Below are 55,241 nucleotides of genomic sequence, written 5' to 3'. Positions count from 1 at the left end.
TCGCCGTAGAGCGAAAAGCTCTGGGACATGAAACCCACCCGCTTGCGGGTGGCGAGGTCCTTGGCGTTGACCGGGTTGCCCAGCAGCCGGGCACTGCCTTCGCTGGCGGGGATCAGTCCGGTCAGCACCTTCATGGTGGTGGTCTTGCCGCAACCGTTGGAACCCAGGAAGCCAAAGATTTCACCGCGACCAATCGCGAAGCTGACGTTATCGACGGCGGTGAAATCGCCGAAGCGCAAGGTGAGATCGTGGGCTTGGATGGCAATGTCGGTAGTGTTGGCGGTCCTGGGGGGGATCACCAGCGGTTCGGCGTCATGGCCGCTGCCGCCCTGGAAGTGGGTGAAGGCCGAATCGAGCTTGCCGTCCGGGGTGACCTTGGCCAGCTCCGCACTCAAGCCCTTGGCGATCAAGCGACCGTTGTCGAGCATCAGGCAGTGCTCGAATTGCTCGGCCTCTTCCATGTATGCCGTGGCGACCAGCAGGGTCAGTTGCGGTCTTTGCCGGCGCACGCTCTCTATCAGTTCCCAGAAGCGTCGCCGGGACAGCGGGTCCACGCCCGTGGTGGGTTCGTCGAGAATCAGCAGGTCCGGTTCATGGATCAGCGCACAACACAGGCCGAGCTTTTGTTTCATGCCGCCGGACAGTTTGCCTGCCGGACGGTCGGCAAAACGCTGCAGATCGGTGGCCAGCAGCAAGGTCCCCATGCGTTGTTCGCATTCTGCTCGCGATAGCCCGAACAATGTGCCGAAGAACCGAATGTTCTCGCCTATCGACAGGTCCGGGTAAAGGTTGCCCCCCAACCCTTGGGGCATGAAGGCAATGCGTCGGTAGAGAGTCTTGCGATGGCGTCGATCGTCAATCGAGGCGCCGAGCACATCCAGTTGGCCATGCTGGAGCTTCTTCACCCCGGCAATCAGCCCCAGCAGGCTCGATTTGCCGGCACCGTCCGGGCCGATCAGGCCACAGCGAGTGCCGGCGGGCAGGCTGAAGGCGATTTCGCTCAGCGCCACATGCTGGCCGTAGCGATGTTCGAGACCCGAGGCGTGCAATGCCTCGCCGGCGGTGGCGCTCATTGCAAGTTGGCCGGCCAGTCAATGGGCGCCGTGCGCACGTAACCGGCCCCGGGCATACCCGGTTTTGCCTGGGGCACTTCGCCGGGACGGGTCAGGTGCACTTTGACGCGGAACACCAGTTTCTGGCGCTCATCACGGGTTTCGACTTCCTTGGGGGTGAACTGGGATTTGGCCGCGACGAAGCTGACTTTGGCCGGTAGCGGCCGCTCGGGCAAGGCGTCGAGCAACAGTCGCGCTTCATCGCCCACCGCCAGTTTCCCGGCCACCGACGCCGGCAGGTAGAGGTTCATGTACTGGTCGCTCGGATCGATCATCAGCAATACTCGACCGCCGGCGCCGAGCACTTCACCTGGCTCGGCCAGGCGCAACTGGATCACGCCGTCGAGGGGGGCCCGCAAGGTGCTGTCATCTATTTCGCTGGTGAGCTGGGCCACCTGGGCCAGGGTCGCGCCGATGGCCGCATTCGCCGCCGATACCTGGGCCCGGGCGGCGTTGACCGCCGCGTTGGCGGTGTCGACGCGGGCTTGTTGCTGGTCGAGGATCTGGCCGCTGGCGTAACCGCGCTTGAACAGTTCCTGGGTCCGCTTGAGTTCTTGATGGGCGAGCAATTGTTCGCTCTGGCGCAGTTGCACGTTGGCTTCGGTGGCGGCGAGGTTCTGCCGGGCCCGGGTGACTTCGGCTTCGGCCTGGTTGCGCTGGGCCTCCAGGGTGCGGGTGTCCATGCGCGCCAGCACTTGGCCCTTGATGACGTTGTCGCCTTCGTCGACCTGAACGTCGGCCAGGCGCCCGGGTGTCTTGCTGGCGATCTGGACTTCGGTGGCCTCAAGGCGGCCATTGCCCATGCTCAAGCCTTCCGGGAGGCGATCCTGGCGTGACTTCCAATAGCCAAATCCACCGGCGGCCAGCAACAGAGCCATCAAGGCGAAGGCAAAAAAGCGAGAGGTACGATGGTTCGTCGACATGTCCGGCATCCTGCGGCTGTAGCATCGAAGTCTGCAGGATCAGCGACCGACCCCGCTTGATGTCCATCAACTCATCGGCGATCAGCGCAGCGCAATCACCGCTGCCCATTGTTCGGCCGTGACGGGCATCACCGACAGCCGTGAGCCTTTCTGCACCAGCGGCATTTCAGCCAGGGCGGTCTGTTGCTTGAGGTAGTCGAGCTTCAGCACGCGGGGGAATGTTTCGACGTGGGCCACGTCGATCGCGGTCCAGGGGTTTTTATCCGGCCCGGCCTTGGGGTCGAAGTAATGGCTGTCGGGTTCCAGCGCTGTTGGGTCAGGGTAGGCCGCGCGGACGATTCGGCCGATCCCGGCAATGCCTGGCTCCGGGCAACTGGAGTGGTAGAAAAAGAACGCATCGCCCACCGCCATGGCCCGCAAGAAATTGCGCGCCTGGTAGTTGCGCACCCCATCCCATCGCGCCTGGTCGAGCTTCTGCAGATCCTGGATGGACAATTCGTCGGGCTCGGATTTCATCAGCCAATAGGCCATGATTTCTACTCCTGGGCGGTAATGATAAAAAAAGTTCAGCGATCTTATGACAAACCGACAGTCGGTTGACGCCAGCATTTGCGTGTTGCTGAAGGTTGCCGCAAAATGCCGGCCTTCCAAGCTTTACGCTGCTGCACGGCCAATAAGAAAACCGCTGCTGTCATCGTGTGTGATATGCCTTGAGGGGGGCAATCGATGAAACGCAAACCGGATTTGTTGTGGATCTTGGTCATTCTGTTCGGCCTGGGGGTCGTTACCACGGGATACGCCCAGAGTCTGTGGGCCAGCAAGACCGATACACCGATGGAAATCACCCAGCCCGCGCCTTCGCTCAAACGCTGAGCCGGTCTAGCGGACGCCGCTGTTTCCCTGCGGCGTCTACCCCGCGATATACCAATGCCGGTCGCTGACCGTTCCCTGCAGCGGCACGTCCCAGCTCGCCTGCGCCAACCGTTCGACTTTCTGACATTCATGGGCCAGTCCCAGCAGTGTCGGCTTGCGCCATTGCTTGCGTCGCGCCAGATACGCCAGGCTGCGGTCATAAAAGCCACCGCCCATGCCCAGCCGACCTCCCGCATCGTCAAACCCCACCAGCGGCAATAGCACCAGGTCCAGAGTCCAGACCTTGCGTTGCCGGGCGATGTTCATCCGCGGCTCCAGAATACGAAAACGATTGGGCCGCAGCTTTTCGCCGGGGCGGATGCGCTGGAACACCATCTTGGTCTGCGGCCATGGGCTCAGTACCGGCAGATAAGTGGCCTTGCCCCGGCGCTGAGCGGCGCGCAGCAACAGGCGCGGGTCGATCTCGCCATCGTTGGGCAGGTACAGGGCGATGTGTCTTGCCCGGCGAAACAGCGGGTGCTGGGCCAGTTGCCTATAGAGCCCGCGAGCGGCTTCACGCTGCTGGGCAGGTGTCAGGGCGCGACGAGCCTGGCGTAGCAGGCGGCGGAGTTGCGGGCGCGGCAGCAGCGCGGGTTCGGTCATATCGATATTTCACGCAATCGGAGGCGACAGCACAGCGTAACCGCAAAACAGCGCGCTCAGAAATGCCTGCGCCAGACACAACAATGCCAGTCTTGATGACTGGCATTGTGAGAATCAGGCTCCCCGGATGAACCGCTGTCGGCTTAGCCCTTGAACCCGAAAGTTCAAGGTGGAAGTTGCAGGGGGCGTTAAGGCTTTCCGTCAAGCGGACATGCACACCGGCCCCAACGTGCAACTCCCGTGGTTGTGCGTATCGGCTCAGGGACATCACCAACTGGCAAGCACCCCAGGGAGTGACGCAAGTATACCCCAGGCAGCCTCGCGAATCAGCCCTTGCTGACGTCCGGGTCGGTGGCCAGTACCAGATCCACCCGATCGAGCAGGTCGCGCACCTGTTCACGGGTCGAGCCGCTGACTTGCACGTCCGGCGTATCCTGGCGGTGCAACAGCTCGTGGGTGATGTTCAAGGCAGCCATTACAGCAATGCGGTCGGCGCCGATGACTTTGCCGCTGCTGCGGATCTCGCGCATCTTGCCGTCCAGGTAACGGGCGGCGCTTACCAGGTTGCTGCGCTCTTCCTGGGGACAGATGATCGAATATTCTTTATCGAGGATCTGCACGGTTACGCTATTGCTTGAACTCATGAGTCTTGCTCCAGGGCCTTGAGGCGCGAAATCATCGATTCGACCTTACGCCGGGCGATTTCGTTTTTTTCAATGAGGTGCGCGCGTTCCTCGCGCCAGGTCTTTTCCTGAGCTAATAGGAGTCCGTTTTGGCTCTTAAGTTGCTCGACCCGCTCAATTAGCAATTCGAGTCTGGCCATCAGCGCTTGCAGGTCGGTGTCTTCCATTGTGTCCACTGAAGATTGTGTCTGATGGGGATAGGGTCGCACAGCCTCTGATAGTCTTGGCGAGTCTGTCGATGTAGGATACAAGGCCTCCATTCTAGACATAGCGCCGTCTGGCGCCTAGCTGCCCATGCCCATTCAGAATTCCCCGTATCAAGCGTTTGCCACCCTGCTGAGCACCAGCGGTCATCCTGTCTCGCCTGCTGAACTGCATGGCCTGTTGCTTGGGCGCAGTTGCGCCGGCGCCGGCTTCGATGCCGACGGCTGGCTGGCTGACGCCGCCGAGTTGCTGGAAGGCGAGCCGGCGGACAACGTGCGCAATGCGCTCATCGGCCTGCAGGAAATGGTCAAGGGTGAGTTGACCAGCGATGACATGACCGTCGTCCTGCTGCTGCCTACCGATGACGCTCCGCTGGCCGAACGCGCCGCAGCGCTGGGCCAGTGGTGCCAGGGCTTCCTCGCCGGCTTCGGCCTGACCCGCCGCGAATATGCGTTGAGTGACGAGGCCAAGGAAGTATTGCAAGACCTGGCGGCGATCTCTCAGGTCCAGGACGCCCTGGAAGAATCCGATGACGGTGAAAGCGACTACATGGAAGTGATGGAGTACCTGCGGGTCGCGCCATTGCTGCTGTTCACCGAAACCAAGAAAACCGCTGAACCGGCCGCCAAGCCGTCCTTGCACTGATTGCTTGAAAGGGAACACCGTCTGCCCATGATTCATATCCCGAAATCGGAATACAGCCGTCGCCGCAAGGCCCTGATGGCGCAGATGGAACCCAACAGCATCGCAATCCTGCCCGCCGCCGCCGTTGCCATCCGCAACCGCGACGTCGAGCACGTTTACCGCCAGGACAGCGACTTTCAATACCTCAGCGGCTTCCCCGAGCCGCAAGCGGTGATCGTGCTGATGCCCGGCCGGGCCCATGGCGAATACATCCTGTTCTGCCGCGAACGCAACGCCGAGCGGGAGTTGTGGGATGGCCTGCGAGCCGGCCAGGAAGGGGCGATGCGTGACTATGGCGCCGACGATGCATTTCCCATCACCGACATCGACGACATCCTGCCGGGCCTGATCGAGGGCCGTGACCGGGTGTATTCGGCCATGGGCAGCAACCCGGAATTCGATCGGCACCTGATGGAGTGGATCAACGTGATTCGCTCCAAGGCCCATCTCGGTGCCCAGCCGCCGAACGAATTCGTTGCCCTGGATCATCTGCTGCACGACATGCGCCTGTATAAATCGGCGGCAGAGGTGAAGGTGATGCGCGAAGCGGCGCGGATTTCCGCCCAGGCGCACATCCGGGCCATGCAGGCCGCGCGCACGGGGTTGTACGAATACAGCCTGGAGGCCGAGCTGGATTATGAGTTCCGCAAGGGCGGGGCGAAAATGCCGGCCTACGGGTCGATCGTCGCGGCGGGTCGCAACAGCTGCATCCTGCATTACCAGCAGAACGACGCACTGCTCAAGGACGGCGACCTGGTATTGATCGACGCCGGTTGTGAAATCGACTGCTACGCCAGTGATATCACCCGTACCTGGCCAGTCAGCGGCAAGTTTTCGCCCGAGCAGAAGGCGATCTACGAAGTGGTGCTGGCCGCCCAGGAAGCGGCGTTCGCCGAAATTGCGCCGGACAAACACTGGAACCAGGCCCACGAAGCAACAGTGCGAGTCATTACCGAAGGGCTGGTGCGCCTGGGCCTGCTGGAGGGCGAAGTGGACGAGTTGATCGCCAGCGAAGCCCACAGGGCCTTCTACATGCACCGCGCCGGCCACTGGCTGGGCATGGACGTGCACGACGTTGGCGAGTACCGGGTCGGCGGCGAATGGCGGGTACTGGAAGTCGGTATGACGTTGACCGTGGAGCCGGGCATCTACATCGCCCCGAACAACCGCAACGTAGCGAAAAAATGGCGCGGCATTGGCGTGCGCATCGAGGATGACGTGGTAGTGACCAAAACCGGTTGTGAAATCCTGAGTCACGGCGTACCCAAGACGGTCGCCGAAATCGAGGCCCTGATGGCCGCCGCCCGGGCTGATGCGGCATGAGCCGGGTCAATCTGGCGATCGTCGGCGGTGGCCTGGTAGGCGCGAGCCTGGCCCTGGCCCTGCAAGCCGGCGCCAAGGCCCGGGGTTGGAAGATCATGCTGATCGAACCCTTCGCCCCCGGCGATGCCTGGCAGCCGAGCTACGATGCCCGTTCCTCGGCCTTGTCGTTCGGGTCCCGGCAGATTTATCAACGCCTGGGTATCTGGCAGGAAGTTTCTCGTCGCGCCGAGCCGATCAAGCAGATCCACGTGTCTGATCGCGGGCGATTTTCCACGGCGCGGTTGTCGGCCATGGAAGAAGGGGTGCCGGCCCTGGGGTATGTGGTGGAAAACGCCTGGCTCGGCCAGTGCCTGTGGCAAGGGCTGGACACCGAAGTGGTCAGTTGGCACTGTCCGGCACAAGTCACCCGGATGGAGCCCATGGTCGGCGGCTATCGCCTGACGCTCGATGACGAAACCACCTTGGAATGCGACCTTGCCGTGCTGGCTGACGGTGGTCGTTCCAGCCTGCGCGAACAGCTGGGTATTGGCGTGCGCAATCGACCTTATGGGCAGAGCGCGCTGATTGCCAACATCACACCCGGCGAAGCCCACAACGGCATGGCCTTCGAGCGCTTCACCGACGACGGCCCGATGGCCTTGTTGCCGCTGCCGGAGAACCGTTGCGCGCTGGTCTGGACCCGTCAGGGCATGGATGCGCAACGTCTGGCGGCCCTGGATGAGCGCAGCTTTCTCAGCGAATTGCAGGGCGTGTTCGGTTATCGCCTGGGCACCCTGAAACAGGTTGGCGCTCGGCATCTTTATCCGTTGGCGCTGGTGGAAGCCGAAGAACAGGTCCGCCCGCATCTGGCGATCCTGGGCAACGCGGCCCACAGTCTGCATCCGATTGCCGGCCAGGGGTTCAATCTGTCCCTGCGCGATGCCCAGGCCCTGGCCGACGCCTTGCTCGACAGCGACAGCGCGCCGGGGGATTTCGCCGTGCTGCAAGCCTATCGCGAGCGTCAGCGGATGGATCAGACGCTGACCGTCGGGTTTTCCGACCAGGTTACGCGGCTGTTCAGCAGCAACCTGCCGCTGGTGTCCCTGGGCCGCAACCTTGGCCTGCTGGGGCTCGACCTGCTGCCTCCGGCCAAGCGCTGGTTCGCCCGCCAGGCCATGGGGTTGGGGACGCGTCCCGATGCGTGAGGCTTGGTTCGATCATTTTTCTCATGGGCGACTCATGTCGCCAGCACAACAGGCTTAAAGCATGGAATTGCGTGCAGATCTGCTGATTGTCGGCGCCGGAATGGTCGGCAGCGCCCTGGCGCTGGCGTTGCAGGGTAGTGGCCTGCAAGTGCTGTTGCTCGACGGCAGCCCGATGAGCGTCAAACCCTTCGATCCCCAGGCTGCCTTCGAACCCCGGGTCAGTGCATTGTCGGCGGCGAGCCAGCGGATCCTTGATCGTCTTGGGGTCTGGGACGGCATTATCGCCCGGCGCGCCAGTCCTTATACCAACATGCACGTCTGGGATGGCAGCGGCACCGGGCAGATCCATTTCTCGGCGGCCAGCCTGCATGCCGAGGTCCTGGGGCACATCGTCGAAAACCGCGTCGTGCAGGATGCCCTGCTGGACCGCCTGCATGACTGTGATCTGGGCCTGCTGGCCAACGCGCGGCTTGAGCAGATGCGCCGCTCCGGCGATGACTGGTTGCTGACCCTGGCCGATGGCCGCACCCTGCGGGCACCGCTGGTGATCGCCGCCGACGGTGCGAACTCCGCCGTGCGTCGCTTGACGGGGGTTGCCACCCGGGAATGGGATTACCTGCACCACGCCATCGTAACCAGTGTGCGCAGCGCCCGGCCTCATCGGATGACCGCATGGCAGCGCTTCACCGATAACGGTCCCTTGGCATTCCTGCCACTGGAGCGCGACGGCCTGCACGACTGGTGCTCGATCGTCTGGTCCACCACCCCTGGCGAGGCTCAGCGGTTGATGGCGCTTGAGGAAGCGGATTTCTGCAACGAGCTGGAGCGGGCCTTCGAGGGGCAACTGGGGACGGTGCTGAGCGCCGATTCGCGCTTGTGCGTACCGCTGCGCCAGCGCCATGCCAAGCGCTACGTGGCCGAAGGGCTGGCGCTGATCGGCGATGCGGCCCACACCATCCATCCGCTGGCCGGACAGGGGGTGAACCTGGGTTTCCTGGATGCCGCCGTCCTGGCCGAAGTGCTGTTGCAGGCGGCCGGACGCGGTGAACGGCTGGCGGACGTGAAGGTACTGAGCCGCTACGAACGCCGACGCATGCCCCATAACCTGGCGCTGATGGCCGCGATGGAAGGGTTTGAGCGGCTGTTCCAGGCCGATCCGTTGCCGGTGCGTTGGCTGCGTAATACCGGGCTGAAACTGGTGGACGGTCTGCCCGAGGCCAAGGCGTTGTTCGTACGTGAGGCGTTGGGGTTGACCGGGGATTTGCCGGATTTGGCCAAGGTCTGAGAGATGCGTTGGGGCTTATGGCCCTATCGCGGGCAAGCCTTGCTCCCACAAGCTCTTGCTTCCACAGGGGCAATGTGGGACGGAGCTTTTGTGGGAGCACGGCTTGCCCGCGATGGCGGACGCAAAAACACAGCACCTCTCATAGTTGCAACATTTTGAAACGTGTCTGGACACTGTTCGATTGAGAAGGCAAATGTGAGTCCTTATCATTCGCGCACTTATAACAATCGAGAGACCGCTCCCATGTTGGCACCCAAGCGTCTGCTGTCCGTCCTCGCCTTGACCCTGATCAGCGCTACCGCCGCCCAGGCTGCCGATGAGGTAGTGGTCTACTCCTCGCGTATCGATGAGCTGATCAAGCCGGTTTTCGATGCCTACACCAAAAAGACGGGCGTCTCGGTGAAGTTCATCACCGACAAGGAAGCGCCATTGATGCAGCGGATCAAGGCCGAGGGTGAAAACGCCACCGCCGACCTGCTGTTGACCGTCGATGCCGGCAACCTCTGGCAGGCCGAGCAGATGGGGATTCTCCAACCGTTCACTTCCAAGGTGATCGACGCCAACATCCCGGCCCAATACCGCGCGTCTTCCCACGCCTGGACCGGCCTGAGCCTGCGGGCGCGGACCATTGTCTACTCCACCGACCGGGTCAAACCGAGCGAACTGACCACCTATGAAGCCCTGGCGGGTAAAGAGTGGGAAGGCCGCCTGTGCCTGCGCACTTCGAAGAAGGTCTACAACCAGTCCCTGACCGCCACCCTGATCGAAACCCACGGCGCGGAAAAAACCGAAGAAATCATCAAGGGCTGGGTCAAGAACCTGTCCACCGATGTGTTCTCCGATGACACGGCACTGCTTGAAGCCATCAATGCCGGGCAGTGCGACGTCGGTATCGTCAACACTTACTACTTCGGTCGCCTGCACCAGCAGAAGCCGGACCTGAAGGTCAAGCTGTTCTGGCCGAACCAGGCCGACCGTGGCGTGCACATCAATCTCTCGGGCATCGGCCTGACCAAGTACGCACCGCACCCGGAAGCCGCGAAGAAACTGGTGGAGTGGATGACCACGCCTGAAGCCCAGAACATCTTTGCCGACGTGAACCAGGAGTTCCCGGCCAATCCGAACGTGGAGCCTTCCAAGGAAGTCGCCGCCTGGGGCAAGTTCAAGGCTGACACCCTGCCGGTTGAAGTGGCGGGTAAACGCCAGGCCGAAGCTATCCGCTTGATGGATCGCGCTGGCTGGAACTAAAAAAGCACTCAAGATCGCAGCCTGCGACAGCTTCTACAGGGGATCGCGTTCCAATGTAGAAGGTGGCGCAGGCTGCGATCTTTTTTTTGCGGTTTAATAGGCGTTTGCTGACTGCCCCGAGATTCCCCCTTGACCCACCCCGTCCAACGCCGCTGGTACCCTCTGGTTTTTGCTATCGCCGCGCTGGTGCTGTTGCCCTTGAGCGTCCTGCTGCTGTCCTGGCAAAACATCGATCAGCAAATCTGGTCCCACCTGTGGGATACCCAGATGCCACGCTTGTTGGGCAACACCCTGACGCTGATTGTCGGTGTGGGTGTCGGTGTAACGTTGCTGGGCGTCAGCCTTGCCTGGCTCACCAGCCTGTGTGAGTTCCCCGGGCGACGCTGGCTCGACTGGGCGTTAATGTTGCCGTTTGCGATTCCGGCCTACGTGCTGGCGTTTGTCTTCGTGGGCCTGCTGGACTTTGCCGGTCCAGTGCAGACATTGATGCGCGAATGGTTCGGCAGCAACCTGCGCCTGCCCCGGGTACGCTCCACCGGCGGAGTGATCCTGGTGCTGGTCCTGGTCTTTTACCCTTACGTTTATTTGCTGGCGCGAAGTGCGTTCCTGGCCCAAGGCAAGGGATTGATGGAAGCGGCCCGGGTGCTCGGGCAGTCGCCGTGGCAGGCGTTCTGGCGAGTGGCGTTGCCGGTGGCCCGACCGGCCATTGGTGCCGGCGTGGCGCTGGCGTTGATGGAAACCCTGGCGGATTTCGGCGCGGTGTCGGTGTTCAACTTCGACACCTTCACCACGGCCATCTACAAAACCTGGTACGGCTTCTTCAGCCTCTCCAGCGCCGCGCAACTGGCCAGCCTGTTGCTGCTGGCGGTGATGCTGGTGCTTTACGGCGAACGCCGCGCCCGAGGCGCCCAGCGGGCGAGCAACGAGCGACCCCGGGTCAAGGCGCTTTATCACTTGCGCGGTCTCAAGGCGGTGGCGGCCAGCGGCTGGTGCGCCCTGGTGTTTGCCTGCGCATTTGTTATTCCGATGCTGCAACTGCTGGTGTGGTTCTGGCAGCGTGGCCGGTTCGATCTGGATGAGCGTTATGCCGGGCTGATCGTCCATACCCTCTATCTGGGTGGGCTGGCGGCACTGGTCACCGTTTGCGTCGCCTTGCTGTTGGCCTTCGCTCGGCGTCTGGCGCCGACCCGTCCCATTCGCGCCGGTGTTGGCCTGGCGAACCTGGGCTACGCCTTGCCCGGTTCGGTGCTGGCGGTATCGATCATGCTTGCCTTCAGCTATCTGGACCGCGAACTGGTCATCCCCCTGTCAACGCTACTTGGCGGTGCCGGCAAACCGTTGCTGTTGGGCAGCCTGTCGGCCCTGCTGCTGGCCTATCTGGTGCGCTTTTTGGCCGTGGCCTACGGTCCACTGGAAAGCAGCCTCGCGCGAATCCGTCCTTCTTTGCCTGAGGCAGCACGCAGCCTTGGGGTCAGTGGGCCGCGACTGTTTTTCAAAGTGTATCTGCCGTTGCTGTTGCCGGGCACCTTGAGTGCGGCGTTGCTGGTGTTCGTCGATGTGCTCAAGGAAATGCCCGCGACCCTGCTGATGCGCCCGTTTGGCTGGGACACGCTGGCGGTGCGGATCTTTGAAATGACCAGTGAAGGGGAGTGGGCCCGGGCCGCGTTACCGGCGCTGACCCTGGTGCTGGTGGGGTTGTTGCCGGTCATCGGATTGATACGACGCTCGGCCCATCGAAACAGCTAGGTGTCAGTCCTACATCATGCGGCTACAATGCGCGGCATTCGGTGCGGTCCGTCTGTCGGACCGGGCAACTGATAGCGTCTGAAAACGTTTTTGGCGTTCACGCTGTGCAGTGCTCGTCCGCACCTTCGCCAATCCCGGAAGGAGACACCCATGGGACAGCGTACGCCTCTGTATGACCTTCATCTCGCCCTCGGCGCGAAGATGGTCGATTTTGGCGGTTGGGATATGCCTTTGCATTACGGCTCGCAGGTTGAGGAGCACCATCAGGTGCGTCGCGACTGCGGTGTGTTCGATGTATCCCACATGACCGTTATCGATGTCGCCGGTCCCCAGGCCAAGGTCTGGTTGCAGCGCTTGCTGGCCAACGATGTCGATCGCTTGCAGGACACGGGACGTGCCTTGTACAGCACCATGCTTAACGAGCGCGGCGGCATAGTCGACGACATGATCATTTATCGGGTCGAGCACGGCTATCGGCTGGTCTTCAACGCCTCGACCCGCGATCAGGACCTGGCCTGGATGCAGGCACAGCTTGGTGAATACGATGTGCACCTGCTTGAACGCCCCGAACTGGCAATGCTGGCGATCCAGGGCCCCCAGGCCCGGCACAAGATTGCCGAACTGGTTTCGCAATCGCGCGGCCAACTGATCCAGCAACTCAAGCCTTTCGAAGGCCGTGCCGACGGTGACTGGTTCATCGCCCGTACCGGCTACACTGGCGAAGATGGCCTGGAAATCGTCCTGCCTGCCCACGAAGCCCCGAGTTTTTTCAATGATCTGGTGGGCGCCGGCATTTCTCCCATCGGCCTTGGCGCTCGCGATACCTTGCGCCTGGAAGCTGGCATGAACCTGTATGGCCAGGACATCCACCAGGACGTTTCTCCGCTGGCCTCGAACATGGCCTGGAGCATCGCCTGGGAACCGGCGAGCCGTCAGTTCATCGGGCGCAGTGCTCTGGAAGCCGAGCTGGCCGGCGGTGTACAGCAAAAACTGGTGGGCCTGGTGCTGGAAGAACGCGGCGTTCTGCGCGCTCATCAGGTGGTCCGCATCGCCGATGTTGGCGAAGGGGAGATCACCAGTGGTAGTTTTTCTCCTACGCTTAGCAAGTCAATTGCCTTGGCACGCGTTCCGATGGCCACCGCCGATCGTGCCGAGGTAGAAATTCGTGGTAAGTGGTACCCGGTACGAGTGGTCAAGCCGACCTTCGTCCGCCATGGCAAAACCCTGATCTAACCTTTTGCGGCGGGCCGCTGGCCGCTGACACTTCTCTTGAGGACACAGAGTATGAGTTTTATCCCTACCGATTTGCATTTTGCCGAAAGCCACGAGTGGGCGCGCCTGGAAGCTGACGGTACCGTCACCGTGGGCATCAGCGATCATGCGCAGGAAGCTCTGGGTGATGTGGTGTTTGTCGAACTGACCGAGGTCGGTAAGGTTTATTCCGCGGGTGACCAGGCCGGTGTGGTGGAGTCGGTAAAAGCCGCTTCCGACATCTACTCGCCGATCAGTGGCGAAGTGATCGCAATCAACGAAGACGTGGGCGGTTCACCGGAACTGCTGAACTCCGATCCCTACGGTGCATGGATCTTCAAGCTCAAGCCAAGCGACAAGGCCGAGCTGGACAAGCTGCTTGATGCAGCAGGCTACAAGGCCGCTATCGGCGAATAAGCAACAAACCTGTGGGAGCGAGCCTGCTCGCGATGGCTGTGGGTCAGTCAATATGGTTGCCACTGATCCACCGCCATCGCGAGCAGGCTCGCTCCCACAGGTTTTAAGTGCCTTGGAGAGAATTGCCAGGCAAAAAAATGCCGCTCAATCGAGCGGCATTTTTTATCGGTCTGGAATCAGTCCTGGGCGACGGCGTTTTTCGCCAGGATCGCGTTGGCCAGCTCCATGTCGGTGGCCTGCAAGCCCGGGTTGTCGGCACGGACTTTCTGCATCGCAGCTTCCAGGTATGGACCACGGATACCGCCGTCGCTGGCAACGAAGCTGCCGGCGTCGTCCTGAGCGGCGACGATCAGCTTGTTATCCTTGAAAGTCAGGTAGGTGGAACCGGTGGTTGCACCGGACGAGATGACGTTACGCCAAAACGTGTCGGCCATTGCCGAGCCGACAGGAAGAGCAAGCAAGGCCAAGGTCGCGACAGCAAGTTTGAGACGCATGATAGGTGACTCCACTGGGTTAACTATGACTTTGGATAACCAACTCCTCGATTGAGTTCCATGACGTCTCAGTCAGCCCGTTCTACCAGCAGCACCGCGCCTTCCTGTGCCACCACCCTGACCCGCGTGCCCACGGGCGACTCGGGCCCCTTGGCCAGCCAGACACTGTCCGCCACCTTGATCTTGCCGCGTCCATCGATAATCGCTTCATGAATCTGAAAGACCTTGCCGATCAGTTCCTGCCCGCGCAGGTTCAGGAGTGGTTGATCGCTTTGGCGTACTGCGCTGCGCTGGCGTCGCCACCAGTACAGTGCTGTCGCGATGGCGAAAAGGCCGAACAACAGGAACTGCATTTCCCACGGCATCTGCGGCAGGATGAACGTGAGCACGCCGACCGCGGCGGCGGCTATGCCGATCCACAGTAGGTAGCCGCCGGCGCCAAACACTTCGAGGATCAGCAGGATGACGCCCAGCGCCAGCCAGTCCCAGTACGATAGTTGTTGCAGGAACACCCACATATTGGCGCCTCAGGCTTTCTTGCTGTCGAAGGTGGCCTTGACGATCTCACCGATGCCACCAACCGCTCCGATGACCTGACTGGCTTCCAGCGGCATCAGGATCACTTTGCTGTTGTTGGCCGACGCCAGGCGGCCCAGCGCATCAATGTATTTTTGCGCGACGAAGTAGTTCACGGCCTGGACGTTGCCGTCTGCGATTGCCTGGGATACCACCTGGGTGGCCAGCGCTTCGGCTTGCGCTTGACGCTCGCGGGCCTCGGACTCCAGGAACGCGGCCTGGCGGCTGCCCTCTGCCTCGAGGATTTGCGCCTGCTTCTTGCCCTCTGCGGTGAGAATCGCCGACGCTCGCAAGCCCTCGGCTTCCAGGATTTGGGCACGCTTGATGCGTTCGGCTTTCATCTGCCCTGACATGGCGGCCATCAGGTCGGCCGGTGGGCTGATGTCCTTGATCTCGATCCGGGTGATCTTGATGCCCCACGGTGCTGTAGCTTCATCGACAGTGCGCAGCAGTTTTTCATTGATGCCATCACGCTGGCTCAGCATCGCGTCCAGCTCCATGGACCCCAACACGGTGCGGATATTGGTTTGCAGCAGATTGCGGATCGCGTGCTCGAGGTTGTTGACCTCGTACGCAGCCTGGGCGGTATTGACCACTTGGAAGAAGCACACTGCGTCGATCTGTACCGTGGCGTTGTCGGCGGTAATGACTTCCTGAGGTGGGATGTCCAGTACGCTTTCCATGACATTGATCTTGCGGCCGATGCGATCCATCACTGGGATGATGATGTTCAAGCCGGGCTTGAGGGTGTTGGTGTAGCGGCCGAACCGCTCGACAGTCCATTGGTAGCCCTGGGGCACGACCTTGAAGCCCATGAATAGGATGGCGACCACGAGGCCGATAAAAAGTAAAAGTACGCTACCGATCTGCATGACTGTTCCCTGTTCTGATTGAAAATGACTTGCGCGCCCTGAGTGTAGGGCAAACGGCCATTGTCATCACTCAGTGGGAGCAAAGCTTGCTCGCGATGCAGGCGCCATGCTTCCTTGGGAGACCGCGTCATTTTCATCGCGGGCAAGCCTTGCTCCCACAGCCTCTCCCCACAGCTACTTCTGCTCGCTCTGCGGGGTCACGCGCAGGACTTCCTCAACGGTCGTCAGCCCTGCGGCGACTTTTTGTGCGCCCGATAACCGCAAGCTGCGCATCCCTTCCTTGAATGCCTGGCGACGCACCGCCAGCAGGTCGGTGTCGGGGTGAATCAAGCCTTTGACGCTGTCGGTCAGTTGCATGATTTCGTAAACCCCGGCGCGGCCGCGATAGCCGGTGTCACGGCATTCCAGGCAGCCGACGGCCTGTTGGGCATTGGCCGGCAACGGGGCCTGCCAGGGGCGTGTCAGGGTCTGCCAATCGTCTTCATCCAGGGTCAGAGGGGCCTTGCAGTGCGGGCACAGCGTGCGTACCAGGCGCTGGGCCATGACGCCGAGCACCGTGGCCTTGATCAGGTAATGGGGCACGCCTAGCTCCAGCAAGCGACTGATGGCGCTCGGTGCATCGTTGGTGTGCAGGGTCGAGAGGACGAGGTGTCCGGTGAGCGCCGCCTGGATCGCCATTTCAGCGGTTTCCAGATCGCGGATCTCGCCGATCATGATGATGTCCGGGTCTTGCCGCATCAACGCACGCACGCCGGCGGCGAAGGTCAGGTCGATGTTGTGCTGCACCTGCATCTGGTTGAAGGACGCCTCGACCATTTCAATCGGGTCCTCGATGGTGCAAAGGTTTACCTCTGGCGTCGCCAGCTTCTTGAGGGTGGTGTAGAGGGTGGTGGTCTTGCCCGAACCGGTGGGGCCGGTCACCAGGATGATGCCGTTGGGCTGACGGGTCATGTCTTGCCAGCGGCGCAGGTCATCGGCGGAGAAGCCGAGCTGGTCGAAGTCCTTGAGCAGTACTTCGGGATCGAAGATCCGCATGACCATTTTTTCGCCAAACGCCGTGGGCAGCGTCGACAGGCGTAATTCCACTTCGCCACCGTCCGGAGTCTTGGTCTTGACCCGACCGTCCTGGGGCTTGCGCTTTTCCGCGACGTTCATCCGCCCCAGGCTCTTGAGGCGACTGATGATCGCCATCGTCACCTGCGGCGGGAACTGATAGACGGTGTGCAGCACCCCGTCGATGCGAAAGCGCACCGTGCCCTGCTCGCGACGCGGTTCGATGTGGATATCGCTGGCACGTTGCTGGAAGGCGTATTGGAACAGCCAGTCGACAATGTTGACGATATGGGCGTCGTTGGCGTCCGGCTCCTGATCGCTGGCGCCCAGGTTGAGCAGTTGTTCGAAGTTGCTCAGGTTGCTCGGTTGCTGGTCGACCGTAGTGGCGCCGCTGACCGATTTGGCCAGGCGATAGAACTCCACGCTCAGGCGCTGGATATCCACCGGGTTGGCAACGACCCTCTGGATCGGCAGCTTGAGTACATGGGTCAGGTCCGCTTCCCAACTGCTGACGTAAGGCTGGGCGCTGGCCACCGTGACCGCGTCGCGGTCCACAGCCACCGCGAGAATCTTGTGGCGCTGGGCAAAGGCGTAGGACATCAGCGGCGTGACGGCCGCCACGTTGATTTTCAGCGGGTCGATGCGCAGGTAGGGCTGGCCGGCCTGTTGCGACAGCCAGAGGGTCAGGCTTTCCAGGTCCAGGCGCTTGCCGGGGCGGCTGAGATCGTCCAGATGCTGGTTGGCGATGAACTCCAGTGGGTGCAGCTGGGCGCTGGCGCTATGGCGCCGGCGCGCATTGAGTGCGGTTTCGGCGCAGTCCTGGCTGATGAAGCCCTGGGCGACCAATTGGCGCAGCAGATCATTGAGGTCCAGCCAGCGGTCCTGAGTGGCGTGTTTGGTGGACATGCGGGTTCCTATTGGACAATTGCAGCAAAGCCGCGATACAGACGCTTCGGCGTCCTCGCTCGGTCTGCAAAAGAATAGTCCCGACACTATGGACCGTTGGGCCACTACCCGACCAATGCGTTTCGAATTCTTGCCGGCAGCCGTTCAGCCTGCCGCCTGGGCCGGCTCAAGGCGCGCACTGTCAGCGTCTTGCAGGTCCACGGAGCACACGCTGATCAGGTTACGTAATTTTTCAGCGAGCACTTGGGCACGGTGCCAGCTCAACCCGTCCATGAGGATCTCCATCGACAGCAGATCGTCGTCGCGTTCGACGTGGACCTGCCGGGGTGTCAGGCCTTGCAAGGCAAACAGATTCAGCGCCCGGCACAGCAGATCCGGTTCGGCTTCGGCCCGCAGATGGTAGTGGGCGCGACAATGGCGATTCTGGGCGTGCCAGACATCGGGTCGGTTGGAGGTGACGGCTTCGAGAGGGGGCATGGACGGTCTCCGGGGATGTGGAGAAATGTTTACATGCGCGACGGGGTATTTCTTATCTAATATGAATGATTATTCAGATCCGGTGAATCGTATGATTCTGGATTAAGCCTAGAAGAGGTTTATTTATGCACGGAGAGTTGGACGGCTACGACCGCAGGATCCTGGCGCTGCTCCAAGAGGATGCTTCGCTGTCCAGCGCGCAGATCGCCGAACAGGTGGGCTTGTCCCAATCACCCTGCTGGCGGCGGATTCAACGGATGAAGGAGGAGGGGATTATTCGCGGTCAGGTGACCTTGCTCGATCGCAAGAAAATCGGCCTCAACACGCAGATATTCGCCGAAATCAAACTCAACGCGCACGGACGTTCGAACTTCACCGAGTTCACCGAAGCCATTCGCGGCTTTCCCGAGGTGCTGGAATGCTACGTGCTGATGGGGTCGGTGGATTTCCTGCTGCGCATCGTCACGGCGGACATCGAGGCGTATGAACGCTTCTTCTTCGAAAAGCTGTCGATGGTGCCGGGGATCCAGGAAGTGAACTCGATTGTGGCGCTGTCGGAGATCAAATCGACGACGAGTTTGCCGGTGGTGCGCTGAGCTTGTTTTTGCGGTGTTTGTGCTGGCCCCCATCGCGAGCAGGCTCGCTCCCACATGGGATCTCTGTTCGCCGAAGATCCATTGTGGGAGCGAGCCTGCTCGCGATGGCGATGTTACAGGCGCAGCAAAGTCTTCCAGGCCCGATTCTGATAAACCGCGATCGCCTGTTGCTTGCGCGCTTCCAGGGCTTCTTCGGTAATCGGTTCGTTGGCCAGTTGCGCCAGTTTGTTCAGCTCACCGTAGAGGCGGTCCATCTCCGGGATTTCCAGCACATGGCGAGCGTGGTGCAGCCAGGCCTGGATGCGTTCAATGCGCGGCAGCTGTTCGGCCAGGTCTTCCGGCTGTTGCTGATAGCGTTGCAGTTGCAGCGACGAGGACTCTTCGCCCAGCAGGCGCGGCAGCCAGCTAGCCAGTTGGGCGGCACCCTGGCGATTGCCGCGGGTGTTGCGCTCGGCAGCCCAGCTGCGGGCCAGCAGCCAGCGTGAGGTGTTGAGGGAGAATTGGCCCCAGCGCGGGTCTTGCAGCTCTTCAAGGAACTGTTCCGGCGCGGCCTTGCGCACGTCTTCGTCATCCAGGCCGGCCTGGACCAACGGGCGCCAGTCTTCCAGCAGTGCGTCCAGGGCGACGCGCAAGTCATGCGTCGATTGGCGTGGTGCGGCCTGGCCGAGGCTGCTGAGCAGGGCGCGCAATTCGGCCAGGTTTTCCACCCAATCCTGCAGCAGGCGCCAGTGGCCGTTAAAACGATACTGTTCGGCCAGACGCTGGCTGCTGCCCAGCAAATGCCAGCTCAGCGCGGCAAAGGCATCATCGAGTGGCATCTCGCCGGTCAATTGCGGGGCCGGCAGACTCAGGGCATAGCTGTTCGCATCGTGCAGGCGATAACCACGCTCGGCCTTGCTGATATCACACGGCATCAAGGGCAGGGTCGCGGCCAGCTCGGCGGCCAGTTCCAGCAGGGCAGCGGGTTCACCTTCGCGCAATTCCAGCTCCAGCTCGCAGATTTCTTCCTTCTGCTTGCCGACCACGACGTGGCCCAGGTCCAGCGCGGCCTCGATGACCACTTTGCTTTTGCCGCGGCCCCAGGCGATTTCCGCGCGTTCACGCACGAAATCGGTGGTGAAGATGGCCTTGAGGGTTTTCTTGTCCAGTTCGGCCAACGCCTCTGGCCAGCATTCGCCATCGAGTTTCTTCAGGTCGAGCTTGGCTTTGGGCAGGTGCCAGTCGTACTCGTTGCGCTCGGACAGGCCGGCGATGCTCTGGCCGCGAGTCTTGAGGGTCTGGATCACCTCTTCGCCGTCGCGACGCAGGCGCAGGGCGACCTTGGCCCCAGCCAGGTCACGCTCTGGCGTGTCGAAATACTGGTTCATCAGTTCGTGGCGTTCCCAGCCGCTTTTGTTGCGTTTCTTGAGCAATGGGTGCTCGCGCAAGGCTGCCAGGGTCTCGCGGCTGACGCGGAGTTTGATTTCGGTTTCTTTCTGCATGGCCGGAAAATCCAGGGATCGGGTGCGCAGCCGGGGGAAGGTGTGGCTGCCAAGGCCGTGCAGTGTACAGGACTCATCCGTTCTACGCGCCGCGGCGGTTTATGGGAGTGTCCTGTCTCACCAATACTGTTCCTTTTTGGTGAGACAGGACACTCGCGCAAGATGGTTCTATGATGGACATCAATTTGTAAGTCCGGAGCCAGCGATGCCTTTGCCCACCCTGAAAGATCAGTTCGCTGCCCTGATCGCCGCGCCTTCGGTCAGTTGTACCCAACCTGGGCTGGACCAGTCCAACAGTGCCGTGATCGAGCTGCTGGCGGGTTGGCTCGCCGATCTGGGGTTCTCCTGCGATATCCAGCAGGTCAGCCCCGGCAAGTTCAATTTGCTGGCCAGTTTCGGCAGCGGTCCCGGAGGCCTGGTACTGGCCGGGCACAGCGACACGGTGCCGTTCGACGGCCAGTTGTGGCAGACCGATCCGCTGAAGCTCACCGAGGTCGATGGCCGTTGGGTTGGCCTGGGCAGTTGCGACATGAAGGGTTTTTTCGCCCTCGCCATCGAAGCGGTCAAGCCCTTGCTGGAGCAACCGTTCAAGCAGCCCTTGCTGATCCTGGCCACTTGCGACGAAGAAAGCTCCATGGCCGGCGCCCGTGCCCTGGCCGATGCCGGAAGGCCGTTGGGGCGTGCGGCGGTGATCGGCGAGCCGACCGGCCTCAAGCCGATTCGGATGCACAAAGGCATCATGATGGAGCGCATCGACATTCTCGGGCGCAGTGGTCATTCCTCCGACCCGAGCCTGGGTCACAGCGCCCTTGAAGCGATGCACGACGCTATGGGCGAGTTGCGTGGCCTGCGCCTGCAATGGCAGCGCGAATTTCGTAACCCGCAATTCACCGTGCCACAGCCAACCCTGAATTTCGGCTGCATCCACGGCGGCGACAACCCCAACCGGATTTGCGGCCAGTGCTCCATGGAGTTCGATCTGCGGCCATTGCCCGGCATGGACCCGAATGTCTTGCGGGCGGCGATCCAGCAGAAGCTCAATCCCATCGCCGAGCGCCATAAAGTCAAGATCGACTACGCACCGCTGTTCCCCGAAGTGCCCCCCTTCGAGCAGGCCGAAGACTGCGAACTGGTGCGAGTGGCCGAGCGACTCACCGGCCATCGTGCCGAAGCAGTGGCGTTTGGCACCGAAGCGCCTTATCTTCAGCGTCTTGGCTGCGAAACCCTGGTACTTGGCCCCGGCGATATCGCCTGTGCCCACCAACCGGGCGAGTACCTTGAAATGTCACGTTTGCAACCTACCGTGCAGCTATTGCGGCAACTGATCGAACATTACTGCCTGACACCGGCCATGGCCGGCTAAATTGCCCACATCCGGGCCCGTATTCATGAGGAGAGCGCGCGTGTCGCCAAGCCTGTTCCGACGATAACCATCAGCCCGCTGTGCGTTCCGTTTCGTCTTTTTTCGGCTGCTATTTATTTACAGGCCCAGGTTCATGCCCGAATACGTCAATTGGCTTCGTCACGCTTCGCCCTACATCAACGCCCACCGCGATTGCACCTTCATCGTCATGCTGCCCGGCGATGGTGTGGAGCATCCGAACTTCGGCAACATCGTCCACGACCTGGTGCTGCTGCACAGCCTTGGCGTGCGCCTGGTGCTGGTTCATGGTTCGCGTCCACAGATCGAAACCCGCCTCGCCGCGCGGGGCCTGACGCCCCATTACCACCACGGTATGCGCATCACCGACGCTGCAACTCTGGAATGCGTGATCGACGCTGTCGGCCAGCTGCGCATCGCCATTGAAGCGCGCCTGTCGATGGACATGGCGTCCTCGCCGATGCAGGGTTCGCGCCTGCGGGTCGCCAGCGGCAACCTGGTGACGGCACGGCCCATCGGCGTACTGGAAGGCGTGGATTATCACCACACCGGCGAAGTCCGTCGGGTCGATCGCAAGGGCATCAATCGCCTGCTGGACGAACGCTCCATCGTCCTGCTGTCACCATTGGGCTATTCGCCGACCGGGGAGATTTTCAACCTCGCCTGCGAAGACGTGGCGACCCGGGCGGCCATCGACCTGGCAGCCGACAAACTGCTGCTGTTCGGTGCCGAGCAGGGGCTGATCGGCGAAGACGGTCGTTTAGTGCGCGAGTTGCGCCCGCAACAGGTCCCGGCCCACATGCAACGGCTGGGCAGCGACTATCAGGCCGAGCTGCTGGATGCGGCGGCCCAGGCCTGTCGCGGCGGTGTGGCGCGCAGTCATATCGTCAGCTACGTCGAAGACGGTGCGTTGCTGGCCGAACTGTTTACCCGCGATGGCAGCGGTACGCTGGTGGCCCAGGAACAATTCGAGGTGGTGCGCGAAGCGGCCATCGAGGATGTCGGCGGTTTGCTGGACCTGATCAGCCCGCTGGAAGAACAGGGGATTCTGGTGCGTCGTTCCCGCGAAGTGCTGGAGCGTGAGATTGAGCAGTTCAGCGTGGTCGAACGCGAAGGCATGATCATCGCCTGCGCGGCGCTTTATCAGATCGCCGATTCGGATGCCGGGGAGCTGGCGTGCCTGGCGGTGAATCCGGAATACCGCCACGGCGGTCGTGGCGATGAGCTGCTGGAGCGGATCGAAACCCGGGCTCGGGCCAAAGGGCTCAAGACGCTCTTCGTACTCACCACCCGTACGGCCCATTGGTTCCGCGAGCGGGGCTTTGAGCCCAGCAGTGTCGAGCGCCTGCCAGCGGCGCGGGCATCGCTGTACAACTATCAGCGCAACTCGAAAATCTTCGAAAAAGCCCTCTAGGCGTCCTGCCAGGGGGTGAGCCGCACATCGGAGTGAACCGCGTAGCTGCGACCTTCTTGATTCCAGACAATGATCCGTCCGGCTGGAATCCATCAAGATCGCAGCTACGCTGTTTTGTCCATGAGTGCTGCATTTGGAGTGCTTGGGAGCCCCGCCGCGTTTCCAGGATCGCCACAGTGCAGGACCGCTATCAATAAAAACATTCAGTAATTCACAGACTGGCCGATATGCCATGTCACGGTTGGATGACGCTTTGATGGCGGTGATATTTCCAAATGAGCTGAAAACTTATGAAACAATTCTTTTTAGATTTATAAACAAACCATTATTCTGCGGGCCGATGTCGCGGGGTTAGACGATGGTCGTAATCACAAATGCTTACGATTGACTTGCCAGTCACGGTCTGGCGCTAATCACGCATCCGCGGATTCCGGGCGTTCGACCCGGAACCAAAGGCACACAAGAATTAGAAAACGAGAGGAGCGAAGCATGAACAAGTCCACCTTGGCCCTGGCTGTGGCCGTTGGGGTTCTGGCGCAGCAGGCAGGCGCCGCGGGTTTTATCGAGGACAGCAAGGCGTCTGTCAGTTCTCGTACGTTGTATTTCAATAACGATAACCGCGAAGGCGGTGCCGACCAGCGTGAAACCGCTACTGGCCTGAAGTTCGACTACAAGTCTGGCTTCACTCAAGGTGTCGTTGGGTTTGGTATTGATGCCCAGGCGCTGGTCGGTATTCATCTTGATGGCGGCAAAGGTCATCACCCGGATAACAACTCCTTTGTTCCAAGCGAGACCAACGGATCGGCTGTGGATAACTGGAGTCGTCTGTCGGGTAACGTAAAGGCGCTTTTCTCGAAGACCGAGGCTCACGTAGGTGGCGCACTGGCACCTAACCTGCCGATCCTGATCGCTAGTGATGGTCGTCTGCTGCCGCAAACCTTTGAGGGTGGCACCATCACCTCTAAGGAAATCGACGGTGTGACCTTCAACGCCGGTCAGCTGGAACACGCCGTTGGCCGCGCGGGGACTAACAGCACCGGCTTGTCAGTGAACGGCGCTACTGAGGAAAGCAACCAGTTCCGTTATGGCGGTGCCGACTGGAAAGTCACCAAGGACCTGACCCTGCAGTACTACTACGCCAACCTGCAGGATTTCTACAAACAGCACTTCCTGGGCGCGGTACACGTTTTCCCGATCAGCGAAGGCCAGTCGTTCAAGACTGACCTGCGTTACTTCGACAGCAGCTCGGATGGCCGTAACGGCGACGCGGGCTATCAATTCAACAACAACAACGGTTACGCCAAGACCCCGGGCGAGGTCGATAACAAGACCTGGAGCGCGATGTTCACTTACACCCTCGGCGGCAGTGCCTTCCTGTTGGGTCACCAGCAAGTCGGCGATGACGGTGGCTTCGTCTACCTGAACCAAGGCAGTCTGCGCAGCGACGCCGGTGGTTTTGAAGGGGCCGGTGGTTCGAGCTTCTACTTGTTCACCGACAGCATGATCCACCAGTTTGTCCGCGCCGGTGAGAACACTACCTTCGGTCAATATTCGTATGACTTCACCGCAGTAGGCGTTCCGGGCTTGAAGGCTGCAATTGCTTATCTGCACGGTGATGACATCAAATCCTCCACCGGTGGAAGCGAAACGTCCGAGTGGGAACGCGACATGCGCCTGGACTACGTTGTCCAGCAAGGCCCTCTGAAAGGGTTTGGCACTACCCTGCGTCACGGCACCTACCGTGGCAGCAGCACTGGTATCAACGACCAGGATCAGACTCGCCTGATCTTCAACTACACTTACAACTTCATGTAAGACGTAGCGAAGTAAATAAGCCCCGCCCGGCAGCACGCCGGGCGGGGCTTTTGCGTTTCTGGGGAGGCGGGAGGATCTTTTTGCGGTCCCTTCGCTATCGTGCAGACTCCGTCGCATCTTTACGCAGGATGAAAGCACTGAATGCCAGAAAATCGTCCAGATGCCCGGTAATGATCGCAACCATGATCGGCAATTGCAGGGCTTGGTAGTCATGCACGGCGATATTCCTGAAACCCACCATGTTCTTCAGGTTTTTCACCAGACCTTCTTCCACCCAGCCTCCTTGAAAAAGCAACTCGAATGTATCGCGGGCACTTTGCGGGACACCCAATCGCTCACGTCGAATCAAATGCTGTCCCATATCCAGTGCCGCTTCACACGCACGCTGGATGTTCAGGACTGCCGAATCCTGGCGAGTGAAATCGGTGGCAAACGTAGCGGGATCTTTCTCGTACTCCTCCCGTACCCTGGCGACGCAACGCTCGATACTCGCGGCTTTGTTGATCAGTACGTCATCGGCCATACACGCTGCCTTCTTCCTGAATATCCTTGAGCAATCCCGCCCGAGCCTCATCGAGAGCGGTTTTTTCGCTGAGGATAAAACACTCGAACAAACCCGCCTGTACGTCTCTGGCCCAGAGCCTCTGGCCTCGGGTCACGATCTGGTATTGCATGACGGTTGTTGCCCCGCGTAAATCAATCAGATCCACCGGACTGCCCGCGATATCCGCCAAGTCACCTGAAAGCTGCCACAACGACACAGGATCGACTTCGCCGGACAAAAGCACGGCAATATCGACATCACTGTCAGGCCCGGCGGTGCCCTGTGCATGGCTACCGAACAGGTAAACCGCCAGCAGTCCAGGAAGATGGTTTTGCAGATGAGTCAGCAAGGCTTGAATGTTCATGCTGCCTATCCTAGCCGCTCGTCCTGAAATCGCGTCAATAATTTCCGCAGTGTGGGTACAAAACAAAAAAAGCCCCGCCCGGCAATACGCCGGGCGGGGCCTTTGCGTCTTCGGATCAGGCCCACCCCTGTAGCCTTCTCCGAACCTTCTCCTCTTTCAGCAACTCGAGGCCTTCTCGAAACCTCGGAAATAATCATGAGCGGCTAGGCCCGAAGCCGCCAGTGAACAGTTTTTTATATTCGCTATTGATCTAGATAAATGGATATTGATTCTTTTTAAAGCAATCAAAACCGGTGCACAGTTTGGGCTCACAAAAACCATCAGGAGCCGCACCATGAGCCTCAGACTCGGCGACATCGCCCCCGATTTCGAACAGGATTCCAGCGCCGGCAAGATTCGCTTCCACGAGTGGCTCGGCGATAGCTGGGGAGTGCTGTTTTCCCATCCGGCGGATTTCACACCGGTGTGCACCACCGAACTGGGCCTGACCGCCAAGCTCAAGGACGAGTTCGCCAAACGTGGAGTCAAGGCCATTGCTCTCTCGGTAGACCCGGTGGACTCGCACCACAAGTGGATCGAGGACATCAACGAAACTCAGAATGCGGTGGTCAATTTCCCGATCCTGGCCGACGCCGACCGCAAGGTGTCAGACCTGTATGACCTGATCCACCCCAACGCCAGTGACACCCTGACCGTGCGCTCCCTGTTCGTGATCGACCCGAACAAAAAAATCCGCCTGACCATCACGTACCCGGCCAGCACCGGGCGCAACTTCAATGAAATCCTGCGGGTCATCGATTCGTTGCAATTGACCGACAACTACAAGGTGGCGACACCGGCCAATTGGCAGGATGGCGATGAAGTGGTAATCGTGCCATCGCTCAAGGATGAGGAAGAACTCAAGCAGCGCTTTCCCAAGGGTTACCGCGCGGTAAAACCTTATCTGCGCCTCACTCCGCAGCCCAATCGCTGACGCAAAACCTGAACCTGTGGGAGCGAGCCTGCTCGCGATAGTGGTCTATCAGTCGACATCGCCGCCGGCAGATCCGCCGCCATCGCGAGCGGCTCGCTCCCACAAAGAGGATCTCTGTGCACTAAGGGTTTTGGCCGTTCCGACGGCCTTTTTTACGTCTTGATGTTTATATCTCTTTATCGAATAAACAAATGAAAAAATATGATTTAAAGATATATAAACCGGCTGTTATGGTTTGCTCCATCCCGCGAGATCGCCCACTGCGCATCGCACGTGACAGTTAAGGAATGGTTGGTATGTTGGTTGTCTCGCTCGGCGGCAGTCCTAGCCAGCGCTCCCGTTCAGGAGTGCTGCTGGAGCGCTCACAACGTTGGTTGCAGCAACAGGGGGTGGAAGTGGTGAGCTATCAGGTGCGGGATTTTCCCGCCGAGGATTTGCTCCATGCCCGCTTCGGCAGCCCCAAGGTGGTGGACCTGCTCGCCCAGATCGAAAACGCCGACGGGCTGTTGATCGCCACGCCGGTCTACAAGGCGTCTTTTTCCGGTGCATTGAAGACAGTGCTGGACCTTCTGCCGGAACGTGCCCTGGCCCATAAGGTGGTATTGCCCATGGCCACGGGCGGCAGCATCGCCCATATGCTGGCGGTGGATTACGCCCTCAAGCCGGTGCTGTCGGCGCTCAAGGCCCAGGAAATGCTCCATGGGATTTTCGCCGAAGACAGCCAGATCGCTTATGGCGAAGGCAGTGCCCAGGCGCAGTTGGCCCCGGCCCTGCAAGCGCGCCTGAGCGAAGCGCTGGAGCAGTTCTACAGCGCCATGGCTCGCCGGCCAAAGCCGCTGGACCCCAGCGTATTGAATGAACGCCTATTGAGTGCTCGCTGGAGCATCTGACCCGATACATCACTGATTCAACTCCACCTTACTCAGCCGCCAACGGCCAAGCAGGTGCAGCCAAAACCCCACAGCAAAAGGAGAGGCGCCATGCGCACTGTCATTTTGCGTCGCGGGCTGGTCGCTCTGTTTGCTGCGGCTGTGTCCTTCGGCGCCATCACCCAGGCTCAAGCCGAGACCCTTCGGATCGGTTACCAAAAATACGGCACGTTGGTGCTGCTCAAGGCCAAGGGTACTTTGGAAAAGCGCCTCGCCGCCCAGGGCGTGGACGTGCAATGGACCGAGTTTCCCGGCGGCCCCCAACTGCTTGAAGGCTTGAACGTCGGCTCCATCGATTTTGGTGTGACCGGCGAAACCCCTCCGGTATTCGCCCAGGCGGCCGGCGCTGACCTGCTTTATGTGGCTTACGAGCCGCCCGCGCCTGACAGCGAGGCGATCCTGGTGCCCAAGGGCTCGCCCATCCAGTCGGTGCAGGACCTCAAGGGCAAGAAAGTCGCGCTGAACAAAGGCTCCAACGTCCACTACCTGCTGGTCCGGGCACTCGAAGATGCAGGCCTCAAGTACGCCGATATCCAGACCGTTTTCCTACCACCGGCCGATGCCCGTGCGGCGTTCGAACGTGGCAGCGTGGACGCCTGGGTGATCTGGGATCCGTATCAGGCGGCCGCTGAGCAACAGTTGCAGGCACGCACCCTGCGTGACGGCAAAGGCATCGTCGATAACCACCAGTTCTACCTCGCCACCAAACCCTATGCGCAAAAAAATCCCCAGGTCATCACGACGCTGGTGGAAGAAGTGCGCGCGGTGGGGGAGTGGTCCAAGGCCAACCCTGAAGAGGTGACCCAGCAGGTAGCGCCGCTGCTCGGCCTGCCGGCGGACATCACCCTGACGGCGGTGAAACGCCAAGGCTACGGGGCGTTGTTCCTCACGCCGGACGTGGTGGCGGCGCAGCAGAAAATCGCTGACCGCTTCTACCAGCTCAAATTGATCCCCAAACCCTTGAGCATCAAGGACGTGATCTGGACGCCGCCGGCGGCCGTTGCGAAAGCGCAGTAATTCGATCCCTTAGGAGACCACTCCATGAGCCTCAATATTTTCTGGTTCCTGCCCACCCACGGCGATGGCCATTACCTTGGCACTGCTGAAGGCGCCCGCGCCGTCGATCACGGCTACCTGCAGCAGGTAGCCCAGGCGGCGGATCGACTGGGTTTCGGCGGTGTGCTGATTCCTACCGGGCGTTCCTGCGAGGACTCCTGGCTAGTGGCCGCTTCGTTGATTCCGGTGACCCAGCGCCTGAAGTTCCTCGTCGCCCTGCGCCCCGGGATCATTTCCCCGACGGTGGCGGCGCGCCAGGCCGCGACGCTCGACCGGTTGTCCGGTGGACGTGCGCTGTTCAACCTGGTGACCGGCGGCGACCCGGACGAACTGGCTGGCGACGGCCTGTTCCTGGACCACGAGCAACGCTACCAGGCGTCGGTGGAATTCACCCGCATCTGGCGCCGGGTGCTGGAAGGCGAAACCGTGGATTATGACGGTGAGCACATCAGTGTGAAGGGCGCCAAGCTGCTCTATCCGCCAATTCAGCAACCGCGTCCGCCGCTGTATTTCGGCGGCTCGTCGGAAGCTGCCCAGGATCTTGCGGCCGAACAGGTGGAAATGGTGCTGACCTGGGGTGAGCCGCCCGCAGCCGTCGCGCAAAAAATCGAACAAGTGCGGGCCAAGGCCGCGAAGCTTGGCCGTACCGTGCGCTTCGGCATCCGCCTGCATGTGATCGTGCGTGAAACCAACGCCGAAGCCTGGCGAGCGGCCGACCGGCTGATCTCCCACCTGGACGACGACACCATTGCCCGTGCCCAGGCCTCCCTGGCGCGTTTCGATTCGGTGGGCCAGCAACGTATGGCCGCGTTGCATGGCGGCCGACGCGACAAGTTGGAAGTCAGCCCCAACCTGTGGGCCGGTGTCGGCCTGGTGCGCGGCGGCGCCGGAACGGCGTTGGTGGGCGATGGCCCGACCGTGGCGGCCCGGGTCAAGGAGTACGCCGACCTTGGTATCGACACCTTTATCTTCTCCGGTTATCCACACCTGGAAGAGTCCTATCGCGTGGCGGAACTGCTGTTCCCACACCTGGACGTGGAGCGCCCGGAGTTGCCGAAGAGCCAGGGCTATGTGAGCCCGTTTGGTGAAATGGTCGCCAACGACATTCTTCCCAAAGCCGCGTCCCAGAGCTGAGGCGGCCATGAAGAAAATTATCCACAACCTGGCGCCCTGGGCGGTGCCGCTGCTGTTGCTGGCGGTGTGGCAACTGTCGGTATCGGCAGGCTGGTTGTCCACGCGGATCCTGCCGGCCCCCGTGGCCGTCATCGAAGCCGGGGTCAACCTGGTGCGCAGCGGCGAAATCTGGACGCACTTGGCCATCAGCGGTTGGCGCGCAGCGGTGGGCTTCCTGATCGGCGGCGGCATCGGCCTGACCCTGGGTTTCATCACCGGTTTGTCGACATGGGGCGAGCGACTGTTGGACAGCTCGGTGCAGATGGTGCGTAACGTGCCGCACCTGGCGCTGATTCCGCTGGTGATCCTGTGGTTCGGCATCGATGAGTCAGCGAAAATTTTCCTGGTGGCGCTGGGCACGCTGTTCCCCATCTATCTCAACACCTACCACGGGATTCGTAACGTCGATCCGGCGCTGGTGGAAATGTCGCGCAGCTACGGCTTGTCCGGCTTCAGCCTGTTTCGCCAAGTGATCCTGCCCGGCGCCTTGCCTTCGATCCTGGTGGGCGTGCGCTTTGCGTTGGGCTTCATGTGGCTGACGCTGATCGTGGCGGAAACCATTTCAGCCAGTGCCGGCATCGGTTATCTGGCGATGAATGCCCGGGAATTCCTGCAGACCGACGTGGTGGTCCTGGCGATTCTTCTGTACGCCGTGCTCGGCAAACTGGCCGACCTTGCCGCCCGCGGGCTTGAGCGGGTCTGGCTGCGCTGGCACCCGGCGTATCAAGTGAGCAAGGGAGGTCCCGCATGACCGCCCAACAACCTCCACGCTTGCTGCGCGGTATCCCGCTGGCCGTGCGCAAATTGCAAAAAAACTTCGGTTCGCGCCAGGTTCTGCGTGACATTGACCTGCATATACCGGCCGGGCAGTTCGTGGCAGTGGTCGGGCGCAGCGGCTGCGGCAAAAGTACTTTGCTGCGCTTGCTGGCTGGCCTCGATCAACCCACTGACGGCCAATTACTGGCGGGTTCGGCACCGTTGAGTGCCGCACAACAGGACACGCGGTTGATGTTCCAGGAGGCGCGTTTGCTGCCCTGGAAAAAAATCATCGACAACGTTGGCCTCGGCCTAAAGGGCAACTGGCGCCCGCAGGCGTTGCAAGCACTGGAAGCCGTCGGTTTGGCCGACCGCGCTCATGAGTGGCCGGCGGCGCTGTCTGGCGGACAGAAACAACGGGTGGCCCTGGCCCGCGCGCTGATTCATCAGCCACGCCTGTTGCTGCTCGACGAACCCTTGGGGGCGCTGGACGCCCTGACCCGGATCGAGATGCAGCAATTGATCGAGCGCCTGTGGCAGCAACACGGCTTCACCGTGCTGCTGGTGACCCATGACGTCAGCGAGGCGGTGGCCATCGCCGACCGGGTGATCCTGATCGAGGACGGCCGGATCGGCCTCGACTTGGCCATCGACCTGCCACGCCCACGGGCTCGCGGCTCTCATCGGCTGGCGAGCCTGGAAACCGAAGTCCTCAACCGCGTGCTGTCCTTGCCCGGCCAACCGCCGGAGCCCGAACCGATTTCACCCTTGCCTACGCAACTGCGTTGGGCGCAATAACTTCATCCAGACAGGAATCGACACCATGACTATCAAAGCCATCAACGTACGCAACCAGTTCAAAGGCACCATCAAGGAAATCGTCGAGGGCGACGTGCTGTCGGAAATCGACGTACAGACTGCCTCGGGTATTGTCACCTCGGTCATCACCACTCGTTCCGTCAAGGAGCTGGAGCTGGCGATCGGCAGCGAAGTGATCGCCTTCGTCAAATCCACGGAGGTGTCTATCGCCAAGTTGTGAGCGATGTTTCACCCACAGCCCCGGACGGCATGAGCCCTTCGGGGCTTATCGTTCCCACGCTCTGCGTGCTAACGCCTCTGCGGATGCTCCGCGTTCGATCAATCAGAGCGCTTGGGCAAATACGGCGGCAGATACAACCCCAGGTAAGCATCGAACACCCGCATGCCTTCTTCGGCCATGCGCGGGGTGATCTGGCCGTGTTGCTGCACCGAGCGCGCGTACACGCGGTCGCCCAGTTCCATGGCCAGGGCGAACACATCAACGTCATGGGGCAGTGCCGGCAGTTCGAAATGGCGAGCGAAGAGCTTGTGCAACAATTCGCCGAGTTCGAGATCGTGCTGACGGTCGGCCTGGATGACTTCAGTCAGGCCATGTTGGGCCAGGATCAGTTGGCGGGCGGCGGCGTCCTGGCTGTAGATGGTCAGCATGCGTTGCTCCACCTGCCGCGACAGGTCGTGCCAGTGGTTCAGTCGCGCATGATCGATCGGCACTTGCAGGCAGGCGCGAAAGGCCGCGTGGACGTCGGCGGTCAGCCCTTGCAGCAGGGCCGGGACGCTGGCGAAGAAGTGATACACCGAGGAGGGCGGGATCCCGGCGCGTTCGGCGACGCTGTAGATCGACAGGCTGGCCACGCCTTCGGCAGCGAGCAGCGTGCGGGCGGCATCGAGAATCGAGTCGATCCGGGCCTGGCTGCGGGCGCGAGGCTTGCGAGGGGTGGCGGTGCGCGTCATCGGTGTCTCCTGCGGGGCTGCCGGGCATTGTACGAGCCGGGTTCAGTGTTGTCTTCAAGGCCGTCATCGCGAGCAGGCTCGCTCCCACATTGGATCTTTGGTGGTCAGTTAATCATGCTCACCACAGTTCCCTGTGGGAGCGAGCCTGCTCGCGATCCGCTGAAGGCGGCCATCCACCCCAAGGCATAAAAAAACGCCGCAGCCTCGAAGGCCTGCGGCGTTTTTTACTGCAACCCGCTTACACGGTATGCAGGTACCAGTTGTACTCAAGGTCGGAGATGGAGTGTTCGAACTCCTCCAGCTCGCTTTCCTTGCAGGCCACGAAGATATCGATGTATTTCGGATCGATGTACTTGGCCATGACTTCGCTGTCGTCCAGCTCGCGCAGGGCATCGCGCAGGTTGTTCGGCAGGCTTTGCTCGTTCTGCTCGTAGCTGTTGCCTTCCACCGGCGCACCGGGCTCGATCTTGTTGACCAGGCCATGGTGCACGCCAGCCAGTACGGCGGCCATCAGCAGATACGGGTTGGCGTCGGCGCCGGCCACGCGGTGTTCCAGACGCACCGCATCGGCGGAGCCGGTGGGTACGCGCAGGGCCACGGTGCGGTTGTCCAGGCCCCAGGTCGGCGAGTTCGGCACGTAGAACTGTGCGCCGAAACGACGGTAGGAGTTCACGTTCGGGCAGAGGAAAGCCATCTGCGCCGGCAGGGTCTCGAGCACACCGCCGATCGCGTGACGCAGTGCGGCGTTCTGCTCGGGATCCTCGCTGGCAAAAATATTCTTGCCATCTTTATCCAGGATCGAAATGTGGACGTGCAGGCCATTGCCCGCCTGGCCCGGATACGGCTTGGCCATGAAGGTGGTGTCCATTTCATGGTCGTAGGCGATGTTCTTGATCAGGCGCTTGAGCAGTACCGCGTAGTCGCAGGCCTTGATCGGGTCGGCCACGTGGTGCAGGTTCACTTCGAACTGCGCCGGGGCACTTTCCTTGACGATGGCATCGGCGGGAATGCCTTGCTCCTTGGCTCCCTCCAGAATGTCCTGGAGGCAATCGACGTATTCGTCGAGGTCGTCGATCAGGTAGACCTGTGTCGAGTGCGGGCGTTTGCCGGAGATCGGCGAGCGGGGCGGTTGTGGGCGTCCATTCACGTTCTCCTGGTCGATCAGGTAGAACTCCAGTTCGAATGCCGCGCAGATGGTCAGGCCCAGCTCATCGAACTTGGTCACGACCTGGCGCAGGACTTCGCGAGGGTCGGCGAAGAAAGGGTCACCTTCAAGTTCGTGCATGGTCATTAGCAGTTGCGCGGTAGGGCGCTTCTGCCAGGGCTCGTTGCACAGGGTGTCAGGGATTGGATAACAGATCCGGTCAGCGTCGCCGATGTCCAGGCCCAGGCCGGTGCTTTCCACCGTGGAGCCGTTGATATCCAGGGCAAATAAAGAGGCCGGCAGGTTGATGCCTTTCTCGTAAACCTTGTGGAGGCTGGTGCGTTCAATGCGCTTGCCGCGCACCACACCATTCATATCCGCAATCAGAAGGTCAACGTACAGAACCTCAGGATGTTCCTTAAGGAACGCGTTCGCTTCGTTAAGCTGAACGGCACGCGGGGGTACCGACATGATGCAACACCTTTGTTGTTAAAAATATCAATCATTGATCTCTTCTAAACCCAGTCAACCCGAACGGCATGCCGAAGTCAAGCTGGGCCTTTTTTGCTCTAAAAAAGCACCTGTGGGGCTTTTTTGAGGCAATTTGGGGCGTTTTTTTCCCTTTGGAGCAGACGGCGCCCGCAGGCTTGAGCGGGCCGTGTTGTATTTTTTACGGGGGTGTTGTGTAAAAAAATGAACAAGGCTAAGCTCGATTCAAACCCATAACAGCAATAATACCGGGGTGCTTCATGTCTCGCCTGCCGTTAATCGGCGTCACCACCTGCTCCAGGCAGATGGGTCTGCATGCGTATCACGTCAGTGGCGATAAATATTCCCGGGCTGTGGCGACAGCCGCCAAGGGCTTGCCAGTGCTGATTCCGTCCCTGGCGGATCTGTTCGCGCCGTCCGATATTCTGGACGCCCTGGACGGCATTCTTTTTACCGGCTCTCCTTCTAATGTAGAACCTTTTCACTATCAGGGCCCCGCCAGCGCGCCGGGCACTGCTCATGATCCTGCACGGGATGCCACCACCCTGCCGTTGATCCGCGCCGCTGTAGCGGCCGGCATCCCGGTGCTGGGTATCTGCCGTGGGTTCCAGGAGATGAACGTAGCCTTTGGCGGCAGCCTGCATCAGAAAGTTCATGAAGTCGGAACGTTCATCGATCATCGTGAAGACGACACTCAAGCGGTGGATGTCCAATACGGTCCTGCCCACGCCGTGCATATCCAGCCTGGCGGCATCCTGGCAGGGCTGGGGCTGCCGCAGGCGATTCAGGTCAATTCGATCCACAGCCAGGGCATCGAGCGCCTGGCACCTGGGTTGCGGGCCGAAGCGGTGGCGCCGGATGGCTTGATCGAGGCTGTTTCGGTGCCAGGAGGCAAGGCTTTTGCTTTAGGTGTGCAATGGCACCCTGAATGGGGGGTAAGCTCCAATCCTTACTACCTTGCGATTTTCCAGGCATTTGGCGATGCCTGCCGGGCAAGGGCAAGGGCAACACAACGCGACGCCGATGCGTCAAACAACGCCTGACTACTAAATAGCAGCCAGGAAACTCACGCCTAGAGGCATTTATGAGTAACAACCTCGACCAGCTCACCGATTGGTTGAAAGACCATAAGATCACAGAAGTCGAATGCATGATTGGCGACCTGACCGGCATCACCCGGGGCAAGATCTCGCCGACCAACAAGTTCATTGCCGAAAAAGGCATGCGCCTGCCCGAGAGCGTTCTGCTCCAGACCGTTACGGGCGACTATGTCGAAGACGACATCTACTACGAACTGCTCGACCCTGCCGACATCGACATGATGTGCCGCCCGGACGAAAACGCAGTGTTCCTTGTGCCCTGGGCCATCGAGCCCACCGCCCAGGTTATCCACGACTCCTACGACAAGCATGGCAATCCCATCGAACTGTCGCCGCGCAACGTGCTCAAGAAAGTGCTCAAGCTCTATGCCGACAAGGGCTGGCAGCCGATCGTCGCGCCGGAAATGGAGTTCTACCTGACCAAGCGCAGCGACGACCCGGACTTCCCGTTGCAGCCGCCCATTGGCCGCTCCGGTCGCCCGGAAACCGGCCGTCAGTCGTTCTCGATCGAAGCGGCCAACGAATTCGACCCGTTGTTCGAAGACGTCTACGACTGGTGCGAACTGCAGGAGCTGGACCTCGACACGCTGATCCATGAGGACGGCACGGCGCAGATGGAGATCAATTTCCGTCACGGCGACGCCTTGTCCCTGGCCGACCAGATCCTGGTGTTCAAGCGCACCATGCGCGAAGCGGCGCTCAAGCACAACGTAGCCGCCACTTTCATGGCCAAGCCCATGACCGGCGAGCCCGGCAGTGCGATGCACCTGCACCAGAGCATCATCGACAAAGACACCGGCAAGAACGTCTTTTCCAATGAAGACGGGACCATGAGCACGCTGTTCCTGAATCACATTGGAGGTCTGCAGAAGTTCATCCCCGAGCTGCTGCCGCTGTTTGCCCCCAACGTGAACTCGTTCCGCCGCTTCCTGCCGGATACGTCGGCGCCGGTGAACGTGGAATGGGGTGAAGAGAACCGCACCGTGGGCCTGCGCGTGCCGGAAGCCGGGCCGCAGAACCGTCGGGTGGAAAACCGTTTGCCGGGCGCCGACGCCAACCCGTACCTGGCGATCGCCGCCAGCCTGTTGTGCGGCTACATCGGCATGGTCGAAGGCATCAACCCGAGCGCGCCGGTGGTGGGGCGAGGGTATGAACGTCGCAACCTGCGCCTGCCACTGACCATCGAAGATGCCCTCGAGCGCATGGAAAACAGCGCCACCATCGAGAAATACCTGGGCAAGAAATTCATCACAGGCTACGTCGCGGTCAAGCGGGCCGAGCATGAAAACTTCAAGCGCGTCATCAGTTCGTGGGAGCGGGAATTCCTGCTCTTTGCCGTCTGAAGCGCCGGGCGGGACTGCTTCAGGCAGTTCCGTCCCCACCGATCTACAAGGAGAATTCGCATGACCGGCAACAATCCGCAAACCCGTAAATGGCAGGCCCTGAGCAACGATCACCACCTGGCGCCATTCAGCGACTTCAAGCAGCTCAAAGAGAAAGGCCCGCGCATCATCACCCACGCCAAGGGCGTTTACCTGTGGGACAGTGAAGGCAACAAGATCCTCGATGGCATGGCCGGCCTCTGGTGCGTGGCCGTCGGCTACGGCCGCGACGAACTGGCCGACGCCGCCAGCCAGCAGATGCGCGAGCTGCCGTACTACAACCTGTTCTTCCAGACCGCTCACCCGCCGGTGCTGGAATTGTCCAAAGCCATCGCCGACATCGCCCCTGAAGGCATGAACCACGTGTTCTTCACCGGCTCCGGCTCCGAAGGCAACGACACCATGCTGCGCATGGTCCGCCACTACTGGGCGATCAAGGGCCAGCCGAACAAAAAAGTCATCATCAGCCGCAAGAACGGCTATCACGGTTCGACCGTGGCCGGCGCGAGCCTGGGCGGCATGACGTACATGCACGAGCAGGGCGACCTGCCGATCCCCGGCATTGTCCACATCGCCCAACCCTACTGGTTCGGCGAGGGCGGCGACATGAGCCCGGAAGAGTTCGGCGTATGGGCGGCCAACCAGCTGGAAGAAAAGATCCTGGAAATCGGCGTGGACAACGTGGGTGCCTTCATCGCCGAGCCGATCCAGGGCGCGGGCGGAGTCATCGTGCCGCCGGACAGCTACTGGCCGCGCATGAAGGAAATCCTCGCCAAGTACGACATCCTGTTCGTGGCCGATGAAGTGATCTGTGGTTTCGGTCGCACCGGTGAGTGGTTCGGTACCGATCATTACGGGTTGAAACCCCACATGATGACCATCGCCAAGGGCCTGACCTCCGGTTACATCCCCATGGGCGGCCTGATCGTGCGTGACGATGTGGTGGCGGTGCTCAACGAAGGCGGCGACTTCAACCACGGGTTTACCTATTCCGGTCACCCGGTAGCCGCTGCGGTGGCCTTGGAAAACATCCGCATTCTGCGCGACGAAAAGATCGTCGAGCGTGTTCATGGCGAAACGGCACCCTATTTGCAACAGCGCCTGAGGGAACTGAACGATCATCCGCTGGTGGGTGAGGTACGCGGTGTCGGCTTGCTGGGGGCGATCGAACTGGTACAGGACAAGGCCACGCGCAAGCGCTACGAAGGCAGGGGTGTGGGCATGATCTGCCGGCAGTTCTGTTTTGATAATGGGCTGATCATGCGCGCCGTGGGTGACACCATGATCATTGCGCCGCCGCTGGTGATCAGCAAGGCCGAGATCGATGAACTGGTGACCAAGGCGCGGCACTGCCTGGACCTGACGCTCAGTGCGTTGCAAGGCTAAGTGCTAGGCTCTGAGCGAGGCGCCCGTACGGGCCTCGTCCGGCGTAAACAAAAGGCTGGGCTTTTGTTGAAAGGCTGGCCTGTAACTTGCCAGACTACCGGCTGTTCAAGTTGCCCGCGAGCCGGCTACTGAACGACGGCTAAGAAGAATAACTGGAGCATTTTTCATGAAGGCATTAGGCATGAAGACATTAGGTATGAAGATGGCTGGCAAGACCCTCCTCGCCATGTCCCTGACGGGCGTGATGGCGAGTGCTGTTCAGGCGGACGACAAAGTGCTGCACGTCTATAACTGGTCCGATTACATTGCACCGGACACGGTCGCCAAGTTCGAGAAAGAGACGGGGATCAAGGTCGTCTACGACGTGTTCGACAGCAACGAGACCCTGGAAGCCAAGTTGCTGGCGGGCAAGTCCGGTTATGACATCGTGGTGCCGTCGAACAACTTCCTGGCCAAGCAGATCAAGGCCGGTGTTTACCAGGAGCTGGACAAGTCCAAGCTGCCGGACTGGAAGAACCTGGACACCGACCTGCTCAAGGCCGTGGGCGATGCCAGCGACAAGGGCAACAAATATGCCTTCCCCTACATGTGGGGCTCCATCGGTATTGGCTACAACCCGGAGAAGGTCAAGGCTGCACTGGGTATCGACAAGATCGATTCGTGGGACGTGGTGTTCAAACCGGAAAACATGGCCAAGCTCAAGAGCTGCGGCGTGAGCTTCCTCGATGCACCGACCGAGATGATCCCGGCGGCACTGCATTACCTGGGCAAGCCGACCGACAGCAAGGACAAGGCTGACCTGAAGGCCGCTGAAGACCTGTTCCTGAAGATTCGTCCTTCGGTTGCCTATTTCCACTCCTCCAAATACATCTCGGACCTGGCCAACGGCAACATCTGCGTGGCTGTGGGTTACTCCGGTGACCTGGAGCAGTCCAAGGAGCGCGCCAAGGAAGCGGGAGACAAGGTCAAGCTCAGCTACGTCATTCCAAAAGAAGGCGCCGGCACTTTCTACGACATGGTCGCCATTCCCAAGGACGCCGAGAACGTCGAATCCGCCTACAAGTTCATGAACTTCCTGATGCAGCCGCAGATCATGGCTGAAATCACCAACGCCGTACGTTTCCCGAACGGCAACAAGGCGGCCACGCCACTGGTGGACAAGGACATCACCAGCGATCCGAGCATCTACCCGTCTGACGAAGTGAAGAAGCAGCTGTATGCAATCAGTGATCTGGATGCCGGCACGTTGCGTCTGATCACCCGCAGCTGGACCAAGATCAAGTCTGGCAAGTAAGCCGGTCTGAGGCATCTTCCTGTTGTCGCCGGCATCGCGGCGGCGGCAACGGGAATAATTAAATGACTAAAAGTTTTGCTGGATCGGTTTATCGAGGGTAAGTTGCGCGCCGGTTTTGTTGCAGGGCACATCGCTGCCAGGTAACGGGGGCAACTTGGGCCCAACTATTTAAGAGGACCTCCACGTGCCTGTTTTTTCTTTGTTACGCAATGCCATGCTGATCGGTGCCGGACTGACGCTTGCCGTCAGCGTCCAGGCTGCCTCCACCGTGCATATTTATAACTGGTCGGATTACATCGGCGAGACCACCCTGGCGGACTTTGAAAAGGCCACGGGGATCAAGCCGGTGTACGACGTCTTCGACTCCAACGAAACCCTGGAAGGCAAACTGCTGGCCGGTCGTACCGGCTACGACGTGGTCGTGCCGTCCAACCATTTTCTGGGCAAGCAGATCAAGGCCGGGGCGTTCCAGAAACTCGACAAGTCGCAGTTGAGCAACTACGCCAACCTGGACCCGGTGCTGCTCAAACGCCTGGAGAAGAATGATCCGGGCAATCAGTACGCCGTGCCCTATCTGTGGGGTACCAACGGCATCGGCTACAACGTCGAGAAGGTCAAGGCTGCGCTGGGCGTCGACAAGATCGACTCGTGGGCCATGCTGTTCGAACCGGAAAACATCAAGAAACTCTCCAGCTGTGGCGTTTCGTTCCTCGATTCGGGCGACGAGATGATCCCGGCGATGCTCAATTACCTGGGCCTGGACCCCAACAGCCAGAACCCTGAAGACTACAAGAAGGCCGAGGCTCAACTTCTCAAGATCCGGCCTTACGTCACCTACTTCAACTCTTCCAAATACATCTCCGATCTGGCCAATGGCGAGATCTGCGTGGCTGCCGGTTTCTCCGGTGACATCTTCCAGGCCCGCGAACGTGCTGAAGAAGCGAAAAAGGGCATCGAGATCGCTTATGTGATTCCCAAGGAAGGCGCCAACCTCTGGTTCGACATGCTGGCGATCCCGCGCGATTCCTCCAACGTCAAAGAAGCCCACGCCTTCATCAACTATTTACTCAAGCCTGAAGTGATCGCCCAAGTCAGTGACGCCGTCGGCTATGCGAACCCCAATCCCAAGGCCGGCGAGTTGATGGACCAGCAAGTGCGCACCGACGAAGCGGTTTACCCACCGCAAGCGGTCGTTGACAAGCTGTACGTCAACTCCGAGCTGCCGCCCAAGATCCAGCGCGTCATGACCCGCAGCTGGACCAGGGTCAAGTCAGGCAAATAGGGTCAAGCGCTTTAACTATTCCAAGGCTCGTCCGCGCAGGGCGAGCTGCAAATTTTGTGGGAGTTTCGTAAATGGCAGTTGCCTCCGGCGCCTATAAGAAAGCCCTCGAGGGCGACCAGACACCCAAGCAGGTGTTGGTCAAAATCGACCGGGTCACGAAAAAGTTCGACGAGACGATTGCCGTGGACGATGTGTCCCTGGAAATCAAGAAAGGCGAAATCTTCGCCCTGCTCGGCGGTTCGGGATCGGGCAAATCCACCTTGCTCCGCATGCTGGCGGGTTTCGAACGGCCCACGGAGGGGCGCATTTTCCTCGACGGTGTAGACATCACCGACATGCCGCCCTATGAGCGGCCGATCAACATGATGTTCCAGTCCTACGCCCTGTTCCCCCACATGACCGTGGCGCAGAACATTGCTTTCGGCCTGCAGCAGGACAAAATCCCGAAAGCCGAGATCGACGCCCGCGTGGCCGAAATGCTCAAGCTGGTGCAGATGAGCCAGTACGCCAAGCGCAAGCCGCATCAGCTCTCCGGCGGCCAGCGTCAACGTGTGGCCCTGGCCCGTTCCCTGGCCAAACGGCCCAAGCTGTTGCTGCTCGACGAACCGATGGGTGCCTTGGACAAGAAGCTGCGCTCGCAGATGCAGCTTGAGCTGGTCGAGATCATCGAGCGGGTTGGCGTAACCTGCGTCATGGTGACCCACGATCAGGAAGAGGCCATGACCATGGCCCAGCGCATCGCGATCATGCACCTGGGCTGGATCGCCCAGATCGGCAGCCCGATCGACATCTACGAAACCCCCACCAGCCGGCTGGTCTGTGAGTTCATTGGCAACGTCAACATCTTCGAGACCGAAGTGGTGGACGACGCCGAAGGCCACGCGGTGCTGACTTGCAAGGACCTGGACCGCAACATCTACGTGGGCCACGGCATCAGTACCTCGGTGCAGGACAAATCGGTCACCTACGCCATCCGCCCGGAAAAACTGCTGGTCACCGCCGAGCAGCCGGACTGCGAGCACAACTGGTCCAGCGGCAAGGTCCATGACATCGCCTACCTGGGCGGCCATTCGGTGTTCTACGTCGAATTGCCGAGCGGCAAACTGGTGCAGTCCTTTGTCGCCAACGCCGAGCGCCGGGGTCAGCGTCCGACCTGGGGCGACCAGGTATTCGTGTGGTGGGAAGACGACAGCGGAGTGGTGCTTCGCTCATGAACATGCGCAAATTCAAACGCCGACTCGACCGAATAACGCCCGGTGGCCGTCAACTGGTCATCGGGGTGCCCTTCATCTGGCTGTTCCTGTTCTTCATGCTGCCGTTCTTCATCGTCCTGAAGATCAGTTTCGCCGAAGCCGACGTGGCCATTCCGCCGTACACCGAGATCTACAGCTACATCGACCAGAAGCTGCAGGTGCTGCTCAACTTCAGTAACTATGTGCTGCTCAGCGAAGATGATCTGTACATCGCCGCCTACCTCGGCTCGCTGAAGATGGCCCTGATCAGCACCGTCTTGTGCCTGCTGATCGGCTACCCGATGGCCTACGCCATCGCCAAGGCCCGCCCGGACCTGCAAACGGTGCTGCTGCTGCTGATCATGATGCCGACCTGGACCGCGATCCTGATCCGCGTCTATGCGTGGATGGGCATCCTCAGCAACAACGGTCTGCTCAACGGCTTTTTGATGAGCATGGGCTGGATCAGCGAACCGCTGCAGATCCTCAACACCAACCTGGCGGTCTACATCGGCATCGTCTACTCGTACCTGCCGTTCATGATCCTGCCGCTCTACGCCAACCTGGTGAAGCACGACCCGAGCTTACTGGAGGCGGCGTCCGACCTGGGGTCGAGCACCTTCAACAGTTTCTGGAAAATCACCGTACCGCTGTCCAAGAACGGCATCATCGCCGGCTGCATGCTGGTGTTCATCCCGGTGGTGGGCGAGTTCGTGATCCCGGAACTGCTGGGTGGCCCGGAAACCCTGATGATCGGCAAAGTGCTGTGGCAGGAATTCTTCAACAACCGTGACTGGCCGGTGGCGTCCGCGCTGGCAGTGGTGATGCTGGCGATCCTGATCGTGCCCATCATCCTGTTCAACCGCAGTCAGGCCAAAGAAATGGAGGGCAAGGAATGAAGCGCTTCAGTTTTTCAAGCCTGATGCTGGTGCTGGGTCTGCTGTTCATCTATGCGCCAATGCTGATCCTGGTGATTTACTCCTTCAACGCTTCGAAACTGGTGACGGTATGGGGCGGCTGGTCGATCAAGTGGTACGTCGGTCTGCTGGACAACAGCCAGTTGATGGGCTCGGTGGTGCGCTCGCTGGAAATCGCCTGCTATACGGCGATCGCCGCGGTGGCCCTGGGTACACTGGCGGCCTTCGTGTTGACCCGTATTACCCATTTCAAGGGCCGCACGCTGTTCGGCGGCCTGGTCACCGCACCATTGGTGATGCCGGAGGTGATCACCGGTCTGTCGCTGTTGCTGCTGTTCGTGGCGATGGCGCAGATGATCGGCTGGCCCCAGGAACGTGGCATCGTCACGATCTGGATCGCCCACACCACGTTCTGCTCGGCCTATGTGGCGGTGGTGGTCTCGGCACGCTTGCGTGAACTGGACCTGTCTATCGAAGAAGCGGCCATGGACCTGGGGGCGCGGCCGTGGAAGGTGTTCTTCCTGATCACCATCCCGATGATCGCGCCATCGCTGGCGGCGGGGGGCATGATGTCGTTCGCCTTGTCGCTGGACGATCTGGTGCTGGCGAGTTTCGTCTCCGGCCCGGGCTCGACAACGTTGCCGATGGAAGTGTTCTCGGCGGTACGCCTGGGGGTCAAACCGGAAATCAATGCCGTGGCGAGCCTGATCCTGCTGGCCGTATCGTTGGTGACTTTCCTGGTCTGGTACTTCAGCCACCGCGCCGAAGAAAACCGCAAGCGGGCGATCCAGCAAGCCATCGAAGAAAGCGCCGCCGACTCCTGGAAACAGCCAGACCCGCGCCGGGCAGCCGCGCCGGTCTGACCGGACGCTGAGTCACTGTGGGAGCAACTGTCTTGGATGGTTTATTTAGCCATCCTTTCCAGGGACAGCGAGGCTCCCACAGGTCTTTTTGTTGCCCACAAATCCGGGATCAGGCCCAAATCCAATGTGGAAGCGAGCCTGCTCGCGATAGCGGCGTAGCAGTCAATGAAGATCTCAGTGATCGCCTCTCACTTCTTCAACGCATCATGTGCTTCCAGCGCCCGCAGGGAGTAGATATACGCCGCGCCGGCATTCAGAGAAACCGCGGTGGCCAGGGTGGCGGCGATCTCTTCGCGGGTGGCGCCGGCCTTGATGGCCGCATCGGTATGCACGCCGATGCAGCCGTCGCAGCGGGTCGTGATCGCCACGGCGATGGAGATCAGCTCCCGGGTCTTGGCATCCAGCACGTTGTTATCGGCCGCGGCTTCATCCAGGGCCATGTAGGCCTTGACCATTTTCGGATTGCTTTTGCCCAGGGCGCCGAAGGCACTTTTGATGGTGGGCAGCAGTTCGGACCAGTTGATGAACATGGGGTTGACTCCATAAAAAGGGGTAGTTGTTAAACCCTTCCAGTCTTGACCATAAATAGCGTCCAAGCCTGTTGATTGATGAAAAGCGTTACCCGTCATTGGGCTCAAGGCTTAGCCCCGACCGGCAGCAGCTTCAAGGTGCTGCGGGTATTGGCCATCACTTCTATTTCGGCCAGATGCGCCTGGTAGTACAGCCCTTCGATGTAAGCCTCGGCCTGATCCGCGTAATGCGCGTCGAACGGCACGCCGCTTTGCCCGACGGGGTTGACCGTGATGCTGTGGGCCGGATCGGCAAAGTCGATAATGCGTCGGGTGGACGGGCCATAGGTCACTGGCCAGGGCGCCGGACCGATTTTGGCCGAGAGGTTGTTGGGCACTTCATGGGTACCGGGAGCAGCAAAGGGGCCGACGTTGAAGATCCGGTCCAGCGGCTTTTGCAGGCCCAGCGGATGACCGTGGGTGAGGGTGTGCGCCTTGCCCCATTGCCATTGGCTGGCATCGTCACCCAGGGTGGCCTTCAGGTGCGCCAGACTCTTGCCCCAGGCCCTCATCACCGTGTCGGCACGGGTCTCCTTGCCCGGGGTGGTGCGATCGTCCCACCAGGGCGAATCCTCTGATGCCGCCAGGCGTGGCAGCGCGGCGTCGATCACTCGGGTCGACAGCGCGGTTTCGAAGAGCCCGTCGCCCAATTCATCGTGCAGTGCGGCGTCGGCCAGGTTAAAGAGGAACTGGTTGAACAGCGTGGCGCTTATGGAGTCCAGCGGATAGTCGCCCTGCCATTGGGCCAGTTGTTCCACCCATTTACGCTCCCGGGGGGCGCTGACCCCGTTACGCAGCACCGGCAGCAAAGGCGCGAGCAAACGCGGACCGTAGGCGGTGGTGGTGCCCAATTGCAGTTTGCGGGTGGTTTCGATGTCCCACTTGGCCTGCTTGTCGCCCAGTTGGAGGTTGAGTTTCTGGCCGCGATCGGCAAGGTTGTAGTAACCCGCAATCTCGATGCCGCTGGCCGATACCGGCTGGAAATTGGCCGACACGATGTAGCCTCGGGCCGGGTTCTCTTCCTGGGGGTTGCTGCTGAAAGGGTAGAAGCCCTCCTTTTGCGCCTCTGCGCTGCCGCCATCGAGCATGAAACCGGGCTGCACGCCGGCCGGCCGCTTGGGCAATTGCGCCGCGGCCCACCAACCGATATCGCCCTTGGCGTTGGCCCACACCACATTCAGCCCTGGCGCGTGGATCTTGGCTGACGCGCTGCGAGCCTTGGTCAGGGTGTCGGCGCGATTGAGCTGGTAGAAGGCTTCGAGGATCGGGTTGCGGCTTTCCAGGAACCCCCACCACATGGCGATAGGTGTCTTGCCGGCGTTGGCGCCGAGGGCGTCGTTGACGATCGGGCCATGGGGCGACTGGCGCAGTTGCAGCGTCACCGGCGCCTGGCCCTTGACTGCGATCTGTTGTTCGCTGCGGGTCATGTCCACCCATTGGTCGCGATACCAGACCTGCTCGGGATTATCCGGGTTGACCCGTTCGACGATCAGGTCCAGGTCGTCGTTCTGGAACATCGTGACGCTCCAGCCGAAATCCTTGTTCATGCCCAGCGTCGCAAAGGGCATCAGCGCCTGGTAATGCCCGTAAAGCTCGAAACCCGGGGCCGACAGGTGCGCCTCGTACCACACCGACGGCGCGGAAAAGCGAATATGCGGGTCGCCCGCCAGCAACGGTTTGCCGCTGTGGGTGCGGCTGCCGGAGACCGCCCAGGCGTTGCTGCCTTCGAACTGCGGCAGGCCGTTTTCGGCCAGGGCCTGTTCACTGAGACGGGCCAGGGCGTTGAGGTCTTTCCAGTCGGCGGCGGCCAGGGGCAGGCCGCTCTTGCGAGTCTCGGCCAGCACGCCCTTGGGCTGCCAGTCGAGGTCGAAAATGTTCAGGTAGTCGCTGCCCAACTGATCGCGCACGTAAGTCAAAAGCGGCTCGGTGCGAAACGCGGCCGCAAAGCTGTAGGCCATGTAGCCGGCAATGCTCACGGTGTCCTCGGCGGTGAAAGGACGCTTGGGGATGCCCAGCACATCGAACTCCACCGGCCTGGCGTGGGTTTCCTGGTAGCGGTTGATGCCATCCAGGTACGCCTGCATCGCGATCCAGGCCGGGGACTGTGGGTCCTGTTCCGTCAGATAGGTCGCGGCGCGTTCGCGAATGCGCAGGCTGCGCATCAGTTTGTCGGTGTCGAGCAGCTTCGGCCCGAGTACCTCGGCCAGTTCGCCACGGGCGAGGCGGCGCATGATCTCCATTTGAAACAGCCGGTCCTGGGCATGGACATAACCCAGGGCGCGGTACAGGTCGGTTTCGTTTTCAGCACGGATATGCGGCACGCCGCGTTCGTCGTAGCGCACGGTCACCGAGCCTTGCAGACCTTGCAGCTGCACCGTGCCCTGGCGGGTGGGCTGCTTGCTGTAGAGGTAGCCGCCCGCGACGATGATGGCGGTGACGACCAATGACAGGAAGGCGATGAGGGTGCGTTTCATGCTAAATCCTTATTGAGTGACAGCGGTCCCATGGTTTCGCTGTTTATTCCCATGTTTAACATGCCGCCGGGTGTCTGCGTATCCTTGCTCGGGGGGATTTTCCCTGCGGCCTATTCTTTGGCGGATGTGTCCTGCCCCCACGGGCAATAACACCCTACCGCCAGCGTGTGGGTCGCATTCACCGCCCGGCCGCTGCTCAGGGCCTCGAGAATCGGCTCGATGAAGCTGTTGCTCGAATTGCAGGTCAGGCCTTCGCTGTAGGGGCCGAAGTACGCCAGTTTGCCGCTGCGATCCCAGATCGCTACTGCCGGACTGGCGGGAATCTGGCTTGAGCCGGGGAGCACCGAAAGCGGTTTGAGGCTGCTCAGCGTGGTCGGCAATTGGCCCTGACTGCCGGTTTTTTGGACTGCATAAAACTCGACGCCTTGGGGGGCGTATTTCTCCACCAGCTCGGAAAGGTGCTGTTGGTTGCCGACGTTGCATGGGCAGGCGGGATCCCAGAAATGCACCAGACGGATCGGGCCAGGGCCGGCCAGGCCGGGGGGGAGGCGCAAAGGGTCGCCGGAAAATACCGCCGTGTGTTCGCTGAACGCTCGCAGAAAGCGGCCCTGGAACCAGTCGTAGGCGATCCACAACACGGCGGCGCACCCGAGGGCAAGCAGGCTGGCAAGCAAGGTCGTGCGGTGGGACGGGCGCATGGAGTCGATCCTCTGAGGCCGCGTAGCTTGCCATGCCTGGCGCGACAGATGAATATCGCAGGCCTACAAAGTCTGTTTCGCGCGTTGCGCTTTTATGTGGAAATCCTATGCCCGTCAGTTTCGACCCCGATCACCTGCGTGCCAGCCTGCAACCTTTGGCTCAGTGGCAGCCGCTGTCTGCGCAGGCGCTGGCTTATCAGCGGTTCTACGGCCTGGATTTTCCCCACCGCACGTTGCGCAAGGGCCTGGGGCGTTTCGAGATAGACGGATATGAGTTGGTCGGTCAGGTCTGGTGGCCGGAAAAAGCGCTAGCGACGCTGTTTCTGTTCCACGGCTATTACGACCATATGGGGTTGTACCGGCACTTGATCGAGTGGGCGCTGGAGCAGAAATTCGCCGTGATCGCCTGCGACCTGCCGGGCCACGGCCTATCCAGTGGCGAACGCGCCAGCATCGGTGATTTCGCCGAGTACCAGGCCACGTTGCAAGGCCTGCTGACCGAGGCCGGGACGCTGGAGCTGCCGCAACCCTGGCATCTGTGCGGACAAAGCACCGGAGGGGCCATCGTGGTTGATCACGTGCTCAACCAAGGCCAGCACAGCCCTGCCCAAGGTCAGGTCATACTGCTGTCGCCCTTGGTACGGCCGCGGGCCTGGGGCTGGTCGCGCCTGAGTTACTACTTGCTCAAACCCTTTGTAACCGGCATCGCCCGACGTTTCAGCGAGAACTCCACCGACCCGGACTTCCTGCCATTCCTGCAAGCCGACCCGTTGCAACCGCTGCGCCTGCCCACCGCGTGGGTCGGAGCGTTGGGGCAATGGATCAAGCGTATCGAAGTCGCCCCGAGCAGCCCGCGCCAGCCCTTGATCGTGCAGGGCCAGGCGGATATGACGGTGGATTGGGCGCATAACCTGCAAGTGTTGCGCAGCAAGTTCGATCGGCCCCAGGTGCTGATGTTGCCCGAAGGTCGGCATCACCTGGCGAATGAGGCGCTGGCGATGCGGCAGGAGATGTTTGGATTTCTGACGAAGCGGATGAGCCGGGTTCGGCGCTGACCGGGCTATTGCTATCGCGAGCAGGCTCGCTCCCACACTGGTTTTTCGACGATCACAAAATCTGAGTTCACTCAAACACCCTGTGGGAGCGAGCCTGCTCGCGATAACGGTGTCAGGGGCGCTGAAGATCTATCTATTGCCCGAGAGTCTGCCCCACCGCCAACCCCGCCCGAATCGCTGCCAAGGCCGCTTGATAATAAGCCTGGCCCTCAGCCGACTCGGCGAAGGTGGCGAACTCCTCCAGCTCGGTGTCCGTCAGGTCGCGGTAGACGTACAGCAGCGTGTTGTTCAGGTCTGCGCCGATCTGCTCCATCAGACGCTGGCGCTGACCGTTCAGCATGCCCTGGGCCTGGCCAGCACCCAGCAGGCCGGGGATCATCGAGCTCAGGCTGTCCGCCGCCACGCCGGCGATCGCCAGGCTGACTTCGGCGCCGGCCTCGCGGGCGGGCAGGGACTGGGCAAGATGGCCGATGATCAACAGGCGGTTGTCGCTGACTTGCATCTTCGGCAGGCCCTTGGCGTTCTTCGCCAATTGGTCGCGACGGGTCGCCAGCAGCTCGGCTGCCACGACTTTGCGGCCCAGGGGCGACTGAAAAAAACTCAGGGCCGGGGCTGGGTCGGTGAGGTTCTTGCGCAATTGCGCCTCGGCCCGCTGGTCCATGGCCTGGGGGGCAAAGCGTTGATTGCTGTTGTTGACCAGTGCCTGGAACACTGCCGGTGGCAGGCTGCTCTGGTAACGCTGCTGCGCGGCGCTCAAGGCGTCATTGAAATGCGCCCGTTGTTCCGGCCAGCCGGCGACCTTGTACAACTGGTCGTAGCTGTCTGCCCAGGCGGGCAACGCACAGAACATCAACAATGAGAAAAGCAAACGGCGCATAGGGACTCCTGTCAGCAGCCGACTATTCTCCGTGGGGTGTGGGGACTTGTCGAGAATTCGTATCAAGTTCCTGCGCCTGCGCCATCAAGCGTGACAAACCCGCTGCGCGGCGCTGTCGGTTTTGCAGGCACAGGAATACTATGCGCGCCATGCAAATACCTTCTGATCACCCGCTGCTGTTACGTATCGTCGACGACCTGGCCGAGCGCGGCTGGTCGCAGCAGAATATCTTCCTGCCGGATGCGCTGACCCGCGCCTTGGCAGCCGAATGTCGCCAGCGCGCCGCCGAAGGCGAGCTGGCCCCGGCGGCGGTCGGGCGCGGGCCGTTTTCGGAGATTCGTGAAGGGATTCGGGGTGATCGTATCCAATGGATCGAGCCCGGCCAGGCGCAAGCGTGCGACCGTTACCTGGGGTTGATGGACAGTTTGCGGGAGGCGATCAATCGCGGGTTGTTCCTGGGGCTGGAGGATTTCGAAAGCCACTTCGCGCTGTACCCTCCTGGCGCCTTCTACCTCAAGCACGTCGACCGCTTTCGCGATGACGATCGACGCATGGTGTCGGCGGTGCTTTACCTCAACGACGCCTGGTTGCCGGAGCATGGCGGCCAGTTACGCATGTACCTGGACGAGGGCGTGGAGCACGACGTGGTGCCCACCGGCGGTTGTCTGGTGGTGTTCCTGTCGGGGGACATCCCCCATGAAGTCCTGCCTGCTGCGCGGGATCGCCTGTCCTTGACCGGCTGGTTCCGGCGCCGCGGCACCGAGGTGTTCTGAGCATGGAAAAGATCCTCGTCAGCCGCTGCCTGCTCGGACACCGCGTGCGCTACGACGGCGGTGCCAGTGGCCCGTTCGATCAGCTTCAACACTGGCTCGACGAAGGTCGGGTCGTGCCGCTGTGCCCGGAAGTCGCCGGCGGCTTGCCCACGCCTCGGGCGGCGGCAGAAATTCCCGGTGGGCAAGGTACGCAGGTGCTCGACGGCCAGGCGACGGTAATCACCACCGAGGGTGAAGACGTCAGTGAACAGTTTCTGTCCGGCGCGTATCAAGCGCTGGAGCGGGTGCGCGAACACGCTATCCGTATCGCCGTGCTCAAGGCCAACAGCCCGTCGTGCGGCAATCTGTTGACCTACGACGGGACGTTCAGCGGCGTGAAAGTGCCTGGTGAAGGTGTGACGGCGGCCTTGCTCAAACGTCATGGGGTGCAAGTGTTCAGTGAGTTGGAATTGGCAGAAGCTGCGGCGGCGCTCAGGGCATTGACCGACGAATAACCACCGGTAGCGACGCTCTCATCGCGGGCAAGCCTTGCTCCCACAAATCCCCTTGCCACAGGGGTTGTGTCATCTAGAGCTGCTCAGCCAGCTGCTCGATCTGTTCCTGGCGTTCCGATTGGCTCAACCGCGCCTGCGGATTAAGCGACGACCATTGCGGGTACGCTCTGGCCTTGTTCAGCGCTTCGGGCAGTTTGCCCTCGCGCCAGGTTTTATCCTGGGGTGTGGCGATGTGGATGCTGTCCATTGCCGCATGGCCGCGCTGGTTGAGGGCTTGCAACAGTTGCCGTTGGCGCAGGGCCAACAGGCGTAGCACACTGTCGTCCACTGTCAGCTCCCGCTGGCCCTTGAGCTTGCCCATCAACCTGTTTCCGTAACTGCGGGCGGTTTGCAGGGCGCCACCGGCAATGGCGCCGGCCAGGGCGGCGGCGCCGAGGGTCAGACCGCCCACCAGCAAATCCACGCCGGCACCGGCCGCTGCGCCCGCGGCGATCCCACCACCCACACGCACACCCAGCTGTTTGAGGGTGTCGGGATTGAACAAGTCATCGCCCCAGCGGCCGTCAAGTAGAGGCAAATCGCTGGCCGCGGCGTCCTGGGGACGGAAGGCGTAGAGCTTGAGCAAGGCTTCGACGCAGCGCTGCTCCCGTTGACGCACGGCGTTGCGCAGCTCGCTGATGGCCTGTCGTTCCAGTTCGGCATCGCTGGCTACGCTGCGTCGGCAAGCGGCGCAATCGATCAGCAGTTCGGCGATCAAGCGCTTCGCGCTCTGCTGACGGGCAAAGCGTTGGGCCTGTTGATCGGCGACCAGTCGTTCCAGTTGCCCACGGGCGCTTTCCAGCAACAGGGCGAGGCTTTCATACAGGCGTCGCTCGCCATCCTCGGGCGGGGCGACGCTGTCGAAACGCACCAGGGCGTGCAGCCCCAACCGTGCCAGGGCTTCGCGCCAGTCGGGCTCGCGGTGGCTGGCGCTGCTGACGAAATTCAACACCGGCAGCAGCGGTTTGCCGCAACTGGCGAGCACTTGAAGCTCATCCCGGTACTTGGCCAGCACTGGCTCTCGCGCATCGATCACATAGAGTCCGGCATCGCTGGAGAGCAATTGTCGCAGCACTTTGGCTTCCTGTTCGAAGCGTTGTCGTGCCTCGCTGCCGTCCAGGAATCGCGCCAGGCGTGCCGGCCCGTCCAAGCGCTCACCGGGGCGCTCCAAGCGTTCGAGGTAGTCAAGCAGGGCGATGGCGTCTTCCAGGCCCGGCGTGTCGTACAGCTCCAGCAACGCTTCGCCGTCCACCGACAGTCGCGCGCCCTCGACGTGTCGGGTTGTGCTAGGACGGTGGGAAACTTCGCCGAAGCCGACGTCCCGGGTCAGTGTGCGCAGCAAGGAGGTTTTGCCCACATTGGTGTGGCCAACCACGGCCAGCTTCAGCGGCTTGGTGGGTTCAGTCATGGCCGGTCTCCAGCCAGTTCAAAGGCGCGGAGTCCGCGAAGGGCAATTGCAACTGTTGCAGCGCGTTGTGCCAATCGCCCAGGCGTTCAGCGTCCAGCGCTTGTCCGGGCGGTGCCTGCAACAACCAGATGCGGGTGGCGCTGGCGTTGCGGGCCAGCTCGGCGATCAGCGCCAGGCTGCCACGATCCGGTGAGCGTCGTGGGTCGCAGGCAATCGCCAGGCGCGCGGGAGGAAAGCGGGACAGTTGTTCGAGGAGTTTGTGGCGCGATTCGCGGCTGTCGAGCACTCCGGCGTTTTTCACCGTGCCTGGCAGTTTCGGTGGCCAAGGCCGGTCGTCCAGTTCGATCGCCACCAGCAGCGCACCGTCGCTTTGCAGCGCGCCAACGTCACTTTCAATTTGATGCAATTGCGCGGGCGCGGCATCGCTGATGCCCAGGCGCTCGCTACTGGGCATCAGCCGCTCCCGCAGTTGGGCATAACCTGGCAGGTTCAAGTCCAGGCGCAGCGTGGCGCGGCCGCGACGCCAGCGCCACAGGCACAACAGTGCCAGACACAGGCGCGGCAACACGCCGTAGACCAGCGTCACGCCCACCAGCCAAGCGGCCCAGGCCTGGCGGGCGCTTTCGATATTCAGCGCGGCGTCGCCACTGGCGCGAATCATCTCTTCGGTTGGCCCACTCAAACCCAGCAGGGCGGGCAGGGCGCCGAGGGCCTGGGTCATGACGACGAAGGTCTCACCGCCGAGAATGGTGGTTTCCCATACAAAACCGTAGCGCCGGGTGGCCATCAGCATCAGTACGATGAGCAGCGCGCTGAGCATCGCCAGCAGCCACAAACCATTGACCAGCGCACCGAGGGCCCAGCGATTGAGCTTGTGCCGTTGCAATAGCAGGAGCAGGGCTGGCGCAAGTTGCGCAGCCTTGGCGTCGCGGGCGAGTTTTTCGCTGAGCCACAACCACAGGCGCCCCAGCGCTGCACCTTGCTCACCCGCAAAGATCAGGCCCAGGACCCAGCCGATAAGCAAGATCAGGTTCAACGCCAACAGGCTGCCCAGGGCCCAGAACACATTGACCGGCGTGCGTCCGTCGCCGAGTGCGGCAAAGCCCAGGCCAGCGCCACTGATGATGGCGAGTACAGCCATTATGATCAGCGCCAGGCGCGCCCCTTGCAGCCAGTGATGCAAGGCCTGGCTGAGCCCGTCGCGCTCGGCCAGCCAGCGGGCGCGGTGACGGATACGGCTGGATAAATCGCCACCCGCCGCGCGGGCCAGGCGATTGGCCTCCTGATCTTCGAGCGGGCCGGCGTGTTCTTCACGCAGACGTACCGTCTCGGTCAACCAGAGGTCGTGCAGTTCAGTCAGAGGCTCAGACACAGGCGCTTCCGTCGCAAATGAGGGTTGAGCATAACCGCTGTGGCCTCTGGTATCCTCGCCGGCATGAAAAAAACACTCCCTTTAAGCCTGATCGCAGCCCTCGGTGAAAACCGTGTGATCGGCGTCGACAACAGCATGCCCTGGCACTTGCCGGGGGACTTTAAATACTTCAAGGCTACCACCTTGGGCAAGCCCATCATCATGGGCCGCAAGACCTGGGACTCCCTGGGGCGGCCGCTGCCGGGGCGCTTGAACATCGTGGTCAGTCGTCAGCCTGGCCTCGTGCTGGAGGGCGCGGAAGTCTTTTCCACGCTGGAGGCAGCGGTGGAACGGGCCGAGGCGTGGGCGTTGCAGCAGGGTGTCGACGAACTGATGCTGATCGGCGGCGCCCAGCTGTACGCCCAGGCCCTGGAGCAGGCGGACCGACTGTACCTGACCCGTGTGGCGCTGAGCCCGGATGGCGATGCCTGGTTTCCGGCGTTCGATTCGAGCCAGTGGAAACAGGTATCGAACCAGCCGAACCCGGCCGAGGGTGACAAGCCGGCCTACAGCTTTGAGGTGTGGGAAAAGCTGTAAGCCATGTGGGAGCAATCAAGCCTGCACCAATTCCCCATGCTCCTCGGCATCCAGCAAAGCCTTGTCGGTCTGCTGCATCACCTGGCTGGTGATCACCCCGGCAGTGATCGAACCGCTGACGTTCAACGCTGTGCGGCCCATGTCGATCAGTGGCTCGACGGAAATCAGCAGCGCCACCAGTGAAACCGGCAAGCCCATGGCCGGCAGCACGATTAGCGCGGCAAATGTCGCGCCTCCACCGACACCGGCCACCCCGGCCGAGCTCAAGGTCACGATCGCTACCAGCGTCGCGAGCCACACCGGATCCAGCGGGTTGATGCCCACGGTCGGCGCGACCATCACCGCCAGCATGGCCGGGTAGAGGCCGGCGCAGCCGTTCTGGCCGATGGTGGCGCCGAACGACGCGCTGAAGCTGGCAATGGCCCGTGGAATGCCGAGGCGGCTGGTCTGGGCTTCGATACTCAGCGGGATGGTCGCGGCGCTGGAGCGGCTGGTGAAGGCGAAGGTCAGGACCGGCCATATCTTGCGGAAAAAGCGTAGCGGGTTGATCCCAGCGGCGGACACCAGCAGACCGTGAACCACGAACATCAGGCCCAGCCCCAGGTACGACACCACCACGAAACTGCCAAGCTTGACGATGTCCTGGACGTTGGAGCCGGCCACCACTTTGGTCATCAGCGCCAGCACGCCGTACGGGGTCAGCTTCATCACCAGCCGCACCAGACGTGTCACCCAGCTTTGCAGGGTGTCGATGGCATTGATCACTTTCTGACCTTTTTCCACGTCATCCTTGAGCAATTGCAGTGCCGCGACACCCAGGAAGGCCGCGAATATCACCACGCTGATGATCGAGGTCGGCTTGGCCCGGGCCAGGTCGGCAAAGGGGTTCTGCGGAACGAACGAGAGCAGCAACTGCGGGATATTCAGGTCTGCGACCTTGCCGGCATAGTCGCTCTGGATCACCTGCAGGCGTGCGATTTCCTGGGTGCCGGCCACCAGGCCTTCGGCGGTGAGACCGAACAGGTTGGTCAGGCCGATACCGATAAGGGCGGCGATGGCGGTGGTGAACAGCAGTGTGCCGATGGTCAGGAAGCTGATCTTGCCCAGGGATGAGGCGTTATGCAGGCGCGCTACCGCGCTGAGAATTGAAGCGAAGACCAGCGGAATCACGATCATTTGCAGCAACTGCACATAGCCGTTGCCCACCAGGTCAAACCAGCCGATCGAGGCTTTCAACACCGGGTTGCCGGCGCCGTAAATCGTGTGCAGGACGGTGCCGAACACCACGCCCAGCACCAATGCCAGCAGGACTTTTTTGGCCAGGCTCCAGGTGCTGTGACGGGTTTGCGCCAGACCAAACAGCAAGGCGAGGAACACCAGCAGATTGAGGATCAGCGGCAGATTCATCAAAAAAACTCCGATAGGACTTGTGCCAGTCGCCTGAAGCCGCGACTGCGAGGCGGGAAGCCTAACAGCCTGATATCTAATGAATTAATAATAAAAAGGTATGTAGATTGTCGTTTATGGAATAAGGCAATGACGTTTAGGGCATGCCGCTGGCGGTATCAAGACGCAAGCGGTCGCGGGCAGGAGAGAAACGTCATGAGCATTT

55 protein-coding genes and 1 other RNA gene (1 of these 56 only partly in view) are annotated in these 55,241 nt (G+C 61.2%); 32 read left to right on the top strand and 24 right to left on the bottom strand.

All coding sequences use genetic code 11. The annotated features are described in order from the left end of the window. The 3 genes from rbbA to T3A99_RS11620 all read right to left on the bottom strand — a co-directional run. On the bottom strand, nt 1–1,073 hold the 5' end (the start) of the coding sequence (rbbA, locus tag T3A99_RS11630; RefSeq protein WP_322834316.1) for a ribosome-associated ATPase/putative transporter RbbA. Its footprint begins 1,651 nt before the window's first position; the window shows 1,073 of its 2,724 coding nt (coding positions 1–1,073); it begins with the start codon at nt 1,071–1,073; its stop codon lies beyond the left edge, outside the window. Then, nucleotides 1,070–2,035 carry an HlyD family secretion protein gene (locus T3A99_RS11625; RefSeq protein ID WP_107321378.1) on the bottom strand — a complete coding sequence of 322 codons (966 nt, stop codon included), beginning with the start codon at nt 2,033–2,035 and terminating at the stop codon, nt 1,070–1,072. Before T3A99_RS11625 ends, rbbA begins: the two co-directional genes overlap by 4 nt. 81 nt (nt 2,036–2,116) lie before the next feature. Then, nucleotides 2,117–2,566 (bottom strand): EVE domain-containing protein, encoded by a 450-nt coding sequence (locus T3A99_RS11620; RefSeq protein WP_305467093.1) that lies wholly within the window; start codon nt 2,564–2,566, stop codon nt 2,117–2,119. Between the two features lie 195 nt (nt 2,567–2,761). Here T3A99_RS11620 and T3A99_RS11615 point away from each other — a divergent pair, with 195 nt between their 5' ends. Next, a complete protein-coding gene (locus T3A99_RS11615; protein WP_092395219.1) occupies nt 2,762–2,908 on the top strand; it encodes a hypothetical protein in 147 nt (48 codons plus the stop codon). A 36-nt stretch (nt 2,909–2,944) separates the two neighbouring features. On the opposite strand, the gene T3A99_RS11610 is transcribed toward T3A99_RS11615, so the two are convergent. The 4 genes from T3A99_RS11610 to T3A99_RS11595 all read right to left on the bottom strand — a co-directional run bounded on the left by T3A99_RS11610 (nt 2,945) and on the right by T3A99_RS11595 (nt 4,400). Further along, complete coding sequence (locus T3A99_RS11610; RefSeq protein ID WP_047226085.1) at nt 2,945–3,550, bottom strand: 5-formyltetrahydrofolate cyclo-ligase; 606 nt, start codon at nt 3,548–3,550, stop codon at nt 2,945–2,947. A 116-nt stretch (nt 3,551–3,666) separates the two neighbouring features. Further along, a non-coding RNA gene (gene ssrS, locus T3A99_RS11605) (6S RNA) lies at nt 3,667–3,846 on the bottom strand. Nucleotides 3,847–3,876: 30 nt separating this feature from the next. Then, the gene (locus T3A99_RS11600; RefSeq protein ID WP_047226084.1) at nt 3,877–4,194 is read right to left on the bottom strand and encodes a cell division protein ZapA; all 318 of its coding nucleotides are present in this window, start codon (nt 4,192–4,194) and stop codon (nt 3,877–3,879) included. Then, on the bottom strand, nt 4,191–4,400 hold the full coding sequence (locus T3A99_RS11595; RefSeq protein WP_030138125.1) for a TIGR02449 family protein: 210 nt from the start codon (nt 4,398–4,400) through the stop codon (nt 4,191–4,193). The genes T3A99_RS11600 and T3A99_RS11595 overlap by 4 nt, the downstream gene beginning before the upstream one ends. A 127-nt stretch (nt 4,401–4,527) precedes the next feature. Between T3A99_RS11595 and T3A99_RS11590 the strand changes: the two genes are divergently transcribed. The 8 genes from T3A99_RS11590 to gcvH all read left to right on the top strand — a co-directional run bounded on the left by T3A99_RS11590 (nt 4,528) and on the right by gcvH (nt 13,575). Next, nucleotides 4,528–5,082 (top strand): YecA family protein, encoded by a 555-nt coding sequence (locus T3A99_RS11590; protein ID WP_047226083.1) that lies wholly within the window; start codon nt 4,528–4,530, stop codon nt 5,080–5,082. 27 nt (nt 5,083–5,109) lie between these two features. After that, nucleotides 5,110–6,444, top strand: a complete 1,335-nt coding sequence (pepP, locus tag T3A99_RS11585) for a Xaa-Pro aminopeptidase (RefSeq protein WP_047226082.1) — start codon at nt 5,110–5,112, stop codon at nt 6,442–6,444. Continuing rightward, a complete protein-coding gene (ubiH, locus tag T3A99_RS11580; protein WP_160893860.1) occupies nt 6,441–7,628 on the top strand; it encodes a 2-octaprenyl-6-methoxyphenyl hydroxylase in 1,188 nt (395 codons plus the stop codon). Before pepP ends, ubiH begins: the two co-directional genes overlap by 4 nt. Before the next feature lie 67 nt (nt 7,629–7,695). Continuing rightward, on the top strand, nt 7,696–8,913 hold the full coding sequence (locus T3A99_RS11575; protein WP_171061307.1) for a 2-octaprenyl-3-methyl-6-methoxy-1,4-benzoquinol hydroxylase: 1,218 nt from the start codon (nt 7,696–7,698) through the stop codon (nt 8,911–8,913). Between the two features lie 243 nt (nt 8,914–9,156). Next, the gene (locus tag T3A99_RS11570; RefSeq protein WP_047226079.1) at nt 9,157–10,161 is read left to right on the top strand and encodes an extracellular solute-binding protein; all 1,005 of its coding nucleotides are present in this window, start codon (nt 9,157–9,159) and stop codon (nt 10,159–10,161) included. Between the two features lie 129 nt (nt 10,162–10,290). Then, on the top strand, nt 10,291–11,907 hold the full coding sequence (locus T3A99_RS11565; RefSeq protein WP_047226078.1) for an ABC transporter permease: 1,617 nt from the start codon (nt 10,291–10,293) through the stop codon (nt 11,905–11,907). 150 nt (nt 11,908–12,057) lie between these two features. Further along, entirely contained in the window at nt 12,058–13,140 is a 1,083-nt protein-coding gene (gene gcvT, locus T3A99_RS11560) for a glycine cleavage system aminomethyltransferase GcvT (protein WP_047226077.1), read from the top strand. A gap of 51 nt (nt 13,141–13,191) precedes the next feature. Continuing rightward, nucleotides 13,192–13,575, top strand: coding sequence for a glycine cleavage system protein GcvH (gcvH, locus tag T3A99_RS11555; RefSeq protein ID WP_047226076.1), 384 nt, complete (start codon nt 13,192–13,194; stop codon nt 13,573–13,575). Nucleotides 13,576–13,751: 176 nt separating this feature from the next. Here gcvH and T3A99_RS11550 read toward each other — a convergent pair whose 3' ends face one another. From T3A99_RS11550 to T3A99_RS11530, 5 genes are all read right to left on the bottom strand, one after another. Beyond that, complete coding sequence (locus T3A99_RS11550; RefSeq protein WP_171061308.1) at nt 13,752–14,072, bottom strand: DUF2388 domain-containing protein; 321 nt, start codon at nt 14,070–14,072, stop codon at nt 13,752–13,754. Between the two features lie 65 nt (nt 14,073–14,137). After that, on the bottom strand, nt 14,138–14,587 hold the full coding sequence (locus T3A99_RS11545; RefSeq protein ID WP_047226074.1) for an NfeD family protein: 450 nt from the start codon (nt 14,585–14,587) through the stop codon (nt 14,138–14,140). Between the two features lie 9 nt (nt 14,588–14,596). Continuing rightward, a complete protein-coding gene (locus T3A99_RS11540) occupies nt 14,597–15,517 on the bottom strand; it encodes an SPFH domain-containing protein (RefSeq protein ID WP_047226073.1) in 921 nt (306 codons plus the stop codon). Between the two features lie 174 nt (nt 15,518–15,691). Further along, the gene (locus T3A99_RS11535) at nt 15,692–17,476 is read right to left on the bottom strand and encodes a GspE/PulE family protein (protein ID WP_047226072.1); all 1,785 of its coding nucleotides are present in this window, start codon (nt 17,474–17,476) and stop codon (nt 15,692–15,694) included. Nucleotides 17,477–17,620: 144 nt separating this feature from the next. Next, nucleotides 17,621–17,953, bottom strand: coding sequence for a hypothetical protein (locus tag T3A99_RS11530; RefSeq protein WP_047226071.1), 333 nt, complete (start codon nt 17,951–17,953; stop codon nt 17,621–17,623). A gap of 125 nt (nt 17,954–18,078) precedes the next feature. Between T3A99_RS11530 and T3A99_RS11525 the strand changes: the two genes are divergently transcribed. After that, on the top strand, nt 18,079–18,549 hold the full coding sequence (locus tag T3A99_RS11525; RefSeq protein WP_047226070.1) for an Lrp/AsnC family transcriptional regulator: 471 nt from the start codon (nt 18,079–18,081) through the stop codon (nt 18,547–18,549). A gap of 113 nt (nt 18,550–18,662) precedes the next feature. Here the strand turns inward: T3A99_RS11525 and T3A99_RS11520 are convergent, their stop codons facing one another. Further along, nucleotides 18,663–20,030, bottom strand: coding sequence for an inorganic triphosphatase (locus tag T3A99_RS11520; RefSeq protein ID WP_047226069.1), 1,368 nt, complete (start codon nt 20,028–20,030; stop codon nt 18,663–18,665). 205 nt (nt 20,031–20,235) lie between these two features. Between T3A99_RS11520 and argE the strand changes: the two genes are divergently transcribed. The 3 genes from argE (at nt 20,236) to T3A99_RS11505 (ending at nt 24,640) form a co-directional block, all read left to right on the top strand. Beyond that, complete coding sequence (argE, locus tag T3A99_RS11515) at nt 20,236–21,393, top strand: acetylornithine deacetylase (protein WP_305467101.1); 1,158 nt, start codon at nt 20,236–20,238, stop codon at nt 21,391–21,393. 133 nt (nt 21,394–21,526) lie between these two features. Further along, a complete protein-coding gene (gene argA / locus T3A99_RS11510; RefSeq protein ID WP_047226067.1) occupies nt 21,527–22,825 on the top strand; it encodes an amino-acid N-acetyltransferase in 1,299 nt (432 codons plus the stop codon). A gap of 489 nt (nt 22,826–23,314) precedes the next feature. Beyond that, nucleotides 23,315–24,640, top strand: a complete 1,326-nt coding sequence (locus T3A99_RS11505) for an OprD family outer membrane porin (protein WP_322834315.1) — start codon at nt 23,315–23,317, stop codon at nt 24,638–24,640. 94 nt (nt 24,641–24,734) lie between these two features. On the opposite strand, the gene hepT is transcribed toward T3A99_RS11505, so the two are convergent. Beyond that, nucleotides 24,735–25,163 (bottom strand): type VII toxin-antitoxin system HepT family RNase toxin, encoded by a 429-nt coding sequence (gene hepT / locus T3A99_RS11500; RefSeq protein ID WP_139048917.1) that lies wholly within the window; start codon nt 25,161–25,163, stop codon nt 24,735–24,737. Then, the gene (gene mntA, locus T3A99_RS11495; RefSeq protein WP_188251425.1) at nt 25,153–25,548 is read right to left on the bottom strand and encodes a type VII toxin-antitoxin system MntA family adenylyltransferase antitoxin; all 396 of its coding nucleotides are present in this window, start codon (nt 25,546–25,548) and stop codon (nt 25,153–25,155) included. The genes hepT and mntA overlap by 11 nt, the downstream gene beginning before the upstream one ends. Before the next feature lie 334 nt (nt 25,549–25,882). On the opposite strand from mntA, the gene T3A99_RS11490 reads away from it, so the two are divergent. The 7 genes from T3A99_RS11490 (at nt 25,883) to T3A99_RS11460 (ending at nt 31,474) form a co-directional block, all read left to right on the top strand. Beyond that, complete coding sequence (locus tag T3A99_RS11490) at nt 25,883–26,521, top strand: peroxiredoxin (RefSeq protein ID WP_003206652.1); 639 nt, start codon at nt 25,883–25,885, stop codon at nt 26,519–26,521. A gap of 296 nt (nt 26,522–26,817) precedes the next feature. Continuing rightward, entirely contained in the window at nt 26,818–27,411 is a 594-nt protein-coding gene (gene ssuE, locus T3A99_RS11485; RefSeq protein WP_047226064.1) for an NADPH-dependent FMN reductase, read from the top strand. 90 nt (nt 27,412–27,501) lie between these two features. After that, complete coding sequence (locus tag T3A99_RS11480; RefSeq protein ID WP_047226063.1) at nt 27,502–28,467, top strand: sulfonate ABC transporter substrate-binding protein; 966 nt, start codon at nt 27,502–27,504, stop codon at nt 28,465–28,467. A gap of 24 nt (nt 28,468–28,491) precedes the next feature. Next, nucleotides 28,492–29,640, top strand: coding sequence for an FMNH2-dependent alkanesulfonate monooxygenase (gene ssuD, locus T3A99_RS11475; protein ID WP_160893856.1), 1,149 nt, complete (start codon nt 28,492–28,494; stop codon nt 29,638–29,640). Between the two features lie 7 nt (nt 29,641–29,647). Further along, nucleotides 29,648–30,430, top strand: coding sequence for an aliphatic sulfonate ABC transporter permease SsuC (gene ssuC / locus T3A99_RS11470; RefSeq protein ID WP_107321382.1), 783 nt, complete (start codon nt 29,648–29,650; stop codon nt 30,428–30,430). After that, nucleotides 30,427–31,233, top strand: a complete 807-nt coding sequence (ssuB, locus tag T3A99_RS11465) for an aliphatic sulfonates ABC transporter ATP-binding protein (RefSeq protein ID WP_107321383.1) — start codon at nt 30,427–30,429, stop codon at nt 31,231–31,233. Before ssuC ends, ssuB begins: the two co-directional genes overlap by 4 nt. 25 nt (nt 31,234–31,258) lie before the next feature. Further along, a complete protein-coding gene (locus tag T3A99_RS11460; protein WP_003177394.1) occupies nt 31,259–31,474 on the top strand; it encodes a TOBE domain-containing protein in 216 nt (71 codons plus the stop codon). Nucleotides 31,475–31,572: 98 nt separating this feature from the next. On the opposite strand, the gene T3A99_RS11455 is transcribed toward T3A99_RS11460, so the two are convergent. Both T3A99_RS11455 and T3A99_RS11450 read right to left on the bottom strand, forming a co-directional pair. Then, nucleotides 31,573–32,205, bottom strand: coding sequence for a TetR/AcrR family transcriptional regulator (locus T3A99_RS11455; RefSeq protein WP_047226059.1), 633 nt, complete (start codon nt 32,203–32,205; stop codon nt 31,573–31,575). A 238-nt stretch (nt 32,206–32,443) separates the two neighbouring features. After that, nucleotides 32,444–33,820 carry a glutamine synthetase family protein gene (locus T3A99_RS11450; RefSeq protein WP_047226058.1) on the bottom strand — a complete coding sequence of 459 codons (1,377 nt, stop codon included), beginning with the start codon at nt 33,818–33,820 and terminating at the stop codon, nt 32,444–32,446. Between the two features lie 278 nt (nt 33,821–34,098). Between T3A99_RS11450 and T3A99_RS11445 the strand changes: the two genes are divergently transcribed. The 8 genes from T3A99_RS11445 (at nt 34,099) to T3A99_RS11410 (ending at nt 43,294) form a co-directional block, all read left to right on the top strand. Then, entirely contained in the window at nt 34,099–34,881 is a 783-nt protein-coding gene (locus T3A99_RS11445) for a gamma-glutamyl-gamma-aminobutyrate hydrolase family protein (RefSeq protein WP_322834314.1), read from the top strand. A 41-nt stretch (nt 34,882–34,922) separates the two neighbouring features. Next, on the top strand, nt 34,923–36,281 hold the full coding sequence (locus tag T3A99_RS11440; protein WP_047226056.1) for a glutamine synthetase family protein: 1,359 nt from the start codon (nt 34,923–34,925) through the stop codon (nt 36,279–36,281). A 60-nt stretch (nt 36,282–36,341) separates the two neighbouring features. After that, on the top strand, nt 36,342–37,706 hold the full coding sequence (locus T3A99_RS11435) for an aspartate aminotransferase family protein (protein WP_047226055.1): 1,365 nt from the start codon (nt 36,342–36,344) through the stop codon (nt 37,704–37,706). A 181-nt stretch (nt 37,707–37,887) separates the two neighbouring features. Then, complete coding sequence (locus T3A99_RS11430) at nt 37,888–39,000, top strand: polyamine ABC transporter substrate-binding protein (RefSeq protein ID WP_076386499.1); 1,113 nt, start codon at nt 37,888–37,890, stop codon at nt 38,998–39,000. A gap of 214 nt (nt 39,001–39,214) precedes the next feature. After that, the gene (locus tag T3A99_RS11425) at nt 39,215–40,282 is read left to right on the top strand and encodes a polyamine ABC transporter substrate-binding protein (protein ID WP_076386497.1); all 1,068 of its coding nucleotides are present in this window, start codon (nt 39,215–39,217) and stop codon (nt 40,280–40,282) included. A 71-nt stretch (nt 40,283–40,353) separates the two neighbouring features. Then, nucleotides 40,354–41,496 (top strand): ABC transporter ATP-binding protein, encoded by a 1,143-nt coding sequence (locus tag T3A99_RS11420; protein ID WP_322834313.1) that lies wholly within the window; start codon nt 40,354–40,356, stop codon nt 41,494–41,496. After that, on the top strand, nt 41,493–42,413 hold the full coding sequence (locus tag T3A99_RS11415) for an ABC transporter permease subunit (RefSeq protein WP_047226051.1): 921 nt from the start codon (nt 41,493–41,495) through the stop codon (nt 42,411–42,413). Before T3A99_RS11420 ends, T3A99_RS11415 begins: the two co-directional genes overlap by 4 nt. Continuing rightward, nucleotides 42,410–43,294: an ABC transporter permease subunit gene (locus tag T3A99_RS11410; protein ID WP_047226050.1), complete on the top strand. Its 885-nt coding sequence runs from the start codon at nt 42,410–42,412 to the stop codon at nt 43,292–43,294. The genes T3A99_RS11415 and T3A99_RS11410 overlap by 4 nt, the downstream gene beginning before the upstream one ends. 188 nt (nt 43,295–43,482) lie before the next feature. Here T3A99_RS11410 and T3A99_RS11405 read toward each other — a convergent pair whose 3' ends face one another. The 3 genes from T3A99_RS11405 to T3A99_RS11395 form a co-directional block, all read right to left on the bottom strand. After that, entirely contained in the window at nt 43,483–43,824 is a 342-nt protein-coding gene (locus T3A99_RS11405) for a carboxymuconolactone decarboxylase family protein (RefSeq protein WP_047226049.1), read from the bottom strand. A gap of 104 nt (nt 43,825–43,928) precedes the next feature. Further along, nucleotides 43,929–46,337: a penicillin acylase family protein gene (locus T3A99_RS11400; RefSeq protein WP_107321385.1), complete on the bottom strand. Its 2,409-nt coding sequence runs from the start codon at nt 46,335–46,337 to the stop codon at nt 43,929–43,931. Nucleotides 46,338–46,447: 110 nt separating this feature from the next. Further along, nucleotides 46,448–47,035, bottom strand: coding sequence for a DUF6436 domain-containing protein (locus T3A99_RS11395; RefSeq protein ID WP_047226047.1), 588 nt, complete (start codon nt 47,033–47,035; stop codon nt 46,448–46,450). A gap of 107 nt (nt 47,036–47,142) precedes the next feature. Between T3A99_RS11395 and T3A99_RS11390 the strand changes: the two genes are divergently transcribed. Beyond that, nucleotides 47,143–48,090 carry an alpha/beta hydrolase gene (locus T3A99_RS11390; protein WP_047226046.1) on the top strand — a complete coding sequence of 316 codons (948 nt, stop codon included), beginning with the start codon at nt 47,143–47,145 and terminating at the stop codon, nt 48,088–48,090. A gap of 133 nt (nt 48,091–48,223) precedes the next feature. Here the strand turns inward: T3A99_RS11390 and T3A99_RS11385 are convergent, their stop codons facing one another. Then, complete coding sequence (locus T3A99_RS11385; RefSeq protein WP_047226045.1) at nt 48,224–48,967, bottom strand: DUF2059 domain-containing protein; 744 nt, start codon at nt 48,965–48,967, stop codon at nt 48,224–48,226. Nucleotides 48,968–49,107: 140 nt separating this feature from the next. Here T3A99_RS11385 and T3A99_RS11380 point away from each other — a divergent pair, with 140 nt between their 5' ends. Together T3A99_RS11380 and T3A99_RS11375 are read left to right on the top strand one after the other, a co-directional pair. Then, nucleotides 49,108–49,740: a 2OG-Fe(II) oxygenase gene (locus T3A99_RS11380; RefSeq protein ID WP_076383047.1), complete on the top strand. Its 633-nt coding sequence runs from the start codon at nt 49,108–49,110 to the stop codon at nt 49,738–49,740. Between the two features lie 2 nt (nt 49,741–49,742). After that, the gene (locus T3A99_RS11375; protein ID WP_076383046.1) at nt 49,743–50,234 is read left to right on the top strand and encodes a DUF523 domain-containing protein; all 492 of its coding nucleotides are present in this window, start codon (nt 49,743–49,745) and stop codon (nt 50,232–50,234) included. Between the two features lie 73 nt (nt 50,235–50,307). Here T3A99_RS11375 and T3A99_RS11370 read toward each other — a convergent pair whose 3' ends face one another. Together T3A99_RS11370 and T3A99_RS11365 are read right to left on the bottom strand one after the other, a co-directional pair. Continuing rightward, nucleotides 50,308–51,681, bottom strand: a complete 1,374-nt coding sequence (locus tag T3A99_RS11370; RefSeq protein WP_322834312.1) for a GTPase/DUF3482 domain-containing protein — start codon at nt 51,679–51,681, stop codon at nt 50,308–50,310. Then, nucleotides 51,674–53,041 (bottom strand): DUF2868 domain-containing protein, encoded by a 1,368-nt coding sequence (locus T3A99_RS11365; protein WP_322834330.1) that lies wholly within the window; start codon nt 53,039–53,041, stop codon nt 51,674–51,676. The genes T3A99_RS11370 and T3A99_RS11365 overlap by 8 nt, the downstream gene beginning before the upstream one ends. Nucleotides 53,042–53,116: 75 nt before the next feature. Between T3A99_RS11365 and T3A99_RS11360 the strand changes: the two genes are divergently transcribed. Next, a complete protein-coding gene (locus tag T3A99_RS11360; RefSeq protein WP_047226191.1) occupies nt 53,117–53,629 on the top strand; it encodes a dihydrofolate reductase in 513 nt (170 codons plus the stop codon). Nucleotides 53,630–53,644: 15 nt separating this feature from the next. Here the strand turns inward: T3A99_RS11360 and T3A99_RS11355 are convergent, their stop codons facing one another. Beyond that, the gene (locus T3A99_RS11355) at nt 53,645–55,036 is read right to left on the bottom strand and encodes an L-cystine transporter (protein ID WP_047226041.1); all 1,392 of its coding nucleotides are present in this window, start codon (nt 55,034–55,036) and stop codon (nt 53,645–53,647) included. Between the last annotated feature and the right edge of the window lie 205 nt (nt 55,037–55,241).

It is taken from the genome of Pseudomonas sp. N-137, from assembly GCF_034555295.1.
Lineage (GTDB): Bacteria > Pseudomonadota > Gammaproteobacteria > Pseudomonadales > Pseudomonadaceae > Aquipseudomonas > Aquipseudomonas rhizophila.
This window is presented reverse-complemented; position numbering and strand designations above follow the sequence as displayed.

What these genes read in the sequence shown, in the direction of transcription:
- T3A99_RS11380 (WP_076383047.1), top strand. Translation starts at nt 49,108, where the DNA reads ATGCGCGCCATGCAAATACCTTCTGATCACCCGCTGCTGTTACGTATC.
- T3A99_RS11610 (WP_047226085.1), bottom strand. Translation starts at nt 3,550, where the DNA reads ATGACCGAACCCGCGCTGCTGCCGCGCCCGCAACTCCGCCGCCTGCTA.
- T3A99_RS11535 (WP_047226072.1), bottom strand. Translation starts at nt 17,476, where the DNA reads ATGTCCACCAAACACGCCACTCAGGACCGCTGGCTGGACCTCAATGAT.
- argA (WP_047226067.1), top strand. Translation starts at nt 21,527, where the DNA reads ATGCCCGAATACGTCAATTGGCTTCGTCACGCTTCGCCCTACATCAAC.
- T3A99_RS11420 (WP_322834313.1), top strand. Translation starts at nt 40,354, where the DNA reads ATGGCAGTTGCCTCCGGCGCCTATAAGAAAGCCCTCGAGGGCGACCAG.
- T3A99_RS11360 (WP_047226191.1), top strand. Translation starts at nt 53,117, where the DNA reads ATGAAAAAAACACTCCCTTTAAGCCTGATCGCAGCCCTCGGTGAAAAC.
- T3A99_RS11430 (WP_076386499.1), top strand. Translation starts at nt 37,888, where the DNA reads ATGAAGACATTAGGTATGAAGATGGCTGGCAAGACCCTCCTCGCCATG.
- T3A99_RS11590 (WP_047226083.1), top strand. Translation starts at nt 4,528, where the DNA reads ATGCCCATTCAGAATTCCCCGTATCAAGCGTTTGCCACCCTGCTGAGC.
- hepT (WP_139048917.1), bottom strand. Translation starts at nt 25,163, where the DNA reads ATGGCCGATGACGTACTGATCAACAAAGCCGCGAGTATCGAGCGTTGC.
- T3A99_RS11490 (WP_003206652.1), top strand. Translation starts at nt 25,883, where the DNA reads ATGAGCCTCAGACTCGGCGACATCGCCCCCGATTTCGAACAGGATTCC.
- T3A99_RS11620 (WP_305467093.1), bottom strand. Translation starts at nt 2,566, where the DNA reads ATGGCCTATTGGCTGATGAAATCCGAGCCCGACGAATTGTCCATCCAG.
- T3A99_RS11425 (WP_076386497.1), top strand. Translation starts at nt 39,215, where the DNA reads ATGCTGATCGGTGCCGGACTGACGCTTGCCGTCAGCGTCCAGGCTGCC.
- gcvT (WP_047226077.1), top strand. Translation starts at nt 12,058, where the DNA reads ATGGGACAGCGTACGCCTCTGTATGACCTTCATCTCGCCCTCGGCGCG.
- T3A99_RS11520 (WP_047226069.1), bottom strand. Translation starts at nt 20,030, where the DNA reads ATGCAGAAAGAAACCGAAATCAAACTCCGCGTCAGCCGCGAGACCCTG.
- T3A99_RS11480 (WP_047226063.1), top strand. Translation starts at nt 27,502, where the DNA reads ATGCGCACTGTCATTTTGCGTCGCGGGCTGGTCGCTCTGTTTGCTGCG.
- T3A99_RS11530 (WP_047226071.1), bottom strand. Translation starts at nt 17,953, where the DNA reads ATGCCCCCTCTCGAAGCCGTCACCTCCAACCGACCCGATGTCTGGCAC.
- ssuE (WP_047226064.1), top strand. Translation starts at nt 26,818, where the DNA reads ATGTTGGTTGTCTCGCTCGGCGGCAGTCCTAGCCAGCGCTCCCGTTCA.
- T3A99_RS11600 (WP_047226084.1), bottom strand. Translation starts at nt 4,194, where the DNA reads ATGAGTTCAAGCAATAGCGTAACCGTGCAGATCCTCGATAAAGAATAT.
- ssuC (WP_107321382.1), top strand. Translation starts at nt 29,648, where the DNA reads ATGAAGAAAATTATCCACAACCTGGCGCCCTGGGCGGTGCCGCTGCTG.
- T3A99_RS11395 (WP_047226047.1), bottom strand. Translation starts at nt 47,035, where the DNA reads ATGCGCCCGTCCCACCGCACGACCTTGCTTGCCAGCCTGCTTGCCCTC.
- T3A99_RS11570 (WP_047226079.1), top strand. Translation starts at nt 9,157, where the DNA reads ATGTTGGCACCCAAGCGTCTGCTGTCCGTCCTCGCCTTGACCCTGATC.
- T3A99_RS11615 (WP_092395219.1), top strand. Translation starts at nt 2,762, where the DNA reads ATGAAACGCAAACCGGATTTGTTGTGGATCTTGGTCATTCTGTTCGGC.
- ssuD (WP_160893856.1), top strand. Translation starts at nt 28,492, where the DNA reads ATGAGCCTCAATATTTTCTGGTTCCTGCCCACCCACGGCGATGGCCAT.
- T3A99_RS11540 (WP_047226073.1), bottom strand. Translation starts at nt 15,517, where the DNA reads ATGCAGATCGGTAGCGTACTTTTACTTTTTATCGGCCTCGTGGTCGCC.
- T3A99_RS11450 (WP_047226058.1), bottom strand. Translation starts at nt 33,820, where the DNA reads ATGTCGGTACCCCCGCGTGCCGTTCAGCTTAACGAAGCGAACGCGTTC.
- ubiH (WP_160893860.1), top strand. Translation starts at nt 6,441, where the DNA reads ATGAGCCGGGTCAATCTGGCGATCGTCGGCGGTGGCCTGGTAGGCGCG.
- T3A99_RS11385 (WP_047226045.1), bottom strand. Translation starts at nt 48,967, where the DNA reads ATGCGCCGTTTGCTTTTCTCATTGTTGATGTTCTGTGCGTTGCCCGCC.
- T3A99_RS11410 (WP_047226050.1), top strand. Translation starts at nt 42,410, where the DNA reads ATGAAGCGCTTCAGTTTTTCAAGCCTGATGCTGGTGCTGGGTCTGCTG.
- T3A99_RS11505 (WP_322834315.1), top strand. Translation starts at nt 23,315, where the DNA reads ATGAACAAGTCCACCTTGGCCCTGGCTGTGGCCGTTGGGGTTCTGGCG.
- T3A99_RS11390 (WP_047226046.1), top strand. Translation starts at nt 47,143, where the DNA reads ATGCCCGTCAGTTTCGACCCCGATCACCTGCGTGCCAGCCTGCAACCT.
- T3A99_RS11435 (WP_047226055.1), top strand. Translation starts at nt 36,342, where the DNA reads ATGACCGGCAACAATCCGCAAACCCGTAAATGGCAGGCCCTGAGCAAC.
- T3A99_RS11460 (WP_003177394.1), top strand. Translation starts at nt 31,259, where the DNA reads ATGACTATCAAAGCCATCAACGTACGCAACCAGTTCAAAGGCACCATC.
- T3A99_RS11355 (WP_047226041.1), bottom strand. Translation starts at nt 55,036, where the DNA reads ATGAATCTGCCGCTGATCCTCAATCTGCTGGTGTTCCTCGCCTTGCTG.
- T3A99_RS11445 (WP_322834314.1), top strand. Translation starts at nt 34,099, where the DNA reads ATGTCTCGCCTGCCGTTAATCGGCGTCACCACCTGCTCCAGGCAGATG.
- gcvH (WP_047226076.1), top strand. Translation starts at nt 13,192, where the DNA reads ATGAGTTTTATCCCTACCGATTTGCATTTTGCCGAAAGCCACGAGTGG.
- T3A99_RS11625 (WP_107321378.1), bottom strand. Translation starts at nt 2,035, where the DNA reads ATGTCGACGAACCATCGTACCTCTCGCTTTTTTGCCTTCGCCTTGATG.
- mntA (WP_188251425.1), bottom strand. Translation starts at nt 25,548, where the DNA reads ATGAACATTCAAGCCTTGCTGACTCATCTGCAAAACCATCTTCCTGGA.
- argE (WP_305467101.1), top strand. Translation starts at nt 20,236, where the DNA reads ATGCCTTTGCCCACCCTGAAAGATCAGTTCGCTGCCCTGATCGCCGCG.
- pepP (WP_047226082.1), top strand. Translation starts at nt 5,110, where the DNA reads ATGATTCATATCCCGAAATCGGAATACAGCCGTCGCCGCAAGGCCCTG.
- T3A99_RS11455 (WP_047226059.1), bottom strand. Translation starts at nt 32,205, where the DNA reads ATGACGCGCACCGCCACCCCTCGCAAGCCTCGCGCCCGCAGCCAGGCC.
- T3A99_RS11415 (WP_047226051.1), top strand. Translation starts at nt 41,493, where the DNA reads ATGAACATGCGCAAATTCAAACGCCGACTCGACCGAATAACGCCCGGT.
- T3A99_RS11375 (WP_076383046.1), top strand. Translation starts at nt 49,743, where the DNA reads ATGGAAAAGATCCTCGTCAGCCGCTGCCTGCTCGGACACCGCGTGCGC.
- T3A99_RS11370 (WP_322834312.1), bottom strand. Translation starts at nt 51,681, where the DNA reads ATGACTGAACCCACCAAGCCGCTGAAGCTGGCCGTGGTTGGCCACACC.
- T3A99_RS11545 (WP_047226074.1), bottom strand. Translation starts at nt 14,587, where the DNA reads ATGTGGGTGTTCCTGCAACAACTATCGTACTGGGACTGGCTGGCGCTG.
- T3A99_RS11525 (WP_047226070.1), top strand. Translation starts at nt 18,079, where the DNA reads ATGCACGGAGAGTTGGACGGCTACGACCGCAGGATCCTGGCGCTGCTC.
- T3A99_RS11405 (WP_047226049.1), bottom strand. Translation starts at nt 43,824, where the DNA reads ATGTTCATCAACTGGTCCGAACTGCTGCCCACCATCAAAAGTGCCTTC.
- T3A99_RS11595 (WP_030138125.1), bottom strand. Translation starts at nt 4,400, where the DNA reads ATGGAAGACACCGACCTGCAAGCGCTGATGGCCAGACTCGAATTGCTA.
- T3A99_RS11440 (WP_047226056.1), top strand. Translation starts at nt 34,923, where the DNA reads ATGAGTAACAACCTCGACCAGCTCACCGATTGGTTGAAAGACCATAAG.
- ssuB (WP_107321383.1), top strand. Translation starts at nt 30,427, where the DNA reads ATGACCGCCCAACAACCTCCACGCTTGCTGCGCGGTATCCCGCTGGCC.
- T3A99_RS11400 (WP_107321385.1), bottom strand. Translation starts at nt 46,337, where the DNA reads ATGAAACGCACCCTCATCGCCTTCCTGTCATTGGTCGTCACCGCCATC.